This is a genomic window from Pseudomonas sp. AL03 (genome assembly GCF_029960815.1).
Lineage (GTDB): Bacteria > Pseudomonadota > Gammaproteobacteria > Pseudomonadales > Pseudomonadaceae > Aquipseudomonas.
In genome coordinates, this window is the sequence record NZ_JASBRE010000041.1 from 1 (window position 1) to 41328 (window position 41328).

At 59.6% G+C, this 41328-nt stretch carries 37 protein-coding genes and 1 pseudogene; 16 read left to right on the forward strand and 22 right to left on the reverse strand.

Features of this window, described 5'->3' with window-relative positions:
• Window positions 1-48: 48 nt before the first annotated feature.
• From QK293_RS25420 to QK293_RS25430, 3 genes are all read right to left on the reverse strand, one after another.
• Window positions 49-264 carry a DUF1289 domain-containing protein gene (locus QK293_RS25420; protein ID WP_282382523.1) on the reverse strand — a complete coding sequence of 72 codons (216 nt, stop codon included), beginning with the start codon at window positions 262-264 and terminating at the stop codon, window positions 49-51.
• On the reverse strand, window positions 261-785 hold the full coding sequence (locus tag QK293_RS25425) for a gamma carbonic anhydrase family protein (RefSeq protein WP_007954617.1): 525 nt from the start codon (window positions 783-785) through the stop codon (window positions 261-263). Before QK293_RS25425 ends, QK293_RS25420 begins: the two co-directional genes overlap by 4 nt.
• Before the next feature lie 67 nt (window positions 786-852).
• Window positions 853-1452 (reverse strand): CoA pyrophosphatase, encoded by a 600-nt coding sequence (locus QK293_RS25430; RefSeq protein ID WP_282382524.1) that lies wholly within the window; start codon window positions 1450-1452, stop codon window positions 853-855.
• Window positions 1453-1598: 146 nt separating this feature from the next.
• On the opposite strand from QK293_RS25430, the gene QK293_RS25435 reads away from it, so the two are divergent.
• The 7 genes from QK293_RS25435 (at window position 1599) to nagE (ending at window position 10306) form a co-directional block, all read left to right on the forward strand.
• Complete coding sequence (locus QK293_RS25435; RefSeq protein WP_282382526.1) at window positions 1599-2150, forward strand: NUDIX hydrolase; 552 nt, start codon at window positions 1599-1601, stop codon at window positions 2148-2150.
• Between the two features lie 64 nt (window positions 2151-2214).
• Complete coding sequence (locus QK293_RS25440; RefSeq protein ID WP_282382529.1) at window positions 2215-2718, forward strand: L,D-transpeptidase family protein; 504 nt, start codon at window positions 2215-2217, stop codon at window positions 2716-2718.
• A 292-nt stretch (window positions 2719-3010) separates the two neighbouring features.
• Window positions 3011-3742: a GntR family transcriptional regulator gene (locus tag QK293_RS25445; RefSeq protein ID WP_008151596.1), complete on the forward strand. Its 732-nt coding sequence runs from the start codon at window positions 3011-3013 to the stop codon at window positions 3740-3742.
• A gap of 31 nt (window positions 3743-3773) precedes the next feature.
• Window positions 3774-4880: an N-acetylglucosamine-6-phosphate deacetylase gene (nagA, locus tag QK293_RS25450; protein WP_282382533.1), complete on the forward strand. Its 1107-nt coding sequence runs from the start codon at window positions 3774-3776 to the stop codon at window positions 4878-4880.
• Window positions 4861-5883 carry an SIS domain-containing protein gene (locus QK293_RS25455; RefSeq protein WP_282382536.1) on the forward strand — a complete coding sequence of 341 codons (1023 nt, stop codon included), beginning with the start codon at window positions 4861-4863 and terminating at the stop codon, window positions 5881-5883. Before nagA ends, QK293_RS25455 begins: the two co-directional genes overlap by 20 nt.
• Before the next feature lie 144 nt (window positions 5884-6027).
• On the forward strand, window positions 6028-8544 hold the full coding sequence (gene ptsP / locus QK293_RS25460) for a phosphoenolpyruvate--protein phosphotransferase (RefSeq protein ID WP_282382539.1): 2517 nt from the start codon (window positions 6028-6030) through the stop codon (window positions 8542-8544).
• Window positions 8545-8590: 46 nt separating this feature from the next.
• Window positions 8591-10306, forward strand: coding sequence for an N-acetylglucosamine-specific PTS transporter subunit IIBC (nagE, locus tag QK293_RS25465; protein ID WP_282382541.1), 1716 nt, complete (start codon window positions 8591-8593; stop codon window positions 10304-10306).
• A gap of 77 nt (window positions 10307-10383) precedes the next feature.
• On the opposite strand, the gene QK293_RS25470 is transcribed toward nagE, so the two are convergent.
• From QK293_RS25470 to purL, 4 genes are all read right to left on the reverse strand, one after another.
• Window positions 10384-10839 carry a hypothetical protein gene (locus tag QK293_RS25470; protein WP_282382543.1) on the reverse strand — a complete coding sequence of 152 codons (456 nt, stop codon included), beginning with the start codon at window positions 10837-10839 and terminating at the stop codon, window positions 10384-10386.
• Window positions 10823-11461, reverse strand: a complete 639-nt coding sequence (locus QK293_RS25475; protein ID WP_282382545.1) for a DUF6036 family nucleotidyltransferase — start codon at window positions 11459-11461, stop codon at window positions 10823-10825. Before QK293_RS25475 ends, QK293_RS25470 begins: the two co-directional genes overlap by 17 nt.
• Window positions 11462-11645: 184 nt before the next feature.
• The gene (locus QK293_RS25480) at window positions 11646-11957 is read right to left on the reverse strand and encodes a YqfO family protein (protein WP_282382547.1); all 312 of its coding nucleotides are present in this window, start codon (window positions 11955-11957) and stop codon (window positions 11646-11648) included.
• A gap of 5 nt (window positions 11958-11962) precedes the next feature.
• Window positions 11963-15859 (reverse strand): phosphoribosylformylglycinamidine synthase, encoded by a 3897-nt coding sequence (purL, locus tag QK293_RS25485; protein WP_282382549.1) that lies wholly within the window; start codon window positions 15857-15859, stop codon window positions 11963-11965.
• Window positions 15860-16132: 273 nt separating this feature from the next.
• Here purL and mltF point away from each other — a divergent pair, with 273 nt between their 5' ends.
• Window positions 16133-17593 carry a membrane-bound lytic murein transglycosylase MltF gene (gene mltF, locus QK293_RS25490; protein ID WP_282382551.1) on the forward strand — a complete coding sequence of 487 codons (1461 nt, stop codon included), beginning with the start codon at window positions 16133-16135 and terminating at the stop codon, window positions 17591-17593.
• A gap of 30 nt (window positions 17594-17623) precedes the next feature.
• On the opposite strand, the gene pdxJ is transcribed toward mltF, so the two are convergent.
• The 8 genes from pdxJ to lptF all read right to left on the reverse strand — a co-directional run bounded on the left by pdxJ (window position 17624) and on the right by lptF (window position 26203).
• Window positions 17624-18370 carry a pyridoxine 5'-phosphate synthase gene (gene pdxJ / locus QK293_RS25495; protein WP_282382553.1) on the reverse strand — a complete coding sequence of 249 codons (747 nt, stop codon included), beginning with the start codon at window positions 18368-18370 and terminating at the stop codon, window positions 17624-17626.
• Window positions 18371-18580: 210 nt separating this feature from the next.
• Entirely contained in the window at window positions 18581-19264 is a 684-nt protein-coding gene (gene recO, locus QK293_RS25500; RefSeq protein ID WP_282382555.1) for a DNA repair protein RecO, read from the reverse strand.
• Window positions 19265-19430: 166 nt separating this feature from the next.
• Window positions 19431-20333, reverse strand: a complete 903-nt coding sequence (gene era, locus QK293_RS25505; protein ID WP_282382557.1) for a GTPase Era — start codon at window positions 20331-20333, stop codon at window positions 19431-19433.
• Window positions 20326-21015, reverse strand: coding sequence for a ribonuclease III (gene rnc, locus QK293_RS25510; protein WP_282382559.1), 690 nt, complete (start codon window positions 21013-21015; stop codon window positions 20326-20328). Before rnc ends, era begins: the two co-directional genes overlap by 8 nt.
• A gap of 184 nt (window positions 21016-21199) precedes the next feature.
• On the reverse strand, window positions 21200-22054 hold the full coding sequence (gene lepB / locus QK293_RS25515) for a signal peptidase I (protein ID WP_282382561.1): 855 nt from the start codon (window positions 22052-22054) through the stop codon (window positions 21200-21202).
• Between the two features lie 5 nt (window positions 22055-22059).
• Window positions 22060-23859 carry a translation elongation factor 4 gene (gene lepA, locus QK293_RS25520; RefSeq protein ID WP_282382563.1) on the reverse strand — a complete coding sequence of 600 codons (1800 nt, stop codon included), beginning with the start codon at window positions 23857-23859 and terminating at the stop codon, window positions 22060-22062.
• 171 nt (window positions 23860-24030) lie between these two features.
• A complete protein-coding gene (lptG, locus tag QK293_RS25525) occupies window positions 24031-25092 on the reverse strand; it encodes an LPS export ABC transporter permease LptG (protein WP_282382565.1) in 1062 nt (353 codons plus the stop codon).
• Window positions 25085-26203 (reverse strand): LPS export ABC transporter permease LptF, encoded by a 1119-nt coding sequence (gene lptF, locus QK293_RS25530; RefSeq protein WP_282382568.1) that lies wholly within the window; start codon window positions 26201-26203, stop codon window positions 25085-25087. The genes lptG and lptF overlap by 8 nt, the downstream gene beginning before the upstream one ends.
• A gap of 305 nt (window positions 26204-26508) precedes the next feature.
• Between lptF and QK293_RS25535 the strand changes: the two genes are divergently transcribed.
• The 5 genes from QK293_RS25535 (at window position 26509) to rlmF (ending at window position 33186) form a co-directional block, all read left to right on the forward strand.
• Window positions 26509-27999, forward strand: a complete 1491-nt coding sequence (locus QK293_RS25535) for a leucyl aminopeptidase (RefSeq protein WP_282382570.1) — start codon at window positions 26509-26511, stop codon at window positions 27997-27999.
• A 60-nt stretch (window positions 28000-28059) separates the two neighbouring features.
• On the forward strand, window positions 28060-28488 hold the full coding sequence (locus tag QK293_RS25540; RefSeq protein WP_282382572.1) for a DNA polymerase III subunit chi: 429 nt from the start codon (window positions 28060-28062) through the stop codon (window positions 28486-28488).
• Window positions 28489-28496: 8 nt separating this feature from the next.
• Window positions 28497-28883, forward strand: a complete 387-nt coding sequence (locus tag QK293_RS25545; protein ID WP_282382574.1) for a DNA polymerase III subunit chi — start codon at window positions 28497-28499, stop codon at window positions 28881-28883.
• 199 nt (window positions 28884-29082) lie between these two features.
• A complete protein-coding gene (locus QK293_RS25550) occupies window positions 29083-31929 on the forward strand; it encodes a valine--tRNA ligase (protein ID WP_282382576.1) in 2847 nt (948 codons plus the stop codon).
• 234 nt (window positions 31930-32163) lie between these two features.
• On the forward strand, window positions 32164-33186 hold the full coding sequence (rlmF, locus tag QK293_RS25555) for a 23S rRNA (adenine(1618)-N(6))-methyltransferase RlmF (protein ID WP_282382578.1): 1023 nt from the start codon (window positions 32164-32166) through the stop codon (window positions 33184-33186).
• Between the two features lie 102 nt (window positions 33187-33288).
• Here rlmF and QK293_RS25560 read toward each other — a convergent pair whose 3' ends face one another.
• The gene (locus QK293_RS25560) at window positions 33289-33570 is read right to left on the reverse strand and encodes an HU family DNA-binding protein (protein WP_007905514.1); all 282 of its coding nucleotides are present in this window, start codon (window positions 33568-33570) and stop codon (window positions 33289-33291) included.
• A 394-nt stretch (window positions 33571-33964) separates the two neighbouring features.
• Between QK293_RS25560 and yejK the strand changes: the two genes are divergently transcribed.
• Complete coding sequence (gene yejK / locus QK293_RS25565) at window positions 33965-34969, forward strand: nucleoid-associated protein YejK (protein WP_282382583.1); 1005 nt, start codon at window positions 33965-33967, stop codon at window positions 34967-34969.
• A complete protein-coding gene (locus QK293_RS25570) occupies window positions 34969-35319 on the forward strand; it encodes a glutaredoxin family protein (protein ID WP_282382588.1) in 351 nt (116 codons plus the stop codon). Before yejK ends, QK293_RS25570 begins: the two co-directional genes overlap by 1 nt.
• Before the next feature lie 26 nt (window positions 35320-35345).
• Here the strand turns inward: QK293_RS25570 and QK293_RS25575 are convergent, their stop codons facing one another.
• From QK293_RS25575 to QK293_RS25595, 5 genes are all read right to left on the reverse strand, one after another.
• Window positions 35346-36281: a glutathione S-transferase family protein gene (locus QK293_RS25575; RefSeq protein WP_282382590.1), complete on the reverse strand. Its 936-nt coding sequence runs from the start codon at window positions 36279-36281 to the stop codon at window positions 35346-35348.
• An 87-nt stretch (window positions 36282-36368) separates the two neighbouring features.
• Window positions 36369-36680 (reverse strand): GIY-YIG nuclease family protein, encoded by a 312-nt coding sequence (locus QK293_RS25580; RefSeq protein WP_282382594.1) that lies wholly within the window; start codon window positions 36678-36680, stop codon window positions 36369-36371.
• Window positions 36681-36720: 40 nt separating this feature from the next.
• Window positions 36721-37191: a nuclear transport factor 2 family protein gene (locus tag QK293_RS25585; protein ID WP_282382598.1), complete on the reverse strand. Its 471-nt coding sequence runs from the start codon at window positions 37189-37191 to the stop codon at window positions 36721-36723.
• Between the two features lie 136 nt (window positions 37192-37327).
• Window positions 37328-38635, reverse strand: a complete 1308-nt coding sequence (locus QK293_RS25590) for a CynX/NimT family MFS transporter (RefSeq protein ID WP_282382601.1) — start codon at window positions 38633-38635, stop codon at window positions 37328-37330.
• Entirely contained in the window at window positions 38625-39284 is a 660-nt protein-coding gene (locus QK293_RS25595; protein ID WP_282382603.1) for a FadR/GntR family transcriptional regulator, read from the reverse strand. Before QK293_RS25595 ends, QK293_RS25590 begins: the two co-directional genes overlap by 11 nt.
• A 269-nt stretch (window positions 39285-39553) precedes the next feature.
• Between QK293_RS25595 and QK293_RS25600 the strand changes: the two genes are divergently transcribed.
• A complete protein-coding gene (locus tag QK293_RS25600; protein ID WP_282382605.1) occupies window positions 39554-41167 on the forward strand; it encodes a S8 family serine peptidase in 1614 nt (537 codons plus the stop codon).
• A gap of 72 nt (window positions 41168-41239) precedes the next feature.
• Here QK293_RS25600 and glnQ read toward each other — a convergent pair.
• Window positions 41240-41328: pseudogene (gene glnQ / locus QK293_RS25605) on the reverse strand (glutamine ABC transporter ATP-binding protein GlnQ); the annotation flags it as partial.

Genomic DNA, 41328 nt, shown 5'->3' on the forward strand with positions numbered 1-41328 from the left:
ACTGCCACCGTGGCGCATTGACGCCTCGGCTTGGGCGAGTCCATCCAATTACAGGTTGGGAGTTTTGCCGATCATCCAGAGCAGACCACTCGATTTGGCCCGCTCATGACACAACCCCAACACCTTGCGCCGCTCCTCGTTGTCCATCCGGCTCCAGCACGTGATCTCTTCCACCGTGCGCTGACACCCGGTGCAAACATCATCCTCGTCCAGCGCGCAGATATTCACGCAGGGCGATCGAACCGGGCGTTCGGGGGTGTTCATTCTTCCTGCTCAACCAGATCGCGGGCATAACGTTGCGAGTTATGCACATAGTGAGCAGCGCTGGCCTCCAGCATTTTTTTCTGCGGCTCGGTCAGTTCGCGCACCACTTTGCCCGGCGAGCCCATGACCAGCGAACCGTCTGGAATCTCCTTGCCCTCACCGATCAGCGAGTTGGCGCCAATGATGCAGTTCTTGCCAATTTTCGCGCCGTTGAGGATCACCGCGTTAATGCCGATCAAGCTGTAATCGCCCACCGTACAACCATGAAGCATGGCGTTATGGCCGATGGTCACGCCGGTGCCGATGGTCAGCGGGTAACCCATGTCGGTGTGCATCACCGTGCCGTCCTGGACGTTGCTGTTCTTGCCGATCAGGATCAACTCGTTGTCGCCCCGCAGCACGGCGTTGAACCAGACGTTGGCGCCCTCTTCCAATTTGACCTTGCCCACCAGCACGGCATTGGGTGCGACCCAGCTCTGCGGATGGGTTTCGACGCGGGCGTCGCCCAGGCGATATTTCATCTTATTGTCCTCAAGGCCAGGCAGGCTCACTTGAAAAAGCAGGGTTCAGGCCATACGAGCGATGGCTTCAGGTGTCGATAAAAGTATTGGGCGGCTGATGCAGGCTGATTTTGGTGTCATAGAGCAGGTTGATCAACTCGACGATCATAATCGCCGTGAGGCCCCAGATTTTGTACTCGCCATAGCGATAGCTCGGCACGTACCAACTGCGGCCCTGGTAATCGATGCGATGGGTGTGTTCGCGCGGATCCTTGCGGAAGAACTCCAGCGGTACGCTGAAGACTGCGGCAATCTCGGCGTCGTTGGCCTGGTACTCGACAAAGTCCGGAATCACACCGACATAGGGGGTGACCTTGATGCCGTGCAGGGAGATCAACGGGCTCAGCGGGCCGATCACTTCGACCAGCCCCGGCGGCAGGCCAATTTCTTCTTGGGCCTCACGTAGCGCAGTGAAAATCAGGTCAGGGTCTTCAGGGTCACGTCGACCACCGGGAAAGGCCACTTCACCGCCATGGGTCGAGAGCCCGCTGGCGCGCAGGGTCAGAACCAGTTCAGGTTCGTCACTGCGGGTGATGGGCACTAATACCGCGGCTTCGGGGAAACGTCGGTCGGTTTCCAGGGTTAGCGGCGTGTGGTTGCTTACCCGGTGAAGTAGCTCGTCCAGCATGAGTCTTCTCGATTTGTTCTCTACTTTGCATCATGCACCAATCGAACCGACCGCCCAACCCCATAACCGCTGCATGTCGCTAAACGACAACTTGCCGACAGACACCGCCGCACGCCAAGATAGGCGCAGCATTCAGGAACCCAAGCATGAAATTTTGCAGTCAGTGCGGCAACCCGGTGACCCAGCGCATCCCAGAAGGCGATTCGCGCCTGCGTTTTGTCTGTGACAGCTGTCAGGCGATTCACTACCAGAACCCCAATATCGTCGCCGGTTGCGTGGCGACTTGGGGCTCCAAGGTCTTGCTGTGCCGACGCGCCATCGAGCCTCGGCTCGGTTATTGGACCCTGCCCGCCGGTTTCATGGAGAACGGTGAAACCATCGAGCAGGCGGCCATTCGCGAGACGGCCGAAGAAGCCTGCGCGCGGGTACGCAACCTGACCCTCTATACGTTGATCGACGTGCCGCACATCAGCCAAGTGCATGTGTTCTTCCGCGCCGAGCTTGCGGACCTGGATTTTGCCGCCGGTCAAGAGAGCCTGGAAGTGCAGCTTTTCGAAGAAGCCGACATCCCTTGGTCCGAGCTGGCTTTCCGCACAGTGGGCCGTACCTTAGAATGTTTCTTCGCTGACCGGCGGACCGAGGTCTACCCCGTGCGGTCCGAGTCGATCCCGCCGCTTGCTCAGCCTGCCATCTCATAACGCTCCTGGTTCTAAAATCACCTATAACTTAATAGTCGCGACACCTCTTAGGGATATCGTTTCAATGCGCTGGCTGCTTGCCCTGTTTTGCTTGTCATTTGTCGTTATCTCCCAGGCTTCCGTTGCGGAAACCCTGGACGGCAAAGTCATCGAAAAAATCCTGGTTCTCAAATCCGCCCACCAATTGCAATTGATCAATGACGGCAAACCGCTCAAGACCTATCGCATCTCATTGGGAAAAAGACCCGTCGGCCCGAAACTCATGGAAGGCGACAAACGCACGCCTGAAGGTTTTTATTGGATGGACTGGCGCAAGACCAGTGACCGTTTCAACCTGTCGATGCACATCTCCTACCCGAACATCAGCGACTCCGCCCGCGCCCGGCGCGAAGGCGTCGAGCCCGGTGGCATGATCATGATCCACGGCACCCCGGACACCGAAGAAAACCCCGAAGACCTGTTCCACACGCTGGACTGGACCGACGGCTGCATCGCCATGCGCAATATGGACATGCGCGAAGTCTGGAATCTGGTGCCGGACGGCACGATGATCGAGATTCGTCCGTAACGGCTACCTTCGGTCGCTCATCGAAAAAAAAATCAAAAGATCGCAGCCTGCGACAGCGCCTACCGGGTAGATACCAATTTCACCCGTAGGCGCTGTTGAAGGCTGCGATCTTTGCTTTCGAAATCCCCACCTCTAATACCACTTCAAGCCAACAACCCTTCAGCCTATCCAACTGGGCAGGCTTTCCCGCGACCAAAGCAAAGTGGTGGCATTGACATGGTATTTAAGTGGTATTAATTTCTTCTCACCACCGAGCGACAACAAACCTATATCCGCATCGGACCAAACCTACATGAATGACCTCCAGGCCCTACGCCCTGACGACACCCAGCCCACGCCGTTGTACCTGCAACTGGCGCGCAACCTGGAAGCGGCGATCCATGCCGGCCAGTGGAAAGCCGAACAGGCCATGCCGTCGGAGCGCAACCTCAGCGAAATGCTGGGCATCTCCCGTGTCACCGCGCGCAAGGCGTTGGAAGTGCTGTTCGAACAAGGTCTGATCCGACGCAACCAAGGTTCCGGCACGTTTATCACCCCACGCCTGGAACAACCGCTGTCGCGCCTCTCGGGTTTCAGCGAAATGCTGCGGCTGAAGGGCTTCGTCCCCGGCTCCCAATGGCTGGAACGGGAAATCACTCCGCCGACCCACGAAGAACTGATCCGCCTCGGCCTCTCGCCGAATGATAAGGTCGCGCGGCTCAAACGTCTGCGTAAAGCCGACGACACGGTCATGGCGATCGAGATGAGCACCCTGCCCGCCTCGATCATTCCCAAGCCGCAAGCGGTGGGCGACTCCCTCTACGAATACCTCGACGGCATCGGCAAGCCGATTGTCCGCGCCCTGCAGCACATTCAGGCGATCAACGCCTCGGATGAATTCGCCGCCCTGGTGGGCATCGCCCCCGGCACCGCCATGCTGCTGATGACCCGTGTCGGCTACCTCGAAGACAACACGCCGATCGAAGTCACCGACACCTATTGCCGCAACGACTACTACGACTTTGTTGCAGAGCTGCGCCGCTGATCAGCCACGCCGCTAAACGAGAGAACCGATCATGTCCGAAGACAACATCCTCACCGCCCACGGCTGGGTTCGCGGCCGGCTGATTCATGAACACGGCAAGGTCGTGTCGATCGAAGGCCAACCGTGCGATCCGGCCGACAACGACCTGTCTTACCTGCTGCCGGGTTTTATCGACCTGCACGTTCACGGCGGTGGCGGCAAAGACATCATGGAAGGCGCAACCGCCTTCGAGACCATCACCAGAACCCACGTGCGTTTCGGTACCACGTCGATACTGGCGACCACCATGACCGCGCCGAGCGAAGAGATTTCCAGCGTGCTCAAAGCCCTCGGCAAGTTCTGTGAGTGGCGGCCAAAAGGCAGTGCCCGGGTACTGGGTGTGCACCTGGAAGGCCCCTACATCAACCCCGGAAAACTCGGCGCCCAACCGAACTTCGCCCACACCGCGTTGATGGCCGAAGTCGAAGAATACCTGGCCTTGGCGCCGATCCGGGTGATCACCATCGCCCCGGAAATCGCCGGCCACGATGCGTTGATCCGCGCCCTCAGCGCTCGCGGCGTGCGCATGCAAATCGGCCACACGCTCGGCAGTTACGAGGAAGGCGTGGCTGCGCTTGCGGCCGGCGCCAGCAGTTTCACCCACCTCTACAACGCCATGAGCCCGCTGCATCACCGCGAGCCAGGCATCGTCGGCGCGGCACTGGCTCACGCCACATACGCCGAATTGATTCCGGATTTACTGCACGTACACCCCGGCGCCATCCGTGTGGCCTTGCGCTCGATCCCATGCCTGTACTGCGTCACCGATTCCACCGCCGCCGCCGGCATGCCCGACGGCGAATACAAGCTTGGCAGCCACACCGTGACCAAATGCCTGGGTGGCGTGCGCTTGCCCGACGGCACTCTCGCCGGCAGCACGCTGACTATGGATCAAGCCCTGCGCAATCTGGTGAAGATCGGCTTGCCGATCGCCGAGGCCTCGCAACGTCTTTCGCAATTCCCCGCCGACTACCTCGGCATCACCGAACGCGGGCGCCTGCAACCCGGCAGCTGGGCCGACTGCGTGCGGCTCGATCGCTCACTCACACTGACCGCCGTCATGGTCGAAGGAGAAGACATTGACTTCAAAAATGCTTGAAGAGGCGCTGTCCTCGAGCGAGGCCGTGCACGCCCAATTGCAACAACTCGACCCACAGATGATCGAGATCGCCGGGCGCCTGCGTCGTCAGCCGCCGCAAGTGGCGATGACTGTCGCTCGCGGCAGCTCCGACCATGCTGCCAGTTACTTCGCCTACCTGACCATGCAGCAACTGGGCATTCCGGTGGCGTCGTTGCCGATGTCGGTGGTGACCATGCAGCAAGCGCCGTTGAAGGTCAGCGGCCAAGTGGCGTTCGCCTTCTCGCAGTCCGGGCAAAGTCCCGATCTGGTGAACAGCATGCGTCTGCTGCGCAAGCGTGGCGCCCTGAGCATTTCGATGGTCAATGCCGAGAGTTCGCCGCTGGAGGCCGCCTGTGAGTTCAGCCTTCCGCTGTGTGCCGGCACCGAAAACAGCGTCGCGGCGACCAAGAGTTTTATCGCCACCCTCAGCGCCAGCGCCCGTCTGATCGCCCATTGGAAAGAGGATGTGGAATTACTGGAGGCCGGCCTCGCGCTGCCGGAAGGTTTGCGCGACGCGGCGAAACAGGACTGGAGCGTGGCCATCGACGCCCTGCGTGATTGCCAGCACCTGATGGTGATTGGCCGTGGCGCCGGTTTCGCCATCGCCCAGGAAGCCGCACTGAAATTCAAGGAAACCTCGGCGATCCAGGCCGAAGCCTTCAGCAGTGCCGAGGTCCGTCACGGGCCGATGGCGTTGATCGACGAAAATTATCCACTGCTGATCTTCGCCCCACGCGGTGCCGAGCAGGCCGGTTTGCTGAGCCTCGCCGCCGACATGCGCCAGCGTGGTGCTCGCGTCCTGCTGGCCGCGCCGGATGACGTCGTCGAACGCGACCTCACCCTGAGCCGCGCCGAACACCCGATGTTTGATCCGATCCTGGCGATCCAGAGTTTCTACGTCATGGCCGCAGGCCTGGCTGTCGCCCGTGGCATGGACCCGGACCAGCCGCGGCACTTGAGCAAAGTGACCCGCACCCACTGAGTGGAGAACCCTGTAGGAGCTGTCGAGTGAAACGAGGCTGCGATCTTTTGATCCTGCGTTGAAAAGATCGCAGCCTCGTTTCACTCGACAGCTGCTACAGGGCGAGTTGCTCCGAATCGTAGTTTTTATTGATGAGACCGAGCCATGCACAACAATAATAAAGAGCTGACCCTCAGCGCCCCGCTCAGCGGCCCGGTGCTCACGCTCGCCACAGTCCCGGACCCGGTGTTCGCCAGCGGCGCCATGGGTGACGGGATCGCCATCGATCCGCTGAACGACACCCTGCACGCACCGTGCGCCGGCGTCGTGGTGCACGTCGCCCGCACCGGCCACGCCGTCACCTTGCGTGCGGATAACGGCGCCGAATTGCTATTGCACCTGGGCCTCGACACCGTCGAGTTGCAGGGCGAAGGCTTCTCGATGCTGGTCAAGGAAGGTGCGCGAGTCAGCAACGGCCAACCGCTGTTGCGCTATGACCTGGACAAGGTCGCGCAGCGATGTAAAAGCCTCGTCAGCTTGATGATCCTGACCAACAGCCAGGACTTTCAGGCGCGGCCTATTACGCTGAAATCAGTGAAGGTCGGCGAGCCATTGCTGCACATCATTCGTCGACACGCACCCGATGCGCTGACTGAAATGGAGTTGTCGGGAGAAGAGATTTACGGCCACATTCGCATCGCCCACCGTGGCGGTCTGCACGCCCGGCCGGCGGCGCTGATTCGTCAGACAGCGCAAGGGTTCAAGAGTAAATCGCAGCTGCATTTCGCCGGCAAATCCGCGACCTGCGACAGCTTGATCGGGCTGATGGGTTTGGCCGTCGGCGAGCAGGACGAGGTTCAAGTCAGCTGCCAGGGCCCGGACGCCGAAGCGGCATTGCAAGCGTTGCTGATCGCCTTGTCCACAGCGCTGGCCGAAGACAGCCACGTCGCGGCGCCGACATCGATTTCTCAGCGTAATAGGGCAGCCGAAGCCGGTGTGCTGCACGGCGTCTGCGCCGCTCCCGGCTTGGTGGGTGGGCCGTTGTTTCGCTTGAACGCCATCAGCCTGCCGGTGGACGCCGGCCACCATGATCCCGAGCAACAACTGAAAACCCTCGCCACTGCACTGACCGTCGTGCGCAGCGAAATCGACCACACACTGGCCCAAGCCAGGAAACATAAAAACACCGACGAAGAAGCGATCTTCGCCGCCCACCTCGCCTTGCTCGAAGACCCGGCGCTGCTGGACGCCGCCAACACTTCCATCGACCAAGGCATGGCCGCGACCCACGCCTGGAGTCAATCGATCGACGTGCAGTGCGAGGTTCTCCAGCAACTCGGTAGCCCGTTGTTGGCCGAACGCGCCAACGATCTTCGCGACCTCAAACAACGCGTGCTGCGCGCCCTGCTCGGCGAAATCTGGCACTACGACGTACCGGCCGGCGCGATCGTCGCCGCGCATGAACTGACGCCGTCCGACTTGCTGCAATTGAGCCAGCAAGGTGTCGCCGGGTTGTGCATGGCCGAGGGCGGCGCAACTTCTCATGTCGCCATTCTCGCTCGCGGCAAAGGCTTGCCGTGCCTGGTTGCACTGGGTTCGACGCTGCTGGATCAGCCACAAGGCCAAGCGGTTGTGCTGGATGCCGATGGCGGTCGTCTCGAACTGATGCCAAATGCCGAACGGTTGGCCGAGGTGCATCAGGTGCGACTCGATCATCAACAGCGCCGCGCCGAGCAGCAGGCTCAGGCTCACACGCCGGCGCTGACGCTCGACGGTTTGCAGATTGAAGTTGCCGCCAACGTGGCCTCCAGCGCTGAAGCGGCAGATGCCCTGGCCAATGGCGCCGACGGCGTCGGCCTGCTGCGCACCGAGTTCCTCTTCGTCGACCGCCACACAGCGCCGGACGAACAGGAACAGCGCGTCGCCTACCAGGCCGTGCTCGACGCCATGGGCGACAAGTCGGTGATCATCCGTACCATCGACGTCGGCGGTGACAAGCAACTCGACTACCTGCCGCTGCCGGCCGAGGCCAATCCGGTGCTGGGCTTGCGTGGCATTCGTCTGGCTCAGGTCCGCCCGGAATTGCTCGATCAGCAACTGCGCGCGCTGCTGCATGTCAGCCCGCTCTCCCGGTGTCGGCTCCTGTTGCCGATGGTCACCGAAGTCGATGAGCTGCTGCACATCCGCCTGCGCCTCGACGCGTTGTGCACTGAACTCGGTGTGAATGAGCGCCCTGAGCTGGGCGTGATGATTGAAGTCCCCGCCGCCGCATTGCTGGCCGAGCAACTGGCCGAACACGCGGACTTCCTGTCCATCGGCACCAACGATTTGTCCCAATACACCCTGGCCATGGACCGCGACCACGCCGGCCTCGCCTCGCGGGTCGACGCCCTGCACCCGGCATTGCTGCGATTGATCGCCCAGACCTGCGCCGGTGCTGCGGTGCATAACCGCTGGGTCGGCGTCTGCGGCGCACTCGCCTCTGATCCGCTGGCCACGCCGGTCCTGATTGGCCTGGGGGTCAGCGAGTTGTCGGTCAGCCTGGTGCAGATCGGTGAAATCAAGGACCGCGTGCGCCACCTCGACGCCACCGAATGCCGCCGCATCAGCCAGGACCTGCTCAAACTGAGCAGCGCCAGCGCGGTGCGTCACGCCTGTCACCAGCAATGGCCTCTGAGCTGAACAACTACAACAGCTCTAAAACAAAAAGAACACAGGGAGAACCGCCATGTACCAATACTTCATCGAAGGCCTGCAGCGCCTCGGCCGCGCGCTGATGCTGCCGATCGCGATCCTGCCGATTGCCGGTCTGTTGCTGCGTTTGGGTGACACCGACCTGCTGAACATCGCAATCATTCACGACGCCGGCCAGGTGATCTTCGCCAACCTGGCAATGATCTTCGCCATCGGCATCGCGGTCGGTTTCGCCAAGGACAACAACGGCACGGCAGGCCTCGCCGGAGTGATTGGCTACCTGGTGATGATCTCCACCCTCAAGGTGCTCGACGCGAGCATCAACATGGGCATGCTCGCCGGGATCATCAGCGGCTTGATGGCTGGCGCGCTGTATAACCGATTCAAGGACATCAAGCTGCCGGAATACCTGGCGTTCTTCGGTGGTCGGCGCTTCGTGCCGATTGTCACCGGGTTCGCCGCCGTCGGCCTCGGCGTAATCTTCGGCCTGATCTGGCCACCGATCCAGCACGGCATCAACAGCTTCGGCACGTTGATGATGGAGAGCGGCAGCTTCGGCGCGTTCGTCTTCGGCGTGTTCAACCGCCTGCTGATCGTCACCGGGCTGCATCACATCCTCAACAACATGGCGTGGTTCGTCTTCGGCAACTTCACCGACCCGACCACGGGCGCCATCGTCACCGGCGACCTGTCGCGCTACTTCGCCGGCGACCCGAAGGGCGGCCAGTTCATGACCGGAATGTTCCCGATGATGATCTTCGGCCTGCCCGCCGCGTGCCTGGCGATGTACCGCAATGCCTTGCCGGAGCGCCGCAAGGTCATGGGCGGGATCTTCCTGTCGATGGCGCTGACGTCGTTTTTAACGGGTGTGACGGAACCGATCGAATTCGCCTTCATGTTCCTCGCACCGCTGCTTTATCTAGTGCATGCGTTGCTGACTGGCCTGTCGATGGCGATCACCAACCTGCTGAACATTCACCTCGGGTTTACGTTTTCCGGTGGCTTCATCGACATGATTCTCGGCTGGGGTAAATCCACCAACGGCTGGTTGGTGGTACCGGTTGGCTTGGCGTATGCGGTGATTTACTACGTGGTATTTGATTTCTGCATTCGCCGGTTCAATCTCAAGACGCCGGGGCGCGAAGAGGTGCCGATGGGCGACAAGGTTGTGGTCGCCGAGAATGAGCGGGCCGGGGCTTACATCAAGGCGTTGGGTGGTGCGCAGAATTTGATCACCGTAGGTGCGTGCACCACGCGGCTACGGCTGGACATGGTGGATCGCAACAAGGCAAACGATGCGGAGCTGAAAGCACTGGGCGCGATGGCGGTGGTGCGGCCAGGCAAGGGCGGGAGTTTGCAGGTGGTGGTCGGGCCGATGGCGGACAGCATTGCTGATGAGATTCGATTGGCGATGCCGGCCTTGGGGCGCGCACTTGTTTCCTCCCCTCCTGCTGTTATCGATACGCCGAAACCTGCTGCGGTAGCGAATTCAGAAGCACAGCAATGGCTGAACGCTTTGGGTGGCGGCGAGAACGTACTGCAGATGGATTGCATCGCCATGACCCGGATTCGATTGCAATTGGCGGATGGCAAGGCGTTGTCGGAGTGTGATTTGAAGACGCTGGGTTGCCAGGGCGTCAGCCAGTTGGACGGAGGGGTTTGGCATCTACTGATTGGTGACAAGGCGCCGAGTTTGAGTGGGGCGCTGGAGGCGTTGGTTAATCGTAGTGAGGTGAGAGCCAAGGTTTAGATTGTTCGCGCCTGAAAGTCAGTCATCGCGAGCAAGCTCGCTCCCACATCTATGGTTCGGCGTAGTACCACATAAACTCAAGCAGACGTGGCGTGCTGCTCAGCTTCGTAATGTCGAGTCTGGAAAGGCATGAGAGTCTGCGCCTTAAGACCAAGCCCCTCACTCAGCCCCCAAGAAGCCGCGAGCTCATCGCGGCGCTTGCGAAGCGGAACAGTCGCTACCTGCGACCTCACTTCCAGTCTGGACGTCGAGCGTAAAAAAAGCTTAAGAGCGCCGAAGGCTTCCAAGACACGGCTATCAGAAACACATGCAAAGCGCGTGAACCGCTCGAGCAAGTAACCTGCGCGGCGAACTTCGAGCTCGTCAGCGTGAAGACTCAGGAAGGCTTCGACTTCACTCACAAGGTCATCCTTCGAATACCAGACAACTTTAGCTGCGCGCACCAGCGCAGCGTCATCTGCTTGATTCAAAGGTTTTTTGACCAAGGTGTCCAAGGCGGATGAGAGGACGTGGCCGCTATGGGGCGTCGCCATCTGTAGTCTCCAGGTAATCTTGCAAGATATTGGTGAGAACGGAGGTCGGTGGCTCTTTGTTGCCAACATATACATCAATTGCCTGCAATGCCAGACGACGGAGTTCAGTGGTCAGTATAAAACCCGCCCGGAGCAGCGCCATGACGTCGCCAATATCCTGGTCTGTCGCTCTACCTAGTTTGGATATTGCGATGTCGACAGGAGCAGCAATATGGACATGCAGCGGTGACTCTATGGAGAAATCTGCAAGGGGAAGACTCCGTTCCCAGTAGTCTTCATGAATTGGACCGAAACTGGTGTTGTATTGAAGGTCGTAGTTCAGCTCCATCAATCGGCCGGATTGCTCATCAACAAATTGTTCAGGTACTTCTGCGAGCAAGGTCTGCAGGTGAAGACTCTGTGGGAGATTTGCATAGTAAATCTCAGCGTCAACATCAGTTGACACGCGGTGATGAGTGTAGAGGTGAACGGCGCACCCTCCGAACACGATAACCTTGACCGCCCCTGGCTCTGCCCGCTCACCGACTAGTTCCAACTCGACGGATTTGAACATCGAAATTAGCGCCTGCCCAAGCGCGGTGTTCGAGTTAACCCTGGGAGTAATTGCGTCCGGCAATTCCATCTTTGAACCTCAAGTGGATTGAAGTGTTTGTGATGGACAAAGGCTGGACTTGGCACTTCCGACGGACAACCTGAAAAGGTTGTCGGATATTTCCTCGAGCGATGTAGCCGTTATTAAATCCCGAACAACAAAAAACCCGCTGAACGCTCATTCAGCGGGTTTCTCATTTCAGCAGCCCGGAAGATCAAAAATCCTCCAACCGCCACACCTCATAAGCCGGCGTCTCGTAGGGGTGGCTCTGCTTCAGAGCCACCACCACAGAGCGAATCAACTCATCACGGACCACAAGCTCAACCTTCCATTCCTCAACCTGTTCGACCTGCCCCGCCTCACCAATAAACGGCTGACTGCCATCCAAAGGCCGAAACTGACCCAGACCCAACACCTGCCACGCGCAGTGATCATAAGCCCCGATCCGCCCACCACCCGCGGCGAACACAGCGCTTTTGACCACCTCGACATGGCTGGCAGGAACATAAAAACTGAGCTTATACATCGCGCTTAGTTCACCCAGACGCGAGCATTACGGAACATACGCATCCAAGGTGCGTCTTCGTTCCAGTCTTCCGAACGCCACGAGTTCTGCACCGCGCGGAACACACGCTCCGGGTGCGGCATCATGATGGTCACGCGACCGTCACGGCTGGTCAAACCGGTGATCCCACGCGGCGAGCCGTTCGGGTTGGCCGGGTAGTTTTCGGTAACCTTGCCGTGGTTGTCGACGAAACGCATCGCCACGCAACCCGACAGATCGGCTTCCAGGAGCGCTTCTTCGCTTTCGAACTCGGCATGACCTTCGCCGTGAGCGATGGCGATCGGCATGCGCGAACCGGCCATGCCTTGCAGGAAGATCGAGTTCGATTCCTGGACCTGAACCATCGCCACACGTGCTTCGAATTGCTCGGAACGGTTACGCACAAAGTGCGGCCAGAACTCGCTGCCCGGAATCAGCTCGTGCAGGTTGGACATCATCTGGCAACCGTTGCACACGCCGAGGGTGAAGCTGTCATTACGTTCGAAGAAGCCCTGGAACGCATCGCGAGCGCGGCTGTTGAACAGCGCGGACTTGGCCCAGCCTTCGCCGGCACCCAGGACGTCGCCGTAGGAGAAACCGCCGCAGGCCACCAGACCTTTGAACTCGTTCAAGTCGACACGGCCGGCCAGAATGTCGCTCATGTGCACGTCGATCGCGTTGAAACCGGCGCAGTCGAACGCAGCCGCCATTTCCACCTGACCGTTGACGCCCTGCTCACGCAGTACGGCAACTTGTGGGCGGATGCCTTTCTTGATGTAAGGCGCGGCGACGTCCTGGTTGACGTCGTAGCTCAGCTTGACGCTCAGGCCCGGGTTGTCTTCTTCCAGCAGCACGTCGAACTCTTGTTCGGCGCAGTCCGCGTTATCACGCAGACGCTGGATCTGGTAGCTGGTTTCAGCCCACTGACGTTGCAGCAGACGACGCTGACCTTCGAACACGGTTTCGCCGTTGAAGGTGATGTTGATCTGGCCGTTGTTCATCGGCTGACCGACCACCGAAACGCAGTCACCCAGACCGGCCGCGCTGAACTGCGCAAGAATGTCCGGCGTAGCGTCCTGACGAACCTGGATCACAGCGCCCAGTTCTTCGTTGAACAGAATCGCGGCGATGTCGGCGGAGGTTTCTGCCAGACCGTCGAGGTTCAAACTCAGGCCGCAGTGACCGGCGAAGGCCATTTCCACCACGCTGGTCAGCAGACCACCGTCGGAACGGTCGTGGTAAGCCAGCAGGTGACCGTCGGCGTTGAGGCCCTGGATCACCGCGAAGAAGGCTTTGAGGTCTTCGGAATCGTCAACGTCCGGCGCTTGCGAGCCGAGCTTGCCGTGAACCTGGGCCAGGATCGAGGCGCCCATGCGGTTCTGGCCACGGCCCAGATCGATCAGGATCAGGTCGGTGGTGCCCTTGTCCATGCGCAGTTCCGGCGTCAGGGTCTGACGGATGTCAGCCACAGGCGCGAAACCGGTCACGATCAGGGACATCGGCGACGTTACGGTCTTGTCGACGCCTTCGTCGTTCCAGCGGGTTGCCATGGACATGGAGTCCTTGCCCACCGGAATGGTAATGCCCAGCTCAGGGCACAGTTCCATGCCGACCGCTTTCACGGTGTCGTACAGTCGCGCGTCTTCACCTGGGTGACCGGCAGCGGACATCCAGTTGGCCGACAGTTTGATGTCGGAGATCTTGTTGATGCGCGAGGCACAAATGTTAGTCAGGGTTTCGCCGATGGCCATGCGACCCGACGCCGGAGCGTCCAGCAGTGCCAGCGGAGTGCGCTCGCCCATGGCCATGGCTTCACCGGTGTAAACGTCGAAGCTGGTCGCGGTGACGGCAACGTCGGCCACCGGAACCTGCCACGGGCCGACCATCTGATCCCGGGCAACGAGGCCGGTGATGGTGCGGTCACCGATGGTGATCAGGAAGCTTTTGCTCGCCACGGCAGGGTGATGCAGAACGCGCTCTACGCAATCTGCAATCTCAAGCGTCGACGGATCGAAGTCGTCGCCCAGTTCGTTTTCACGAACGGCCGAACGGTGCATGCGCGGGGCTTTGCCCAGCAGCACTTCGAGTGGCATGTCCACCGGGCTGTTGCCGAAGTGGCTGTCGGTGACCGTCAGTTGCGGCTCGGCAGTGGCTTCGCCGACGACGGCAAACGGGCAGCGCTCGCGCTCGCAGATCGCCTGGAAGCGTTCGAAGTCCGCCGGGCCGACCGCCAGAACGTAGCGTTCCTGGGATTCGTTACTCCAGATTTCGTGCGGGGCCATACCCGGCTCGTCGTTTGGAATGTTGCGCAGTTCGAAGCGACCACCACGGTTGCCGTCGTTGACCAGCTCCGGGAAGGCGTTGGACAGACCGCCCGCGCCCACGTCGTGGATGAAGCTGATCGGGTTGCGTTCACCCAACTGCCAGCAACGGTCGATGACTTCCTGGCAGCGACGTTCCATCTCAGGGTTTTCGCGTTGTACGGAAGCGAAGTCCAGGTCTGCCGAGCTGGTGCCCGTGGCCATGGAGGAAGCCGCACCGCCGCCCAGGCCGATCAACATCGCCGGGCCACCGAGCACGATCAGCTTGGAGCCAACGGTGATCTCGCCTTTCTGCACGTGTTCGGCACGGATGTTGCCCATGCCGCCGGCCAGCATGATCGGCTTGTGGTAACCGCGAACTTCGTCGCCACGCGGGGTGGTGATCGACTGTTCGAAGGTACGGAAATAACCGGTCAGGGCCGGACGACCGAATTCGTTGTTGAACGCGGCGCCACCCAGTGGGCCTTCGATCATGATGTCCAGCGCGGTAACGATGCGCTCAGGCTTGCCGTACGGCACTTCCCACGGCTGTTCGAAGCCAGGGATCTGCAAGTTCGATACGGTGAAACCGGTCAGGCCAGCCTTTGGCTTGGCGCCACGACCGGTAGCGCCTTCGTCGCGAATCTCGCCGCCGCTACCGGTGGACGCGCCCGGGAACGGGGCAATCGCAGTCGGGTGGTTGTGAGTTTCGACTTTCATCAGGATGTGCACCGGTTCCTGTACCGCACCGTACTGGCGGGTTTCAGGGTCCGGGAAGAAACGGCCGGCGACGTTACCGACGATCACCGAAGCGTTGTCCTTGTAAGCCGACAGCACGCCTTCGCTGTGCATCACGTAGGTGTTCTTGATCATGCCGAACAGGCTTTTTTCCTGGCTCTGACCATCGATGTCCCAACTGGCGTTGAAGATCTTGTGACGGCAGTGCTCGGAGTTCGCTTGGGCGAACATCATCAATTCGATGTCGTGCGGGTTGCGCTTCAGGTCGACGAAGGCGTTGACCAGGTAGTCGATTTCGTCTTCAGCCAGGGCCAGGCCCAGCTCGGTGTTGGCTTTTTCCAGCGCGGCACGGCCGCCACCCAAGACGTCGATCGCGGTCAGCGGCTTCGGCTCGGCGTGGCGGAACAGGCCGGCGGCTTGTTCGAGGTTGCCCAATACGATCTGGGTCATGCGGTCATGCAGCGCATCGGAGATTAGCTGCGCTTGGGCGTCGCTGAACTGGCCGGCGACGTAGAACGCAATGCCGCGTTCCAGGCGCTGGATTTTCGTCAGGCCGCAGTTGCGAGCGATGTCGCTGGCTTTACTGGACCATGGCGAGATGGTGCCGAAACGCGGCAACACCAGGAACAGACGACCGGTCGGCTCTTGTACCGGAACACTTGGGCCGTACTTCAGAAGGCGCGCGAGCACCTGCTGTTCGTCGCCGGTCAGGACGCCGGTGACTTCAGCGAAGTGAGCGAATTCAGCATACAAGCCACTGACAGCCGGGACCTTCTGGCTCAGTTGCTCAAGGAGTTTGCTGTGGCGAAAGGCAGAAAGGGCAGGAGCGCCGCGCAGGATCAACATCTTCGGGACAGCCTCGGGAAGGGGTGTGCTTTGAGGCCGTGCATTCTAGCCTAAACAGCCCGCGACATCACCCGAAACGGTACGGGCGGCTACACCCGGGCGTCGGGCCGGGTGTTTGGGCCTGAAACAAGGGGGGGCCAGGGGTTATTTTGCTGTCACACATTAGCGTCCGAGCCCATTCCTGCGGGCTTCACGCGGGTTTATCGCTCTCTAGCAGACAAGCCCTTCGCTGTCGAGATATGGCGCTCGTGGTCCTTTGCGTATACTGCGCAGATGTTTTCCCCAACGGCTTTGCGTCCGCGGTACGCCAAATGGCTGATCGCAACCGGACTCTTCCTGATGCTCAGTGGCTGTGTTGATAAACCCAACACGCTGGAGCGCCTAAAGGAGGACGGCGTGCTGCGGGTGGTTACCCGTAACAGCCCCGCCACCTACTTTCAGGATCGCAACGGTGAAACCGGCTTCGAATACGAGCTGGTGAAGCGCTTCGCCGACGATCTGGGGGTGGAACTCAAAATCGAAACCGCCGACAACCTCGACGACCTGTTCAATCAGGTGGGCAAACCCAACGGCCCAGTGATCGCTGCTGCCGGCCTGGTCAGCAGCGAAGTACGCAAAAAGCAGGTTCGGTTTTCCCACTCTTATCTCGAAGTCACCCCGCAGATTATCTATCGCAACGGCCAATCGCGGCCCACCGATGCGAAGGATCTGGTGGGCAAGAAGATCATGGTGCTCAAGGGCAGCACCCACGCCGAGCAGTTGGCGGAGCTGAAAAAGAAATACCCCGGCATTGATTACGAAGAGTCCGACGCCGTTGAAGTCGTCGACCTGCTGCGGATGGTCGATGAAGGTCAGATTGATCTGACCCTGGTCGACTCAAACGAAGTGGCGATGAACCAGGTCTACTTCCCCAAGGTGCGGGTCGCCTTCGACCTCGGTGACGCCAGCAACCAGAGCTGGGCCGTGGCCTCTGGCGACGACAATAGCTTGCTCAACGAGATCAACGCCTACCTCGACAAGGTGAAGAAGAACGGCACCCTGCAACGTCTGAAAGACCGCTATTACGGGCACGTCGATGTTCTCGGCTACGTGGGCGCCTATACCTTCGCCCAGCACTTGCAGCAACGGCTGCCCAAATACGAACAGCACTTCAAGGCGTACGCCAAGAAAGAGAAAGTCGATTGGCGCCTGCTGGCCGCGGTCGGCTATCAGGAATCGTTATGGCAAGCGGCCGTCACGTCGAAGACCGGCGTGCGCGGCCTGATGATGCTGACCCAGAACACCGCGCAGGCCATGGGCGTTTCCAATCGACTGGACCCCAAACAAAGCATCATGGGCGGCGCCAAGTACCTGGCCTACGTGAAGGATCAGTTGGATGAGTCGATCCAGGAGCCGGATCGCACATGGTTTGCACTGGCGGCCTACAACGTTGGCAGCGGCCACCTGGATGACGCACGCAAACTGGCGGCCAAGGAAGGCTTGAACCCGGACAAGTGGCTGGACGTGAAGAAGATCCTGCCGCGTTTGTCAGAGAAGAAGTGGTACAGCAAAACCCGTTACGGCTACGCCCGTGGCGGCGAACCCGTTCACTTCGTGGCGAACATCCGCCGCTACTACGACATCCTGACGTGGGTGACGCAGCCGCAACTTGAAGGCAATCAGGTCGCCGAAGGCAACCTGCATGTGCCGGGGGTCGACAAGACCAAGCCGAATCAGGAAACCCCGCAGCTCTAAATCTTCGCTGCCTTCAAAGACGCCGCCGATTTAGCCTTTCAAAGCCGCAGCTAGAATCAATGCCTTCATCTCCGAAACAGCCGACTTGAACCCAACGAACAACGCATGCGCCACCAGCGCATGGCCGATGTTCAGTTCGTTGATGCCCTTGATCGCCGCGACCGCTTCAACGTTGTGATAGTGCAAACCATGGCCGGCATTGACGATCAGGCCTTGAGCCAGACCAAACGCCACGCCATCCGCCACACGCTTGAGCTCTTCAGCCACTTCAGTCGGCGTCTCGGCATCGGCGTAACGACCGGTATGCAGCTCGATGGCGGGCGCGCCGACACGACGGGACGCTTCGATCTGCCGCTCGTCAGCATCAATGAACAGCGACACTTCACAGCCGATCTTTGACAGGCGATCCACCGCTGCTTTAATCCGTACTTCCTGCCCCGCCACGTCCAGGCCGCCTTCGGTCGTCAGCTCCTGACGGGTTTCCGGCACCAGGCAAATATGCGCCGGACGAATCCGCTCGGCGAACACCATCATCTCTTCGGTAACGCCCATTTCGAAGTTCATGCGGGTTTGCAGTACATCCTTGAGCAGCAGCACGTCGCGCTCTTGAATGTGCCGACGGTCTTCGCGCAGGTGCACGGTGATGCCGTCAGCGCCCGCCTCTTCCGCGTCCAGTGCTGCCTTGACCGGATCCGGATAGCGCGTGCCCCGGGCCTGACGCAGGGTGGCAACGTGGTCGATGTTCACGCCAAGAAGAATGCGATTGCTGGTGGTCACGGAAGCGCTCCTGAAAATGGAAAAGTTCGGCGCACAGCATACACGGGGAGATAGGGTCTGTTGACGCTTGGTGATGGCCGTGACGGGATGACCACTTGGTGCAGGGCAAGGCGCGAGGAACGTAGTTTGGTTGTTCCAAATAAGCTCCGAGCAACGCAGCCCTGCGCCAAGTGGGCGCCCGTCGCGGCCATCACCAAGCGCCAACAGACCCTACGGCTTGCGAAACAACTCGCGACTGACCAAGGGACGGCCGCCCAGATGAACGGCCAATGCCTGACGCATCAAGCGCTTGGCTGCTGATAGCGCGCCAGGAGCTGACCAATCTGCATCGGCCATGGCCAACAGCTCGGTACCGTTGAACAAACCGGGTTGCAGCAGGTAAACCCGCTCAAGTCCGGCGTCCACCTGCAAACGGTAGAGACCGTCCGGCGCGATGGGCTCGTCGTGGAGGTCAGTGGTCAGGGCAAAGCCGTAACCCAAGTCGTCAAGCAGCCGCCATTCGAAGGAACGCAACAACGGCTCCAGCGGTCGGCCTTCGGCCAGCGCAAGCAGGGTCGCAGCGTAATGATCGAAGACTTCGGGATGGGGATCTTCTGAAGGCAACAGGCGAATCAACAACTCATTGAGGTAGAGACCGCTGAACAGCGCCTCACCGTTGAGCCAGGTGGAAACGCCAGCGCTTTCCATGCGACCGACGTTCTTCAATTCACCACGGCCACGGAACTCGACTTCCAGCGGCACAAAAGGCCGCGCCAGCGTCCCGGCCTTGCCCCGCGCACTGCGCAATACCGCCCGCAGCCGACCTTGCGGCGTGAGGAAATCCACCAACGCGCTACTTTCGCGGTAGGCGCGGCTGTGAAGCACGAAAGCGGGTTGGCCGATGGGTTGGGACATGGAGTTCTCAGTAACGGAACGCAGTTTTACAAACAACCCAAAACCAATGTGGGAGCGAGCTTGCTCGCGATGAGGGCCTGATGTTCAACATGGATGTTGACTGGCAGACCGCTATCGCGCGCAAGCTCGCTCCCACAGGGGTTCCCTGGTGTATCAGGAACCGGAGTTACAGGTCGCCGTAACCCAGCGAACGCAGGGCGCGCTCATCGTCGGACCAGCCGCCTTTCACCTTGACCCAAAGGTTGAGCATGATCTTGGAATCGAACAGCAATTCCATGTCCTTGCGCGCCTCGGTGCCGATGCGTTTGATCCGCTCGCCCTTGTCGCCAATGATGATTTTCTTCTGGCCGTCGCGCTCAACGAGGATCAAGGCATGGATGTGCAGGGTTTTGCCCTGCTGCTTGAACTCTTCGATTTCGACGGTGATCTGGTACGGCAGCTCGGCGCCCATCTGGCGCATGATTTTCTCGCGCACCAGTTCAGCGGCGAGGAAGCGGCTGCTACGGTCGGTAATCTGGTCTTCCGGGAAGAAGTGATCGTTTTCCGGCAGGTAGCCGGCAATCACCCGCTCCAGCGCTTCGAGGTTGTGCCCGTGCTGGGCCGAGATCGGCATGATCTGCGCGTTCGGCAACTGTTCCTGCAACCAGGTCAGGTGCGGCATCAGCTCGGATTTGTCTTCGATGCGATCGGTCTTGTTCAGCGCCACGATCAGCGGGCCGGTCACGTATTGAACGCGCTCGAGGACCATCTGGTCTTCGTCGGTCCACTTGGTGCGGTCAACCACGAAGATCACCACATCGACGTCTTTCAACGCGGCCGAAGCGGTCTTGTTCATGTAGCGGTTCAGGGCTTTCTCGCCACCTTTGTGCATGCCGGGGGTGTCGACGTAGATCGCCTGCACGCTGCCTTCGGTCTTGATACCGAGCATGTTGTGGCGAGTGGTCTGAGGCTTGCGCGAGGTGATCGCCAGCTTCTGACCGAGGATGTGGTTCAGCAGCGTGGACTTGCCCACATTGGGACGGCCGACGATGGCGACATAGCCACAGCGAGTTGCAGTTGAATCAGTCATGGCCATTCTCCACGCCCAGGGCAATCAGTGCTGCGGCCGCCGCTACCTGTTCGGCAATACGACGACTCACACCCTGACCTCGGCTTTTTTCATTCAGTAAGGTGATTTCACATTCGACGAAGAACGTCCGGCAATGCGGCTCACCCTGGATATCCACCACTTCGTAACGCGGCAGTTCACAACCCCGCGATTGCAGGAACTCTTGCAGGCGGGTTTTTGGATCTTTGTTGGTGTCGACCAGTGTCAGGCCTTCGAACTCCCCGGTCAGCCAGGCCAGCACGCGTTCGCGTGCCATGTCCATGCCGGCGTCCAGGTAGATCGCACCGATCAGCGCTTCAAGGGCATCGGCCAGAATCGACTCGCGACGGAAACCGCCGCTTTTCAATTCACCGGAACCCAGGCGCAGGTATTCGCCCAGATCGAAACCGCGGGCCAGTACGGCCAGGGTCTCGCCTTTCACCAGGCGTGCGCGCAAACGCGACAACTGGCCTTCGCGGGCCAACGGGAAGCGATCGAACAGCGCCTCGCCAGCGACGAAGTTAAGGATGGCATCACCGAGGAATTCCAGGCGTTCGTTGTTACGCCCGGCAAAGCTGCGGTGAGTCAGGGCCAGGACCATCAGTTCCTGATCCTTGAAGGTGTAGCCGAGCTGACGCTCGAGACGGCTTAAGGAGACGCTCACGGTTTACCCACGCTGAGTTCGTGGTTGGATTCCACCGCCATCGCCGTAATGCGGCGCAGGCTTGGGACAATTAACGCTGTGTTCAAAAATTACGTCCTGAATATCATTGTTTTCATGCTTCTGGCGCCGATTGTGCCGGTTCCAGAAATGCATTCGGCGCTGTGTTCAACAGCGCCGAGTGTGATTACTTGATCAGGCCAACCCGCGAGAAATTCGGCAGGTGACTGAGTTTAGGTTCCGGCCAGCTCATCCAGACTGCGAAGGCCTTGCCGACGATATTCTTGTCGGGAACCATGCCCAGCAGGTCCTTGGGAATACTCGGATCATCCCAGTAGCGACTGTCGTTCGAGTTGTCGCGGTTGTCGCCCATCATGAAGTAGTGCCCGGCCGGCACGGTCCACGAATGGTCCGGCGTTGCGCGGTAACGGCTCATTTCCTTGCGGATCAGGTGCTCGGCGACGCCAAGTTTTTCCTTGTAGAGCTCAGCGCTGCCCAACGTGCCCGGCTCGGAGCCGACCCGTTGTTCGGCAATCGACTCACCGTTGACGAACAGACGCTTGTCGGCGGTGTAACGAATCTGGTCACCCGGCAGGCCCACCACACGTTTAATGTAGTTGACGTTCGGATCGCTCGGGTAGCGGAACACCATCACATCGCCGCGCTGTGGATCACCCACTTCGATGACTTTCTTGTCGATCACCGGCAAGCGGATCCCGTAAGAAAACTTGTTCACCAAGATGAAGTCGCCAACGTCCAGGGTCGGTTTCATCGAGCCGGAAGGAATCTGGAACGGTTCCACCAGGAACGAACGCAGTACCAGCACGATGAACAACACCGGGAAGAACGACTTGCCGTATTCGACCAGCAGCGGCTCTTTGTTCAGTTTCTCGACGACCACCCTGTCAGCCTGGCTGACACTCCCCTGATAGGAGCTGATGGCAGCCCGGCGCCGTGGCGCCAGGAACAGCAGATCGAGCAACGCCAACAGGCCGCAGACGAACACGGCGATGACCAGCAACAGCGGGAAATTTAGTGACATAGGACCTAACTATCCAACCTGAGCACTGCAAGGAAGGCTTCTTGTGGAATTTCCACGTTGCCGACTTGCTTCATGCGTTTCTTACCGGCCTTTTGCTTTTCCAACAGCTTGCGCTTACGGCTAACGTCACCACCGTAGCATTTGGCCAATACGTTCTTTCTGAGCGCCTTGACAGAGGTCCGCGCAATAATCTGCCCACCAATGGCGGCCTGGATTGCGACGTCGAACATCTGACGTGGAATCAGTTCTTTCATCTTCTCGGTCAACTGGCGACCTTTGTAGTGCGCGCTATCCTTGTGCACGATCAACGCCAGGGCGTCGACTTTGTCACCGTTGATCAGCACATCCAGTTTCACCAGATTAGCCGATTGATAACGATCGAAATGGTAATCCAGCGAAGCATAGCCACGGCTGGTGGATTTCAGACGGTCGAAGAAGTCCAGGACCACTTCGTTCATCGGCAAATCGTAGGTCACTTGAACCTGAGTACCGAGGAACAGCATGTCGTGCTGTACGCCACGCTTCTCGATGCACAGGGTAATGACGTTGCCCAGGTGCTCTTGCGGCACAAGAATATTGGCCCGCACGATGGGTTCACGCATGTCCTCGATCGAGGACAGGTCTGGAAGCTTCGACGGGTTGTCGACGTAAATCGTTTCACCGGTTTTCAGCAACAGCTCGAAAATTACCGTCGGCGCCGTGGTGATCAGGTCCAGGTCGTACTCACGCTCCAGGCGCTCCTGGATGATTTCCATGTGCAGCATGCCGAGGAACCCGCAACGGAAACCGAAGCCCAGGGCGTCGGAGCTTTCCGGGGTGTATTGCAGGGACGAGTCGTTGAGCGTGAGCTTTTGCAGGGCTTCACGGAAATCTTCGAAGTCGTCGGAGCTGACCGGGAACAGGCCGGCGTACACCTGCGGCTGAATACGTTTGAAACCGGGCAACACGTCGACGTCTGGCGTGGTGTTCAAGGTCAGGGTGTCACCCACCGGTGCACCGTGGATGTCCTTGATGCCGGCGATGATGAAGCCCACTTCGCCGGCCTTCAGGTCGACGGTGGCGGTGTGTTTCGGGTTGAACACACCGACGCTGTCCACCAAGTGGATCTTGCCGGTGGATTTAACCAGGATCTTGTCGCCCTTCTTCACGCGACCGTGGCGCACGCGCACCAGGGAAACAACGCCCAGGTAGTTGTCGAACCAGGAATCGATGATCAACGCTTGCAGCGGAGCTTCATAGTTGCCGGTTGGCGCAGGAATGGTCTTGACCAGGCGCTCGAGTACTTCGTCGACGCCCAGACCGGTCTTGGCACTGCACTCGACCGCATCGGTGGCATCGATACCGATGATTTTTTCGATTTCTTCTTTGACGCGGTCCGGATCGGCCTGAGGCAGGTCGATCTTGTTCAGGACCGGCATGACTTCCAGGCCCTGCTCGATCGCCGTGTAGCAGTTGGCAACCGACTGCGCTTCAACGCCCTGACCGGCATCGACCACCAGCAACGCGCCTTCACAGGCCGCCAGCGACCGGCTGACTTCATAGGTGAAGTCAACGTGGCCCGGGGTGTCAATGAAGTTCAGCTGGTACTTGATGCCATCGCGAGCGGTGTAATACAGGGTGACGCTGTGGGCCTTGATGGTGATCCCGCGTTCACGTTCCAGGTCCATGGAGTCCAGAACCTGGGCTTCCATTTCGCGCTCGGCGAGGCCGCCACACATCTGGATGAAGCGATCGGCCAGCGTCGACTTGCCATGGTCAATGTGGGCGATGATGGAGAAATTGCGGATATGACTCAAATCACTCACGGATCAACACTCAAAAAGGCTGCAGGCATAGCCCGCCGAAAAATAGCCGGGAATTGTACCTGATCCACGGCGCAAGCGTCACGTTCGCAGGTCAGACGGCGGTTACAAAAACGCCCCGGTCTTGCGACAGGGGCGTTTTGAGTGGCCAGCAAGGTCAGTAGAAACCCCTGATCAACCGGCCCTGCGCAATAACCAGACCCCGGCCAAGGCACAAACACCCGCCGGAACAAGTACCGCAAACAGTGGCGAGAAACCGAAGACCAGGCTCGAAGGACCGAGCAGATCCTGAACGATGCGGAAGGTGAAGCCCACCAGCACGCCAGTGAACACCCGCTGCCCGAGGGTCACCGAGCGCAACGGACCGAAGATGAAGGAAATCGCCATCAGCACCAGCGCGGCGGTAACCAGCGGCTGCAACACCTTGACCCAAAATGCCAGCCAGTAACGACCATTGTTCAGGCCCTGATCAGCCAGGTAGTGGATGTAACCCCACAGACCGCTAATCGACAGCGTGTCAGGCGACATGACCACGGTACTCAACAACTGCGGGCTCAAGGCGACATTCCAGCGCTCGACCGGGGCGGTGACCACTTCAGTGCTCTTTTCATGGAACAACGTGGTGGTGACGTCGCTCAACTGCCAGTGATCCTGATCGAACTTCGCTCGCTTGGCGAAGCTGGAAGACAGCATATGACGCTCTTTGTCGAAACGATAACGGGTGACGCCGTACAGCAGACCGTTGGGTTGCACAGAGTTGACGTGAATAAACTCATCACCCTGGCGATGCCACAAACCATGCTTGGCGCTTTGCGCATCGCCCCCGCCCTGAGCCAGGGAGCGATTGGCCTGAGCGGTGACTTCGGTGGCCGGCGCAACGTATTCGCCGATCAGCACACCCACCACCATCAGGATCAGCATCGGCTTCATGACCGCCCAGACGATTCGCCCGATCGACACGCCCGCAGCGCGCATGATGGTCAGCTCGCTGTGACTGGCCAGACTGCCGAGGCCGATCAGGCAACCGATCAGCGCTGCCATTGGCAACATGTCGTAAAGACGGCGCGGCGCGGTCAACAGGACATAACTCAACACGTCGACCAAGGTGTAGGTGTCGCTGACGTCACTCATTTCATCGATGAAAGCAAACAGTGTTGCCAGACCGAGAATGATCCCCAGTACCGCCAGAATCGCCACGAACACGCTGCTACCAATGTAGCGATCGAGCTTATCCACGAGCCACCTCCTGCGCGCTGCGGCGACTCGCCAGCTTCAGCTGCAAGGGTTCCCAATAGAGCAAGCCCAGGCCGATGGCCAGGAAGATTGCATGCACCCACCACAACCCCAGAGCAGGCGGGATCTTGCCCTTTTCAAGGGCGCCGCGAGCGGCAATCAGGATGGACAGGTAAGCCATATAAAGAAGAATCGCCGGCAGCAGCTTGAGGAAACGGCCCTGACGCGGGTTGACCCGCGATAACGGCACCGCCATCAAGGTCACGATGAAGACCAGCAATGGCAAGGACAGACGCCATTGCAATTCGGTACGCGAACGGATGTCGTCACTGCCCAGCAACGAGGCGGTGGTCATTGCGTCACGGTCGGTCACTTCGTCACTGACGTCCGGCTTGGGCAGCAATACGCCGTACTCGTCGTACTTGATCGCCCGGTAGTCGGCCTGACCCGGATTGCCGTCATAGCGATAGCCGTTGTCGAGAATCAGGTAACGGTTACCGTCGGGGCGAATTTCCTGACGGCCCCTCTCGGCCACCAGCACGGAAATTCCACGGTCCTTCTTATCGGACGAGACGTTCTTTTGCGAAATGAAGACGCCGCCGAGGTTGACGCGGTCATCCGACAGCGTTTCGGTGTAGGTCACCCGCGTGCCGTCACGCAAAGCCTGGAAGCGGCCCGGTTCCAGGGTGTCGAACTCGGTCAGGGCATCCTGCTTGTTCAACAGCAACTGGAATTGGTTGGCGCCTTGTGGCGCCAGGCTCAGGCTCAGCCACGCCACCACCAGTGCAACCAGGGTGGCCGGAAAAAGGGTCATGGTAAATAGACGCTGCTGGCTCATGCCGGTGGCCGACAGCACGGTCATTTCACTTTCAAGGTACAGGCGACCGTAGGCCAGCAGGATTCCGAGAAACAGGCCCAGAGGCAAAATCAGCTGCAGGAAACCCGGCAGACGGAAGCCCATGATCAGGAATAGCGAGCCCGGATCCAGGAGGCCAGAGGCCGCCTGGGCGAGGTATTTGATGAAGCGACCGCTCATGATGATGACCAGCAGCACAGCGCTGACGGCGCTCAAGGTCAACAGGACTTCGCGGGATAGATAACGGAAGACGATCAAACCAGACACTCCAGGGTTGTCAGGCTAAGGCGGCCAAACAAGCAAACGCATCAGCCGGCTCGAAGGGCAGAGCCGCCGAAAAAGATGCGCATTATCCTGTGATTGAGCGCGCCTGTCACTGCGCACGCTCAAGCAGGCGGCTAAAGCGTTGAAGATCGTACAACCGAGGGTTGTCAGGCTCGGGGCACGAGGTTCAAACTGCGGCCTTTGTTGCAGGCCGTGACCTGCGTCTTTCTATTTATAAGCAAGCTCGAACGCATGCCATCGAACACTTGCGTGTTGACTATTAATTCAGGGACCCGGACATGGAACTGGTTGTAAAAAGCGTTAGCCCAGAAACGTTGAAAACCGCCACTCTGGTAGTCGCCGTCGGCGAAGGCCGCAAGCTCGGCGCTGTCGCCAAACAACTCGACGAACTGAGCGGTGGCGCCATCAGCGCTGTGCTCAAGCGCGGCGACTTGGCGGGCAAAGTCGGTCAGAGTCTGTTGCTGCACAGCCTGCCGAACCTCAAGGCCGAGCGCGTGCTGCTGGTGGGCGTAGGCAAGGACGAAGAACTGGGCGACCGCCCGTTCCGTAAAATCATCGCCGGCATCCTCAACACCCTTAAAGGCCTGGGCGGCAGCGATGCGGTGCTGGCCCTGGACGAAGTGGTGGTCAAAGGCCGCGACAGCTACGGCAAGACCCGCCTGCTGGCGGAAACCCTGGTGGACGGCGAGTACACCTTCGACCAGTTCAAGAGCCAGAAAGCCGAACCGCGCGCCCTGAAGAAAGTCACCCTGGTGACCATCAAGGCTGCCCAGGCTGAAGTCGAGCGCGCCGTGGCCCACGCCACCGCCATCGCCAACGGCATGGCATTCACCCGCAACCTGGGCAACCTGCCGCCGAACATCTGCCACCCGACGTTCCTGGGTGAGCAAGCCAAAGACCTGGGCAAAGAATTCAAGAGCCTGAAAGTCGAAGTCCTGGATGAGAAGAAGATCAAGGACCTGGGCATGGGCTCGTTCTACGCCGTCGGCCAGGGCAGCGCCCAGCCACCGCGCCTGATCGTCATGCAATACAACGGCGGCAAGAAATCCGAGAAACCGTACGCACTGGTCGGCAAAGGCATCACCTTTGACACGGGCGGCATCAGCCTGAAGCCAGGCGCCGGCATGGATGAAATGAAGTACGACATGGGCGGCGCTGCCAGCGTATTCGGCACCCTGCGTGCCGTGCTCGAGCTGAAACTGCCGATCAACCTGGTGTGCATCCTCGCGTGCGCCGAGAACATGCCAAGCGGCAATGCTTCGCGTCCTGGCGACATCGTCACCACGATGAGCGGCCAGACCGTGGAAATCCTCAACACCGACGCCGAAGGCCGTCTGGTGCTGTGCGACGCCCTGACCTACTCCGAGCGCTTCAAGCCACAAGCGGTGATCGACATCGCGACCCTGACCGGCGCTTGCGTCGTCGCGCTGGGCTCCCACACGTCCGGCCTGCTGGGTAACAACGACGAGCTGATCGGCCAGCTGCTGAGCGCCGGCCAATCGGCCGATGACCGTGCCTGGCAACTGCCGCTGTTCGACGAGTACCAGGAACAGCTGGACAGCCCGTTCGCCGACATCGCCAACATTGGCGGTCCGAAAGCCGGCACCATCACCGCGGCCTGCTTCCTGTCGCGCTTCACCAAGAACCTCAACTGGGCGCACCTGGACATCGCCGGCACAGCCTGGACCAGCGGCGGCAAGGACAAGGGCGCCACTGGCCGTCCGGTTCCCCTGCTGACCCAGTACCTGCTGGATCGCGCCAAAGCCTGAAACCGATGACCTCGGTCGGCGCCACTTTCGCGTGACGCCGACCTTGGCTCAGGAACCGCAATGACCAAAGTCGACTTCTATATCCTGCCCAGCGCCGATCCTTCGGCACGGCTGGATTTCGCCTGCAAACTCACCGAAAAAGCCTGGCGCATGGGCCACCGCATCTATCTGCATTGCAGCGATGCTGCACAGCGCGACGATCTCGATGCGCGTCTGTGGGCCTTCAAGGGCGAAAGCTTCGTGCCTCATGGCCCTGCTGAAAATGAGCCCGACGGTTTGATTGTGCTGGGTCTTGGCGATGACTGCGGTCAGCATCAGGACCTGCTGGTCAACCTCGACTTGAAGGTCCCGGCCTTTGCCAACCGGTTCGCCCGCGTGGCGGAAGTGGTGGTGGAAGATCCGACCATTCGTACGGCTGCGCGGGAGAGTTTCCGCTTCTACCGCGAACAGGGCTATCCTCTGCAAGATCACCGTTTACAGCGACTCTGAGCATTCCGATGGACACTCCAAAACCGCAACAAAAGTCCGCGCACATGCTGGACGACCTCGAGTCGATCCGCCAACTGCTCGGCGATGACAACCTGCAACCACCCTTGCTCACCGACACGGTCGAGGAAGGTGATCAGGAACAGATTCCGATGCTGTTCGATATGGTCGGCGTCAACCCGCCAACCCTCGCACCGGCTGCGCCCGCTCCTGCCGCCCAACCGGCACCCTCCGCCAGCGGGGGTCCCGACGACCTGCTGCACCTGGACAGCGAACTGCGCGCCGCCGCGCAATTGATCATGCAAGACGTGATCGACGACTTCGCGCCGCACATCGAAACCGAAATCAAACGCCGCCTCAGCGCGCGGATGGAACGGTTGTTGAGCCAGTACGAGTAACCCCCCATCCCCTGTGGGAGCGAGCTTGCTCGATAGCGATGTAACAGCCAGCAGAGATGTTGAATGTTATGCCCTCATCGCGAGCAAGCTCGCTCCCACATTAGTTCTGCGCCCTGTCTGCACCTGCTCGCCCTACGCCCCATGCCCCGCTATACTTGCCGGCTTTTCCTGAATAAATGCCAATAGGGTCCCGCCGCGCATGGATAAGACCTACCAGCCGCACGCCATTGAAACTTCCTGGTACAACACCTGGGAGTCAGAGAATTACTTCGCCCCGCAAGGCGCGGGCGAGTCCTACACCATTATGATCCCGCCGCCGAACGTCACCGGCAGCCTGCACATGGGTCACGGCTTCAACAACGCGATCATGGACGCCCTGATCCGTTTCCGTCGCATGCAGGGTCGCAACACCCTTTGGCAACCGGGTACCGACCACGCCGGTATCGCCACGCAAATGCTGGTGGAGCGTCAACTCGAAGCCCAGGGCCAGAATCGTCACGATCTGGGCCGCGAAAAATTCCTCGATAAAGTCTGGGAATGGAAGGATCAGTCTGGCGGCAACATCAGCCGTCAGATCCGACGCCTCGGCTCGTCCGTGGACTGGAGCCGCGAGCGCTTCACCATGGACGATGGCCTCTCGGAATCGGTGAAAGAAGCCTTTGTGCGTCTGCACGAAGACGGCCTGATCTACCGCGGCAAGCGCCTGGTCAACTGGGACACCAAGCTGCACACGGCGATTTCCGACCTCGAAGTGGAAAACCACGATGAGAAAGGTTTCCTGTGGAACCTGAAATACCCGCTGGCCGACGGTGCCAAGACCGCTGAAGGCAACGATTACCTGATCGTCGCGACCACTCGTCCGGAAACCATGCTCGGCGACGCCGCCGTAGCGGTTAACCCGAACGATGAACGCTACCAGGCCCTGATCGGCAAATTTGTCGAGCTGCCGCTGGTCGGCCGCCGCATTCCGATCATCGCCGACGATTACTGCGATCCAGAATTCGGCACCGGCTGCGTGAAAATCACCCCGGCCCACGATTTCAACGACTACGAAGTTGGCAAGCGCCACCACCTGCCGCTGCTGAACATCTTCGACAAGAACGCCGCTGTATTGCCGGCCTGTCAGGTGTTCAACCTCGACGGCACGCTCAACGAAAGCATCGACGGCAAGATCCCGGCCGAATACGCCGGCCTCGACCGTTTTGAAGCGCGCAAGCAGATCGTTGCTGCGTTCGATGCTGCCGGCCTCTTGGTCAGCGTCAACGATCACGCCCTGAAAGTGCCGAAAGGCGACCGTTCCGGGACCATCATCGAGCCATGGCTGACCGACCAGTGGTACGTGTCGACCAAGCCATTGGCCGAGCCTGCGATTGCCGCCGTTGAAGACGGCCGCATTCAGTTCGTGCCCAAGCAATACGAAAACATGTACTTCTCGTGGATGCGCGACATCCAGGATTGGTGCATCAGCCGTCAGCTGTGGTGGGGCCACCGGATTCCGGCCTGGTACGACGAGTCGGGCAAGGTCTATGTCGGTCGCGACGAAGCCGAAGTCCGTGCCAAGCACAACCTCGGCCCGGACATTGCCCTGCAACAGGACAACGACGTTCTCGACACTTGGTTCAGTTCCGGCCTGTGGACGTTCTCCACGCTCGGCTGGCCTGAGCAGACCGAATTCCTGAAGAAATTCCATTCCACCGACGTGCTGGTCACCGGCTTCGACATCATTTTCTTCTGGGTTGCCCGGATGATCATGCTCACCATGCACTTGGTGAAGAACGAAGACGGCACGCCGCAGGTTCCGTTCAAGACCGTTTATGTTCACGGTCTGGTGCGCGATGGCCAGGGCCAGAAGATGTCCAAGTCCAAGGGCAACGTTCTGGACCCGCTGGACATCATCGACGGTATCGAGCTGGAAGCGCTGGTGCAGAAACGCACCTCCGGCATGATGCAGCCGAAACTGGCGAAGAAGATCGAGAAGCAGACCCGCGACGAATTCGCCGACGGCATCGCCAGCTACGGCACTGACGCCCTGCGTTTCACCTTTTGCTCGCTGGCCTCCACCGGTCGCGACATCAAGTTCGACATGGGCCGCGTTGAAGGCTATCGCAACTTCTGTAACAAGATCTGGAACGCCGCGCGCTACGTGCTGGACAAGGGCGAAGACTGCGGCCAGAACGGCGAGGCTTACGAGCTGTCGCTGGCGGATCGCTGGATCATTTCGCAGCTGCAACGCACCGAAGCCGAAGTGACCCGTCAACTCGATCAGTTCCGTTTCGACCTGGCCGCGCAAGCCTTGTACGAGTTCATCTGGAACCAGTATTGCGACTGGTACCTGGAACTCTCCAAGCCTGTGCTGTGGGACGAGAACGGTCCGATCGAGCGTCAACGTGGCACACGTCGCACGCTGGTTCGGGTGCTGGAAGTTGCCCTGCGTCTGGCGCACCCGTTCATGCCGTTCATCACCGAAGAAATCTGGCAGCGCATCGCGCCGCTGGCCGGTATCGAAGGCAAGACGATCATGCTGCAACCCTGGCCAGTGGCCAATGAAGAGCGCATCGATCCGGCCGCCGAGAACGACATCGAATGGCTCAAGGAGTTGATGCTCGGCACGCGCAACATCCGTGGCGAAATGAACATCGGTCCAGGCAAGCCGCTGAACCTGTTCCTGAAAAACGTCAGCGCCGAAGATCAGCGTCGTCTCACCGAGAACGAAGCCTTGCTGAAGAAGCTGGCTCGCCTCGAATCGATCACCGTGTTGGCCGCCGGCGAAGAAGCGCCGCTGTCCGCCACGGCTCTGGTCGGCGAGATGGAAGTGCTGGTGCCGATGGCTGGCCTGATCGATAAAGATGCCGAGCTGGCGCGTCTTGACAAGGAAATCCTGCGTCTGCAGGGCGAAGTTCAGCGCGTGGGTGGCAAGCTGTCCAACGCTGGCTTCGTCGACAAGGCTCCAGCCGAAGTCATCGACAAGGAACGCGCCAAACTGGCCGAGGCTGAACAGGCTTTGGGCAAATTGGCGGAGCAGCATGCGCGGATTGCCAGCCTGTAACGGCAAATCGCAATGAACAAGGGAGGCCCGAAATGGCCTCCCTTTTTTGTGCCTGCCCCTTTTCGCTTTCTGTAGGAGCGAGGCTTGCCCGCGAAGAACGATAACGCGGTCTACCTGATTGACCATGTCGCGTCCTTCGCGGGCAAGCCTCGCTCCTACGGGAGGATCCCCGCGTTGCCATCGACTGTGGGACAATACCCGCCACTTTTAGCCATACCCGAATCGACAACGCCCATGAACGCCCCCCGTACACCAAGACCTGCGCGCAAGAAGCCTGACACCGCCACCCCGGCCAAAGCCGTGGAGCCTCGTGAGAAGGCCAGCCTGCATCCGCGCAACCGCCATCAGGGTCGTTACGACTTCCCGGCGTTGATCAAAACCACGCCGGAACTGGCGAAGTTCGTGATCATCAACCCGTATGGCAAGGAAAGTATCGACTTCGCCAGCCCGGACGCGGTGCGTGTGTTCAACCGGGCGCTGCTCAAATCGTTCTATGGCATCGCCCACTGGGACATCCCGGCCGATTACCTCTGCCCCCCGGTTCCGGGCCGTGCCGATTACGTGCATTTCCTGGCCGACCTGCTGGCCAGCGTCAACGACGGCGAGATCCCGCGCGGCGCGCCGGTCAAGGTGCTCGATATCGGCATGGGCGCAAACTGCGTCTATCCGCTGATCGGCTACAGCGACTACCGCTGGCACTTCCTCGGCTCGGAAGTCGACCCGACGGCCGTGGCCGCTGCCAAAGCCATCGTGCAGTCGAACGGGCTGAACAAAGCCATCCAGTTGCGTCTGCAAAGCAATCCCAAGCACATTCTGCTGGGCCTGCTGGAACCCGGCGAACGCTTTGACCTGACCATGTGCAACCCGCCGTTCCACGCATCTATGGACGAGGCCACCAAGGGCAGCGAGCGTAAATGGCGCGCGCTGGGCCGTGCCGACCCGAAACGCAAGCTGCCAGTGCTGAACTTTGGCGGTCAATCGGCCGAACTGTGGTGTGAAGGCGGCGAAGCACGGTTTGTGACGCAATTGATCGCCGAAAGCGCCCATTTCCAGCACAAAGTACTGTGGTTCAGCACCCTGGTTTCGAAGGCCTCGAACCTGCCGGCGATCCAGACGGCGCTGAAAAAGGCGGGCGTACTGGAAAGCCAGGTCGTGGAAATGTCCCAAGGGCAGAAGCAAAGCCGCTTCGTCGCCTGGACCTTCCAAACCAAATCCGAGCAACAAACCTGGCGCGAACGCTGGGCTCGCAAAAGCTGAGTAGCAACTGAAACAGCGATTGGCCCCTGGTCAATCGCTGAATCGCAGACGCAAAAAAACCGTGCCCGGATTGCTCCGGAGCACGGTTTTTTTTACTGCGTCTTACTTGTTAACAGCGTCGGTCAGGCCTTTGGCCACAACCAGCTTGATAACTTTCTTGGCAGCGATTTCGATGGCAGCGCCAGTCGAAGGGTTGCGGCCAGTACGGGCAGGACGCTCGGTCACTTTCAGTTTGCCGATACCTGGCAGAGTGATTTCGCCGCCGTTTTCCAGCTGATCGGCAACGATTTGGCCCAGTTGGTCCAAAGCATTACGCGCGGTGGTTTTTGGCGCGTCGATAGCTTCAGCGATGTCGGCGATCAGTTGGTCTTTAGTAAGAGCCATGTAGTGTTCCTTCCCTATCAAATTCATATGGATTGCAGAGTGCAGTGTCAGCCATCGAGCCAGATCTTCTGGATCTGGCACCCTCGGCCAATAACCACGGGATCGGGGTTATAGATACCGAAATCAGGGTTTGGTTCGACCTGACAAATGCTGAATGCACGCTTAACGCAGTGACTTCGCGTAAGACCGGCCAAAACTAGCACAGAGACGGGGAAATATCCGCCTCTAGCTACCCAAATGGTCAGCTTTATTACCCTAAAACCGTAAAAAACAGCATAAGCGTCATCGGACACCCGCGAATCGCCCTTCGTGCCGCGCCGAAACCAGTGGTTGCGGTACACTGAGCGCTTTTTCGGGGAGCACGCCCTCCTCTCTTCAATCAGCCGAGAAGCCCATGCCGATCCGTCATTGCATCGTCCACCTGATCGACAAAAAACCCGACGGCACACCAGCAGTTCTCCATGCTCGCGACGAAGCACTGCCCGAGTCGAGCGCCATCGAGTACATGCTTGCCGACCTCAACGAGAGCTACAACGCCAAACAAGGCAAGGCCTGGGGTTTCTTCCATGCCGAGTCCGGGGCGCATCCGTTCAGCGGCTGGCTGAAGGAATACCTCGATGGCGGCAAGGATTTCACCGCGTTTAGCCGTGTGGCGGTAGAACATCTGCAAAAGCTGATGGAAGAGTCGAACCTCTCTGTGGGCGGTCATGTGCTGTTTGCGCATTACCAACAAGGCATGACCGACTACCTGGCGATCGCCCTGCTGCACCACAGTGAAGGCGTTGCAGTGACCGATCAGCTGGACGTGACCCCGTCCCGGCATCTGGATTTGGGCCAACTGCATCTGGCGGCGCGGATCAACGTCTCCGAATGGCAGAACAACAAGCAGTCCAAGCAGTACATTTCGTTCATCAAAGGCAAGAACGGCAAAAAGGTTTCGGAGTATTTCCGCGACTTCATCGGCTGCCAGGAAGGCGTCGACGGCCCGGGCGAAACCCGCACCTTGCTCAAGGCGTTCAGCGACTTCGTCGAAAGCGAAGACCTGCCGGAAGAATCCGCCCGCGAGAAAACCAAGACTCTGGTGAATTACGCCAGCAGTCAGGCAAAAATGGGCGAACCCATGGGCCTGGAAGAACTCTCGGAGCTGATCGACGAAGAACGCCCGAAAGCCTTCTACGACCACATTCGCAGCAAAGACTATGGCCTGTCGCCGGAGATCCCGGCAGATAAGCGCACCCTCAACCAGTTCCGTCGCTTCACCGGTCGCGCCGAAGGCCTGTCGATCAGCTTCGAAGCGCACCTGTTGGGCTCGAAGATCGAATACGACGAAGAAGCCGGCACGCTGATCATCAAAGGCCTGCCGACCCAACTCACCGACCAGCTCAAGCGACGTAACTGATGCTCGGTGGCGTGCTGAAGAAAATCCTGCTGATCTTGCTGGTGGTCGTGGTTTATCAGAACTGGGGCAAGATCGAGCGGGTGTTCCACCCGGCGCAAGTGGTGTCCGAGCAGACTCAGGCCAAGGCCAACGTCGTGCTCTACGCCACCGAATGGTGCGGATACTGCAAATTGACCCGGCGCTTTCTCGACCAGAAAGGCATTCCGTACAAGGAATTCGATATCGAGAAAGATGCCGAGGCGCGCAAGGCTTATGAGGCGCTGGGTGGCGGCGGGATTCCGATCATCGATGTGAACGGGACGTTGATTCGCGGGTATGACCCGGATGCGATTCTCGCGGCCCTAAAATAATTCGATCGGGGTAATTAATACTTGTGTCAGCGTGCCTCGATGCGGAACCCGAACCGCGGAAAATGCACATGCACCAACCCGCCACGCTCGTCTTCACGGCGCAAAATCAATTCCTCACGCCCCGCAAACAGCAGCTCACCGGCCACCGAATCAACGCCGTAGTCAGTGGCCGCAATCACCACCAATTGGCCCACCTCAAACCCGTTCGGCTCATCGAACTGCTCATCCGGCAATGCGGCCGGTGTGGCATTACGCGCGACCTCCAGCGCCTCCTCGGACGTCATCTCGCTGAACGCGCCATGACCGAAGCCCATCACGCGCCCGAACCATGCGCTGACCGCGGGATAGGCATCAACCAACGGTGAAGTTACCGGTGTGGCTTTGAGGAACCACAGCGGATGGGCCAGGGCAAAGTCGGCAATCGACGGCTCGCCGAACAGGAAGTCGCCCTGTTCGCGCTGAAGCTGCTGCTCCAGACGTCCCATGATCGTCGGCCATTGATGCTTGGCCTGCTCTGCGGACAAACGTGTAGCGCTGCCTCCACTGAACAGCCCGGCGCGATCGGCCATGAATGCCTTGATCGCCTCTGGCGGTAATGCGCCAAAGCGCACGGCCACCGATTCCGGCTGAAACACCAGGCTCACTGCATGCTGGAACACCACAGAATCTGCCCACGCTGCGAACGTCGCGGCGATCATTTCCTGACCTTCCGGGAAGAACGCCGGCAAGGCTTTTTCCTGTTCCAGACGGCGGGCGATCAGCGACGTGTCGCAATAGATATCTGCGCCAATCTGCAACACCGGTGTCTTGCGGTAGCCGCCGGTCAACGCCGTCAGATCAGGTTTTGGCATCACCGGCGAGATCTTCACCGAGCGCCAGGACAGCCCCTTGAAACCCAGCAGCAGGCGGGCCTTTTCGGCGAAAGGGGACGTCGGGTAATGATGAAGAATTAACTCTGACATGCTCGGCTCCGCCGCTGGGAAAGGAATCCGCAGCTTAGCGCGCAATACGCCAGCAGCCTACAGATCTGCCTGATGGGCACTGATCATTCAGATTGATAAGCCCGCAGAAAAGGTCGTCACCAGACATTCCTTGGCGCTTTTCTTGAGTTTTTTGATCAAGCGTTCCTGACGCAGCGCTTCGCTTTTGTCGCGACAAACTTCGGTGTAAACCAAGGCCACGGCTGGGCTGGAGAGGAAGAATCGCGCACCCTTGCCGCTCTGGTGAGTGGCGAATCGGCGCACGGGATCATCGCTGATCCCGCAGTAGAGCGAACCATTGGCCGCGCGTACGAGGTAGACGAACCAGGGTTTGCTCACCGGCGTATCGGCATCGACGGAGATTTCGCAGAGGGTGTTCACGTGACGATCAAGGCTTGAAAGGAAACAAGCCGCGATCTTATCAGCGACTGGCCTGGAATGCCTTCAGCCCCTTCAAGGCCTGAGCACGAACGGCGTTTCTCACCAACGGCGTCCAGCCCAGCAGCAGACCTTTAGTGCCCAGCGCCTGTCGAGACCAAGTCCACATGTCGAAGCTGTCGTGATGCTCGCAGATCTTGCCATCGCGAAAAAAGAAGCGAGCCTGAATATCGTTGACCACCGTGTTGCCGGTCTGGCTGAACAGGTACGTTGCCACCCAATGGGCACCGCCCGTGCGCTCATCGCTGCGCACGTTATCGAACGTCAGGGAAAAGTCCTTGGCCCGGGTGGTGAGCATGCGCCACATGTCGCCGGCATCGCGGCCATGCAGCTCGCCGAACGCTGGATCACTGAACACCACGTCATCGGTATAGCAGGCACTCATGGCCTCGGCATCCAGCCGCTGGAAGGCTTGGTAGAACTGGGTGATCAATGCGCTGTGGGCATCACTCATGGGCAGGCTCCCTGATGTGCAAATAGAGGTGCAAATAGAGGTGCAAAGTGGTTTCAAAAGACTGCCTGCACGATAGTCAACAAACGCCTGGAACACTATCGGCATTCGTGGGCCGAATACCGACAGTGCGCGGGTGTCAGACCTTTTCGCTTTCGACCTGGACGTACAGCGAACGTCCGGCACCGAGGCCGGCGATAATCGCCCCGAGGCCAATGATGCCGAAGATCCAGCCCAGGGCGTTCCAGCCGCCGGTCCAGTCATGCACGATACCGACCGCGAACGGCCCCATGGACGCCAGGGTGTAACCAAAGCCCTGGGCCATGCTCGACAGGTTCGCCGCGACATGCGAGTCCCGCGAGCGCAGCACAATCAGCGTCAGCGCCAGACTGAACGTACCACCCTGCCCCAGACCGAGCAGGATCGCCCAGCCCCACAAGCCTTCGATCGGTGCGTAGAGGCAACCGAATAAACCGCCAAGGGTCAGTAGCATGACGATAACGATCGCCAGACGCTGATCCTTGCCGCGGGTCGCCAGCCACGGCGCGGCCAGTGAACTGGCCAACTGGATAAGGACAGAACCCGAGAGCACCAGGCCGGCCTGGGTCGGGGTCAGGCCGCGGCCAATCAGGATCGACGGCAACCAGCCGAACACGATGTAAGCCAGAGAAGATTGCAGGCCCATGTAGAGCGTCACTTGCCAGGCCAGCGGATCACGCAACAGACCGCGAACCCGATAGGCGACGTTGTGCGCACCGTGTTTCTGACCGACTTGTGGCAACCAGAAAATCGCCGCGACCAATGCTGGCACCACCCAGAAGCCGAGGCCCAGCGCCCAGCTCTTGTCGAAATGCTCGCTCAACGGCACGGTCGCGCCCGCCGCCATCGCCGCGCCCAGGCACAGGGCCATGGTGTAGACGCCGGTCATGGTCCCGGCATGTTTCGCGAAGTCGCGTTTAACGATGCCTGGCAGCAACACGCCGATCACACCAATGCTGGCACCGGCCAACACGCTCCCGGCAAACAGGCCGATCTCGCCGAACGAACTGCGCAAGATGATCCCGCCGGCCAACATCAAAAGAATCCCCAGGACCACTCGCTCAGCGCCAAAACGTCGTGCCAGCACGGGCGCCAGCGGTGCAAACAAGCCGAGGCACAGCACCGGCAACGTCGTCAGCAAACCGGCCTGGGCCGCGGACAAACCGAGAGTCTTCGAGACCTCGCTGAGCATCGGCGCCATGCTCGACAGCGCCGGGCGCAGGTTCAGCGCCACCAGAATCAGGCCCAGCAGCAACAACCACGGACGCCGCAGGATCGGCTCACTTTGCTGGACCTGTTCGTCATCGGCCTCGGCGTCGATCAGCAGTTCTTCGAGCTCCGCCGTGCGCTTGGGTTGCGTGATGTTGCTGTTATTGGCAGACATGGAATTCTCGGTTTCAAGGTTCATTGATCAACTGCCTCGACAGGGCTTTGGCCCGTTCCGGGTCGCGTTGCTCGACGGCATCAAGCAGTGCGATATGAAGGTCGAACACCTCCTGGCGTCGGGGGCTGATGTTCAGGGTCTCGCGCAGATGCGCGCCGACGATGCTGGAGAAATAGCGATACAACTCGCTGAGCGTCGGGTTGTGCGCGGCGTCCACCAGACGGCGGTGGAACACCAAGTCGCAGGCGATATAAGTGTCGAGATCGCCGTGATAGTGGCTGCCACTGACGCCCAACGCCTCGCGCAGCGCGACAAGGTCTTCGTCGGTACGCCGTAGTGCAGCCAGACCGATGGCCTCGACTTCCAGAATGTGCCGAGTCTCCCGGGCTTGCTCGTGGGAGCAGCGGGACAACGCCTTCAGGGTGTCGAGCGGATCGACCACCGCCCGCAGGTAGCTGCCATCGCCCTGACGGATTTCGATCAACCCGGAAAACGCCAACACGCGCATGGCTTCGCGCACGGTGTTACGGCTGATGCCCAGTTCTGCGGACAGTTCAGGTTCTGTGGGCAAGCGCTGACCGACCACCCAAACGCCTTGATTGATGCGCAGGCGCAATTGGTCCAAGGCCTGGTCGACCAGGGACCGTTTAACTAGCGGAGAAATGTCTGACATAGGATTCGCCCTTTCATCCAATCATAGGATGAATTTTCTGACATGTTAGTCAGCATCACCCAAGAGAACAAGCGCCAAAGGAGCAGGATTCGATTACCACGACTGAAAAAACCTTCATTACCACTGTCGGAAACACCTTCGAATTGAGGATTTGCCCTACGACCATTCAGGCCAGGAACTGACTTCATACAGTGCTCCCGCCCTTCAGACTCAAGGACCTTACCCCGCAGGCATTTTCGTCTGCGACTTTGAAACAGATGGAAAACCCCATGGAAGAAGTCAACTTCGGTAAAAAGCACAGTCACTCTTTCTTTCTGCAGAAAAGTCAGGAGCTGATCGCGGTACGCAGTCAGGCGGGGAAAAAACTCGCCTCGGCGCTGTGCTGCGAGCAAGCGCATCAGGCGATAGGCGACAGTGAACGGGTGATGCACATCGAAGACGCGGACGTACAGGTCTTCAAACTGCCACCGGATTCGGATCTGTCCAAGCGCAAGGCTTTATTGCGCGAATTGCCAGACGTGCGTTTCGCCGCAAGTGTGCTGGTCGATCCTCTTACTCAAGAACCCGTTCTTTACACAGAGAACATCTTTTTGAAATTCACTGATCAACTCACCCCTACACAGTGCCTGGTCACACTCAATGAGCTGGGAATGACCATCAAGCAACAAGTCCCCTACGCGGCCAACGCATTCTTCGTTCACAACAAAGACTGTCACGGTACGGACGTGTGCTCACTCACACTCAAACTGCTGGAGCGTGAAGACATCGAATACTGTCACCCTGAAATACTGCGCCAGGGACAACGCAGGGCCATCCACGATAACCAGTGGCACCTGAAAAAAACCACGGTCACCTATCAGGCTCAGATCGACGCGAGTGCCAACGTCGAAGCCGCTCATGAGTTTGCTCAGGGCCTAGGTGTAGTGATCGCCGTCATCGACGACGCCATTGATATCGACCATCCCGAATTCGCCGGTCCCGGCAAAATAGTCGGTGCACAGAACTTTGATCGCCGCAATTCCAAACAAGGCCCACGACCGAAAAACGCCCTCGAACGCCACGGAACAGCGGCCGCGGGCGTAGCGTGCGCCAATGGCCAGGTCGGTGCCAGTGGGGTCGCGCCACGGGCGCGCCTGATGCCGCTCAAACTCACCAAACCCCTAGGTGCACGCGCTGAAGCCGATGCCTTTTTTTGGGCCGCCGATAATGGGGCTGACATCATTTCCTGCAGCTGGGGCCCCGCTGAAGGTCATTGGGCCGATCCTACCGATCCCAGACACACCCAAACGTTTCCATTGGCGGCCAGCACGCGTCTGGCCATTGAATATGCTGCGACCAAGGGCCGCAATGGCAAAGGTTGCGTCATCTTTTTCGGGGCCGGCAACGGTAACGAGAGTGTGGACAATGATGGTTACTCCAGCCATCCAATGGTGATTGCAGTCGGCGCCTGCAATGACCAAAGCCGCCGCAGCGCCTACAGCGACTTCGGTAAAGCGCTCTGGTGCTGCTTTCCCAGTGGCGACCAACCGCACCCGGATCCGAAATTCAAACCCGCCACTTCAATCCCGCAAACCCGGGGAGTTCGCACAACGGACCTGAGTGGCAAGTTTGCCGATTCGAGCAATGGCGCCTTCACCGATTTATTCAGCGGCACCTCAAGCGCCTGCCCGGGAGCCGCCGGAGTGGCTGCGCTTGTGCTGGGTGTCAACCCGATGCTGGATCGCCAGGCAGTGCGACAAATCCTTGCCGATTGCTGCGACAAGATCGGGCATGCCGACGATGGACCGCTCGGCCACTATGACCTCAATGGCCATAGCCACTACTACGGGCACGGGAGGCTCAACGCCCTTCGTGCCGTACACCTGGCACTCGAACGCCTGTAGCGAATCTGCACGAACAAAAAAGCCCCGCAGAAAATTCTGCGGGGCTTTGAGTTAACGCTATGACTCAACCCATCAATGCAGGATCTGGCTCAGGAACAGCTTCGTACGCTCATTCTGCGGATTATCGAAGAAGTCGTTCGGCGCGGCCTGTTCGACGATTT

Bases quoted from the DNA above. Each gene is read 5' to 3' on its own strand.
- QK293_RS25545 (WP_282382574.1), top strand. From the start codon at position 28,497: ATGGACACTCCAAAACCGCAACAAAAGTCCGCGCACATGCTGGACGAC.
- era (WP_282382557.1), bottom strand. From the start codon at position 20,333: ATGACTGATTCAACTGCAACTCGCTGTGGCTATGTCGCCATCGTCGGC.
- QK293_RS25595 (WP_282382603.1), bottom strand. From the start codon at position 39,284: ATGTCAGACATTTCTCCGCTAGTTAAACGGTCCCTGGTCGACCAGGCC.
- QK293_RS25535 (WP_282382570.1), top strand. From the start codon at position 26,509: ATGGAACTGGTTGTAAAAAGCGTTAGCCCAGAAACGTTGAAAACCGCC.
- QK293_RS25590 (WP_282382601.1), bottom strand. From the start codon at position 38,635: ATGAACCTTGAAACCGAGAATTCCATGTCTGCCAATAACAGCAACATC.
- lepB (WP_282382561.1), bottom strand. From the start codon at position 22,054: ATGTCACTAAATTTCCCGCTGTTGCTGGTCATCGCCGTGTTCGTCTGC.
- QK293_RS25480 (WP_282382547.1), bottom strand. From the start codon at position 11,957: ATGTATAAGCTCAGTTTTTATGTTCCTGCCAGCCATGTCGAGGTGGTC.
- QK293_RS25470 (WP_282382543.1), bottom strand. From the start codon at position 10,839: ATGGCGACGCCCCATAGCGGCCACGTCCTCTCATCCGCCTTGGACACC.
- QK293_RS25550 (WP_282382576.1), top strand. From the start codon at position 29,083: ATGGATAAGACCTACCAGCCGCACGCCATTGAAACTTCCTGGTACAAC.
- QK293_RS25560 (WP_007905514.1), bottom strand. From the start codon at position 33,570: ATGGCTCTTACTAAAGACCAACTGATCGCCGACATCGCTGAAGCTATC.
- QK293_RS25475 (WP_282382545.1), bottom strand. From the start codon at position 11,461: ATGGAATTGCCGGACGCAATTACTCCCAGGGTTAACTCGAACACCGCG.
- purL (WP_282382549.1), bottom strand. From the start codon at position 15,859: ATGTTGATCCTGCGCGGCGCTCCTGCCCTTTCTGCCTTTCGCCACAGC.
- rlmF (WP_282382578.1), top strand. From the start codon at position 32,164: ATGAACGCCCCCCGTACACCAAGACCTGCGCGCAAGAAGCCTGACACC.
- QK293_RS25585 (WP_282382598.1), bottom strand. From the start codon at position 37,191: ATGAGTGATGCCCACAGCGCATTGATCACCCAGTTCTACCAAGCCTTC.
- QK293_RS25420 (WP_282382523.1), bottom strand. From the start codon at position 264: ATGAACACCCCCGAACGCCCGGTTCGATCGCCCTGCGTGAATATCTGC.
- QK293_RS25425 (WP_007954617.1), bottom strand. From the start codon at position 785: ATGAAATATCGCCTGGGCGACGCCCGCGTCGAAACCCATCCGCAGAGC.
- mltF (WP_282382551.1), top strand. From the start codon at position 16,133: ATGTTTTCCCCAACGGCTTTGCGTCCGCGGTACGCCAAATGGCTGATC.
- nagE (WP_282382541.1), top strand. From the start codon at position 8,591: ATGTACCAATACTTCATCGAAGGCCTGCAGCGCCTCGGCCGCGCGCTG.
- nagA (WP_282382533.1), top strand. From the start codon at position 3,774: ATGTCCGAAGACAACATCCTCACCGCCCACGGCTGGGTTCGCGGCCGG.
- QK293_RS25575 (WP_282382590.1), bottom strand. From the start codon at position 36,281: ATGTCAGAGTTAATTCTTCATCATTACCCGACGTCCCCTTTCGCCGAA.
- recO (WP_282382555.1), bottom strand. From the start codon at position 19,264: ATGTCCCAACCCATCGGCCAACCCGCTTTCGTGCTTCACAGCCGCGCC.
- ptsP (WP_282382539.1), top strand. From the start codon at position 6,028: ATGCACAACAATAATAAAGAGCTGACCCTCAGCGCCCCGCTCAGCGGC.
- QK293_RS25430 (WP_282382524.1), bottom strand. From the start codon at position 1,452: ATGCTGGACGAGCTACTTCACCGGGTAAGCAACCACACGCCGCTAACC.
- QK293_RS25445 (WP_008151596.1), top strand. From the start codon at position 3,011: ATGAATGACCTCCAGGCCCTACGCCCTGACGACACCCAGCCCACGCCG.
- QK293_RS25440 (WP_282382529.1), top strand. From the start codon at position 2,215: ATGCGCTGGCTGCTTGCCCTGTTTTGCTTGTCATTTGTCGTTATCTCC.
- QK293_RS25540 (WP_282382572.1), top strand. From the start codon at position 28,060: ATGACCAAAGTCGACTTCTATATCCTGCCCAGCGCCGATCCTTCGGCA.
- yejK (WP_282382583.1), top strand. From the start codon at position 33,965: ATGCCGATCCGTCATTGCATCGTCCACCTGATCGACAAAAAACCCGAC.
- QK293_RS25570 (WP_282382588.1), top strand. From the start codon at position 34,969: ATGCTCGGTGGCGTGCTGAAGAAAATCCTGCTGATCTTGCTGGTGGTC.
- QK293_RS25600 (WP_282382605.1), top strand. From the start codon at position 39,554: ATGGAAGAAGTCAACTTCGGTAAAAAGCACAGTCACTCTTTCTTTCTG.
- QK293_RS25435 (WP_282382526.1), top strand. From the start codon at position 1,599: ATGAAATTTTGCAGTCAGTGCGGCAACCCGGTGACCCAGCGCATCCCA.